41 protein-coding genes (1 of these 41 only partly in view) are annotated in these 42,075 nt (G+C 61.4%); 25 read left to right on the top strand and 16 right to left on the bottom strand.

The window, feature by feature from the left end:
- Both ACRESH_RS11280 and ACRESH_RS11275 read left to right on the top strand, forming a co-directional pair.
- On the top strand, positions 1 to 93 hold a 93-nt coding region (locus tag ACRESH_RS11280), incomplete at its 5' end, for a transposase domain-containing protein (RefSeq protein ID WP_431742066.1).
- Between the two features lie 173 nt (positions 94 to 266).
- Positions 267 to 1,241: an alpha/beta hydrolase gene (locus tag ACRESH_RS11275; RefSeq protein ID WP_431742065.1), complete on the top strand. Its 975-nt coding sequence runs from the start codon at positions 267 to 269 to the stop codon at positions 1,239 to 1,241.
- Between the two features lie 151 nt (positions 1,242 to 1,392).
- Here ACRESH_RS11275 and ACRESH_RS11270 read toward each other — a convergent pair whose 3' ends face one another.
- Positions 1,393 to 2,403, bottom strand: a complete 1,011-nt coding sequence (locus ACRESH_RS11270) for a zinc-dependent alcohol dehydrogenase family protein (protein WP_431742064.1) — start codon at positions 2,401 to 2,403, stop codon at positions 1,393 to 1,395.
- A gap of 141 nt (positions 2,404 to 2,544) precedes the next feature.
- Between ACRESH_RS11270 and ACRESH_RS11265 the strand changes: the two genes are divergently transcribed.
- The 3 genes from ACRESH_RS11265 to ACRESH_RS11255 all read left to right on the top strand — a co-directional run bounded on the left by ACRESH_RS11265 (position 2,545) and on the right by ACRESH_RS11255 (position 6,566).
- Positions 2,545 to 3,045, top strand: coding sequence for a sigma-70 family RNA polymerase sigma factor (locus ACRESH_RS11265; protein ID WP_431742063.1), 501 nt, complete (start codon positions 2,545 to 2,547; stop codon positions 3,043 to 3,045).
- Complete coding sequence (locus tag ACRESH_RS11260; RefSeq protein WP_431742062.1) at positions 3,046 to 3,993, top strand: FecR domain-containing protein; 948 nt, start codon at positions 3,046 to 3,048, stop codon at positions 3,991 to 3,993.
- A gap of 104 nt (positions 3,994 to 4,097) precedes the next feature.
- On the top strand, positions 4,098 to 6,566 hold the full coding sequence (locus tag ACRESH_RS11255) for a TonB-dependent siderophore receptor (protein WP_431742061.1): 2,469 nt from the start codon (positions 4,098 to 4,100) through the stop codon (positions 6,564 to 6,566).
- A gap of 31 nt (positions 6,567 to 6,597) precedes the next feature.
- Here ACRESH_RS11255 and ACRESH_RS11250 read toward each other — a convergent pair whose 3' ends face one another.
- The 3 genes from ACRESH_RS11250 to ACRESH_RS11240 form a co-directional block, all read right to left on the bottom strand.
- Complete coding sequence (locus tag ACRESH_RS11250; RefSeq protein WP_431742060.1) at positions 6,598 to 7,191, bottom strand: HAD family hydrolase; 594 nt, start codon at positions 7,189 to 7,191, stop codon at positions 6,598 to 6,600.
- A complete protein-coding gene (gene tesB / locus ACRESH_RS11245; RefSeq protein ID WP_431742059.1) occupies positions 7,188 to 8,057 on the bottom strand; it encodes an acyl-CoA thioesterase II in 870 nt (289 codons plus the stop codon). The genes ACRESH_RS11250 and tesB overlap by 4 nt, the downstream gene beginning before the upstream one ends.
- 77 nt (positions 8,058 to 8,134) lie before the next feature.
- Entirely contained in the window at positions 8,135 to 8,704 is a 570-nt protein-coding gene (locus tag ACRESH_RS11240) for a GNAT family N-acetyltransferase (protein ID WP_431742058.1), read from the bottom strand.
- 128 nt (positions 8,705 to 8,832) lie between these two features.
- On the opposite strand from ACRESH_RS11240, the gene ACRESH_RS11235 reads away from it, so the two are divergent.
- Positions 8,833 to 9,747 (top strand): histone deacetylase family protein, encoded by a 915-nt coding sequence (locus ACRESH_RS11235; protein ID WP_431742057.1) that lies wholly within the window; start codon positions 8,833 to 8,835, stop codon positions 9,745 to 9,747.
- A 149-nt stretch (positions 9,748 to 9,896) separates the two neighbouring features.
- A complete protein-coding gene (locus ACRESH_RS11230) occupies positions 9,897 to 11,132 on the top strand; it encodes a TIGR03862 family flavoprotein (protein WP_431742056.1) in 1,236 nt (411 codons plus the stop codon).
- A gap of 51 nt (positions 11,133 to 11,183) precedes the next feature.
- Here ACRESH_RS11230 and ACRESH_RS11225 read toward each other — a convergent pair whose 3' ends face one another.
- Both ACRESH_RS11225 and yedA read right to left on the bottom strand, forming a co-directional pair.
- Positions 11,184 to 12,515 (bottom strand): DEAD/DEAH box helicase, encoded by a 1,332-nt coding sequence (locus ACRESH_RS11225; RefSeq protein WP_431742055.1) that lies wholly within the window; start codon positions 12,513 to 12,515, stop codon positions 11,184 to 11,186.
- Positions 12,516 to 12,590: 75 nt separating this feature from the next.
- Entirely contained in the window at positions 12,591 to 13,523 is a 933-nt protein-coding gene (yedA, locus tag ACRESH_RS11220) for a drug/metabolite exporter YedA (RefSeq protein ID WP_431742054.1), read from the bottom strand.
- 152 nt (positions 13,524 to 13,675) lie between these two features.
- Between yedA and ACRESH_RS11215 the strand changes: the two genes are divergently transcribed.
- Positions 13,676 to 14,134 carry an Lrp/AsnC family transcriptional regulator gene (locus ACRESH_RS11215; RefSeq protein WP_431742053.1) on the top strand — a complete coding sequence of 153 codons (459 nt, stop codon included), beginning with the start codon at positions 13,676 to 13,678 and terminating at the stop codon, positions 14,132 to 14,134.
- Here the strand turns inward: ACRESH_RS11215 and ACRESH_RS11210 are convergent.
- From ACRESH_RS11210 to ACRESH_RS11200, 3 genes are all read right to left on the bottom strand, one after another.
- Positions 14,131 to 14,733 carry a 3'-5' exonuclease gene (locus ACRESH_RS11210; RefSeq protein ID WP_431742052.1) on the bottom strand — a complete coding sequence of 201 codons (603 nt, stop codon included), beginning with the start codon at positions 14,731 to 14,733 and terminating at the stop codon, positions 14,131 to 14,133. The two genes, ACRESH_RS11215 and ACRESH_RS11210, sit on opposite strands and share 4 nt — an antisense overlap.
- 19 nt (positions 14,734 to 14,752) lie before the next feature.
- Positions 14,753 to 15,232, bottom strand: coding sequence for an NYN domain-containing protein (locus tag ACRESH_RS11205; protein ID WP_045182683.1), 480 nt, complete (start codon positions 15,230 to 15,232; stop codon positions 14,753 to 14,755).
- Between the two features lie 100 nt (positions 15,233 to 15,332).
- Positions 15,333 to 16,067 carry a DUF2076 domain-containing protein gene (locus ACRESH_RS11200; RefSeq protein WP_431742051.1) on the bottom strand — a complete coding sequence of 245 codons (735 nt, stop codon included), beginning with the start codon at positions 16,065 to 16,067 and terminating at the stop codon, positions 15,333 to 15,335.
- A gap of 154 nt (positions 16,068 to 16,221) precedes the next feature.
- Here ACRESH_RS11200 and ACRESH_RS11195 point away from each other — a divergent pair, with 154 nt between their 5' ends.
- The 4 genes from ACRESH_RS11195 to ACRESH_RS11180 all read left to right on the top strand — a co-directional run bounded on the left by ACRESH_RS11195 (position 16,222) and on the right by ACRESH_RS11180 (position 21,697).
- Positions 16,222 to 16,890 carry a hypothetical protein gene (locus tag ACRESH_RS11195; protein WP_431742050.1) on the top strand — a complete coding sequence of 223 codons (669 nt, stop codon included), beginning with the start codon at positions 16,222 to 16,224 and terminating at the stop codon, positions 16,888 to 16,890.
- A 549-nt stretch (positions 16,891 to 17,439) separates the two neighbouring features.
- The gene (locus ACRESH_RS11190; RefSeq protein ID WP_431742049.1) at positions 17,440 to 20,169 is read left to right on the top strand and encodes a C1 family peptidase; all 2,730 of its coding nucleotides are present in this window, start codon (positions 17,440 to 17,442) and stop codon (positions 20,167 to 20,169) included.
- Between the two features lie 68 nt (positions 20,170 to 20,237).
- Positions 20,238 to 20,942 carry a TIGR02594 family protein gene (locus ACRESH_RS11185; RefSeq protein WP_431742048.1) on the top strand — a complete coding sequence of 235 codons (705 nt, stop codon included), beginning with the start codon at positions 20,238 to 20,240 and terminating at the stop codon, positions 20,940 to 20,942.
- A gap of 89 nt (positions 20,943 to 21,031) precedes the next feature.
- The gene (locus ACRESH_RS11180) at positions 21,032 to 21,697 is read left to right on the top strand and encodes a hypothetical protein (protein WP_431742047.1); all 666 of its coding nucleotides are present in this window, start codon (positions 21,032 to 21,034) and stop codon (positions 21,695 to 21,697) included.
- Positions 21,698 to 21,917: 220 nt separating this feature from the next.
- On the opposite strand, the gene hrpB is transcribed toward ACRESH_RS11180, so the two are convergent.
- Complete coding sequence (gene hrpB, locus ACRESH_RS11175) at positions 21,918 to 24,446, bottom strand: ATP-dependent helicase HrpB (protein WP_431742046.1); 2,529 nt, start codon at positions 24,444 to 24,446, stop codon at positions 21,918 to 21,920.
- A gap of 118 nt (positions 24,447 to 24,564) precedes the next feature.
- On the opposite strand from hrpB, the gene ACRESH_RS11170 reads away from it, so the two are divergent.
- Positions 24,565 to 24,984, top strand: coding sequence for a polyribonucleotide nucleotidyltransferase (locus tag ACRESH_RS11170; protein WP_431742045.1), 420 nt, complete (start codon positions 24,565 to 24,567; stop codon positions 24,982 to 24,984).
- A 26-nt stretch (positions 24,985 to 25,010) separates the two neighbouring features.
- Positions 25,011 to 25,883 (top strand): cation diffusion facilitator family transporter, encoded by an 873-nt coding sequence (locus ACRESH_RS11165; protein WP_431742044.1) that lies wholly within the window; start codon positions 25,011 to 25,013, stop codon positions 25,881 to 25,883.
- A gap of 13 nt (positions 25,884 to 25,896) precedes the next feature.
- On the opposite strand, the gene ACRESH_RS11160 is transcribed toward ACRESH_RS11165, so the two are convergent.
- Positions 25,897 to 26,409, bottom strand: coding sequence for a hypothetical protein (locus ACRESH_RS11160; RefSeq protein ID WP_431742043.1), 513 nt, complete (start codon positions 26,407 to 26,409; stop codon positions 25,897 to 25,899).
- A 379-nt stretch (positions 26,410 to 26,788) separates the two neighbouring features.
- On the opposite strand from ACRESH_RS11160, the gene ACRESH_RS11155 reads away from it, so the two are divergent.
- Together ACRESH_RS11155 and ACRESH_RS11150 are read left to right on the top strand one after the other, a co-directional pair.
- Entirely contained in the window at positions 26,789 to 27,265 is a 477-nt protein-coding gene (locus ACRESH_RS11155) for an Lrp/AsnC family transcriptional regulator (RefSeq protein ID WP_045182667.1), read from the top strand.
- A gap of 55 nt (positions 27,266 to 27,320) precedes the next feature.
- Positions 27,321 to 27,524, top strand: coding sequence for a DUF2788 domain-containing protein (locus tag ACRESH_RS11150; RefSeq protein ID WP_431742042.1), 204 nt, complete (start codon positions 27,321 to 27,323; stop codon positions 27,522 to 27,524).
- Here the strand turns inward: ACRESH_RS11150 and ACRESH_RS11145 are convergent.
- The 4 genes from ACRESH_RS11145 to ACRESH_RS11130 form a co-directional block, all read right to left on the bottom strand.
- On the bottom strand, positions 27,521 to 28,087 hold the full coding sequence (locus tag ACRESH_RS11145) for an rRNA large subunit pseudouridine synthase E (RefSeq protein WP_431742071.1): 567 nt from the start codon (positions 28,085 to 28,087) through the stop codon (positions 27,521 to 27,523). The two genes, ACRESH_RS11150 and ACRESH_RS11145, sit on opposite strands and share 4 nt — an antisense overlap.
- 69 nt (positions 28,088 to 28,156) lie before the next feature.
- Entirely contained in the window at positions 28,157 to 29,662 is a 1,506-nt protein-coding gene (gene amn, locus ACRESH_RS11140) for an AMP nucleosidase (protein WP_431742070.1), read from the bottom strand.
- Positions 29,663 to 29,694: 32 nt separating this feature from the next.
- Complete coding sequence (locus ACRESH_RS11135) at positions 29,695 to 31,347, bottom strand: acyl-CoA dehydrogenase family protein (protein WP_431742041.1); 1,653 nt, start codon at positions 31,345 to 31,347, stop codon at positions 29,695 to 29,697.
- Positions 31,348 to 31,429: 82 nt separating this feature from the next.
- Entirely contained in the window at positions 31,430 to 33,412 is a 1,983-nt protein-coding gene (locus ACRESH_RS11130) for a sensor histidine kinase (protein ID WP_431742040.1), read from the bottom strand.
- A gap of 266 nt (positions 33,413 to 33,678) precedes the next feature.
- Between ACRESH_RS11130 and ACRESH_RS11125 the strand changes: the two genes are divergently transcribed.
- The 4 genes from ACRESH_RS11125 (at position 33,679) to ACRESH_RS11110 (ending at position 37,127) form a co-directional block, all read left to right on the top strand.
- On the top strand, positions 33,679 to 34,476 hold the full coding sequence (locus ACRESH_RS11125) for a hydroxymethylpyrimidine/phosphomethylpyrimidine kinase (protein WP_431742039.1): 798 nt from the start codon (positions 33,679 to 33,681) through the stop codon (positions 34,474 to 34,476).
- A 21-nt stretch (positions 34,477 to 34,497) separates the two neighbouring features.
- Complete coding sequence (thiE, locus tag ACRESH_RS11120; RefSeq protein WP_431742038.1) at positions 34,498 to 35,124, top strand: thiamine phosphate synthase; 627 nt, start codon at positions 34,498 to 34,500, stop codon at positions 35,122 to 35,124.
- A gap of 15 nt (positions 35,125 to 35,139) precedes the next feature.
- A complete protein-coding gene (gene hemL, locus ACRESH_RS11115; RefSeq protein ID WP_431742037.1) occupies positions 35,140 to 36,420 on the top strand; it encodes a glutamate-1-semialdehyde 2,1-aminomutase in 1,281 nt (426 codons plus the stop codon).
- Positions 36,421 to 36,578: 158 nt separating this feature from the next.
- Positions 36,579 to 37,127 (top strand): tetratricopeptide repeat protein, encoded by a 549-nt coding sequence (locus tag ACRESH_RS11110; protein ID WP_431742036.1) that lies wholly within the window; start codon positions 36,579 to 36,581, stop codon positions 37,125 to 37,127.
- A 9-nt stretch (positions 37,128 to 37,136) separates the two neighbouring features.
- On the opposite strand, the gene ACRESH_RS11105 is transcribed toward ACRESH_RS11110, so the two are convergent.
- A complete protein-coding gene (locus ACRESH_RS11105; protein WP_038606593.1) occupies positions 37,137 to 37,463 on the bottom strand; it encodes a DUF1820 family protein in 327 nt (108 codons plus the stop codon).
- 129 nt (positions 37,464 to 37,592) lie between these two features.
- On the opposite strand from ACRESH_RS11105, the gene miaB reads away from it, so the two are divergent.
- The 5 genes from miaB to lnt all read left to right on the top strand — a co-directional run.
- Entirely contained in the window at positions 37,593 to 38,921 is a 1,329-nt protein-coding gene (gene miaB, locus ACRESH_RS11100) for a tRNA (N6-isopentenyl adenosine(37)-C2)-methylthiotransferase MiaB (protein ID WP_431742035.1), read from the top strand.
- 123 nt (positions 38,922 to 39,044) lie between these two features.
- Positions 39,045 to 40,046, top strand: a complete 1,002-nt coding sequence (locus tag ACRESH_RS11095; protein ID WP_431742034.1) for a PhoH family protein — start codon at positions 39,045 to 39,047, stop codon at positions 40,044 to 40,046.
- Positions 40,039 to 40,533 carry an rRNA maturation RNase YbeY gene (gene ybeY, locus ACRESH_RS11090; protein WP_431742033.1) on the top strand — a complete coding sequence of 165 codons (495 nt, stop codon included), beginning with the start codon at positions 40,039 to 40,041 and terminating at the stop codon, positions 40,531 to 40,533. The genes ACRESH_RS11095 and ybeY overlap by 8 nt, the downstream gene beginning before the upstream one ends.
- A gap of 5 nt (positions 40,534 to 40,538) precedes the next feature.
- The gene (locus tag ACRESH_RS11085) at positions 40,539 to 41,378 is read left to right on the top strand and encodes an HlyC/CorC family transporter (protein WP_431742032.1); all 840 of its coding nucleotides are present in this window, start codon (positions 40,539 to 40,541) and stop codon (positions 41,376 to 41,378) included.
- Between the two features lie 8 nt (positions 41,379 to 41,386).
- A protein-coding gene (gene lnt / locus ACRESH_RS11080; RefSeq protein ID WP_431742031.1) for an apolipoprotein N-acyltransferase crosses the window boundary here: on the top strand, positions 41,387 to 42,075 show its 5' end (the start). The gene runs 829 nt beyond the window's last position; the window shows 689 of its 1,518 coding nt (coding positions 1-689); the start codon lies at positions 41,387 to 41,389; its stop codon lies beyond the right edge, outside the window.

Genomic DNA, 42,075 nt, shown 5'->3' with positions numbered 1-42,075 from the left:
TATGCCTATCTCAAGGACGTGCTGACGCGGTTGCCGACGCAGAAGGCCAGTGAGATCGACCAACTGCTACCGCATCAATGGATGTCGGGCTGACCTGAGCAAGGTGTGTTCCCCAACCGCTTACGCTGCACCTTCGCGAGGCATCATCCCGGCCAACCACTCGATTGAGGCCTGTACTTCGCTTGACCTAGCGCTAGGCCCGTTCTGTGATCGCTCTGCGAATGCAATGGCGAGCACGCCCATGGAGTAATAAAAAGGACGTCGAAATGCTCTTTATAACCAATCGTTTCCCCAAGGGATCAATTAAGACAAGCATTAACAGAAAGTTTGAGTTTGACCTATCAAACAACGCCCCAAGCAATTCAGTGTTCTTCTGCGAAAGAAAAAGCAAGAACGATCAACTTGAGGTCGGCTCCAAATCCTTCATGGTGCAACTCAGGAATTCTAGCTGCAGGCAGATCCTGCTCTATATCCATGGCTTCTCCAATCTTCCTGAAGATGTCTTCAGCGCTGTGGAGGAGTTCCAGAAGCTCTGTGATGACCTATCTAAGAATGAGATTCTTGTCGTGCCAGTCATCTGGCCATGCGATAACGACAAGGGCATTGTCAAGGACTATTGGGATGACCAGAAATCGGCTGATTACAGCGCCATCTCACTGTCTAGAGCGCTAAGCAAGTTTCTTGAATGGCGTGAATCACCTTTGAATGACCCCAGCAGCGATCCTTGCCTAAAGCGCATCAACGTCTTAGCCCACTCAATGGGAAACCGAGTACTTCGTGAAACACTCGTCGAATGGGATCGCTACGACCTCGCAAGTGGAGTTCCGCTAATTTTTCGCAATACCTTCCTGGTTGCAGCAGATATCGAGAACGAATCAATTCACCGAGGAAATCCCGGCGAATTGATTAGCCATGCCTCGCGAAATGTCGTCGTCTACTATGCATCGGATGATATGGCTTTAAGGTCCAGCAAGGCGGCAAACCTAAAGAACAAAATTGCATCCAAACGGCTGGGTCACACTGGGCCGGAAAACATTGACCTTACCCCTAAGAATATCTCCGTAGTGGATTGCGACGACGTCAATAGCGTTTATGACTTTCCAAAGGGCCACTCCTATTTCCGCAGTGGCCGATCACCTGGTGTTCCCGGCGTCGTGTTCAAGCACATCTTCGAGTGTTTGCAAACCGGGCGAGCGGCAATGCAAGATGTAGCGAATCGTTCCTCCGTCCTTCGAGACTAGACTGAGCAGCGGTCTCTCGAACTTTACAAATGGCAACCTACGCGCCTCCTGGCCATCCAAGAACGATGCGATGGCCGGGAGATTCCACGCCAACGACTAACTTACAACTCAGCCTGTCATACGCCGTGAGCACGGTGAAACTGAAGAGCGATCAGAATTCCAGGCAGATCTTGCCGAAATGCTGGTTGCTTTCCTGGTAGCGGAACGCGTCGACGATCTGTTCCAGGGCGAAGGATTTGTCGATTACCGGGCGCAAGCCATTGGCATCGATTGCCCGCACCATCGCCTGCTGCTGGGCTCGGCTGCCGACCAGCACGCCTTGCAGGCGGATCTGGCGCACCAGCGCCTGCACCAGTGGCAGCTGCCCGGCGACCCCGGTCAGAATGCCGATCAGTGAGATATGCCCGCCGATACGCGCAGCGATCATCGATTGCTCCAGCGTCGCCGGGCCACCCACTTCGATGACGTGATCAACACCACGATTGCCCGTGAGCTGGCGTACCGTTTCACCCCAGGCCGGGGTCTTGCGGTAGTTGATCAGGTGGTCGGCGCCCATGGCCTTGAGGCGTTCGAGTTTCTCGTCACTGGACGAAGTGGCGATCACCGTGGCGCCGGCCAGCTTGGCAAATTGCAGGGCGAAGATCGAAACACCGCCGGTGCCCTGCACCAGCACGGTATCACCCGGCTTGAGTGAATCGTCGGCCATCAGCGCGCGCCAGGCGGTGAGCCCTGCAGTGGTAAGAGTCGCCGCCTCGGCATGGCTGTAGCCTTTGGGAGCATGGGTAAACGAACTGGCGCGTGCCGTGACCTGTTCGCGGGCGTAACCATCGATGCCGTCACCCGGCACTGTGGCGAAACCTTCCACCAGCGCCTGGCCGTCCAGCCAGTCAGGGAAGAAGGTGCTGACTACTGCATCACCCACGGCAAACTCGCTGACACCAGCGCCGACCGCAGTTACCACACCGGCACCGTCGGCCATGGGGATGCGCGACTCGCTCGGCCCCCACATGCCACTGACCACGGCAAAATCATGATAGTTGAGCGAGTTGGCGTGCAAACGTACGGTGATCTCACCAGACTTAGGTGCAACTGCCTCGCAGGTGCCGACTTGAACCTTGTCGTAACCACCGCCCGCCTGGACGTAAATAGCCTTGCTGGTCATGCGAACCTCCTGGTTGGATCGGGTAAATAGCTGATCAGTCTTTGCCTCGACTTGGCGCCGGTCAAGCGCCAGCGCTTGCGAAACATCCAGACAAACAACAATAATGCGACTAATTATCAATTACTGCGCTGGTTGCCGTTCATGCCCGCTCCCGATCATGCTGCTCTGCATACGCTCTACAGCGAACACCACGGTTGGCTGAAAAGCTGGCTACGCGCCCGCCTGGGTAATGCCAGCGATGCCGCTGACCTGGCCCAGGACACCTTTATCCGGGTGCTGAGCGCGCGCAATGCCCAGACCATTCGCGAGCCACGCAGCTACCTGGGCGCCATCGCTCACGCACTGATGATCGACAAATTCCGCCGCAAGGCACTGGAGCAGGCCTACCTTGCCGAACTGGCAAGCCGCCCGGAGCGGATGGCCGACTCGCCGGAAAACCGCCTACTGATCCTCGAAACCCTGCTGGCCGTCGATACCCTGCTCGACGGGCTGGGTGAACGCACCCGACGCATCTTCCTGGCGACGCAACTGGAAGGCCTGAGCTATGTCGCTACCGCCGAGCGCCTGGGGGTGTCAGTCACCACGGTGAAAAAGCACCTGACCCGCGCCATGACCCATTGCCTGCTGCTGACGGACGACTGAATGGCTCAATCCCTGGATTACCGCACCCTGGAAGCCGCCGCGACCTGGTATGTCCAGCTCCACGCAGGACAGCCCAGTGACGCCCAGCTAAAGGCCTGGCAGGACTGGCTGGGCAAAAGCCAGGACCATGCCCAGGCCTGGGCCCGGGTGGAGAAGCTGCAGCATCAATTGGGCAGCCTGCCCGCCGACGTCACGCTGCCGACCCTGGCCGGTGTCCGCGCGCGTCGTCGCGCAGTACTCAAGACCCTGGCCATGCTCCTGGCCGTCGGCGCCACGGGCTGGGCCATGCGCGAGAGCCCCCCGGCACAGGCGCTGATGGCCGAACTGCGCACCGGCAAGGGACAACGGCGCCAAGTCAGGCTCAGCGATGGCAGCCAGCTAGAACTCAATACCGACAGCGCCGTGGATATCCACTATGACGGCCTGCAGCGCCAGTTGCGCCTACACCGCGGCGAGATCATGGTGCAGACCGCCAGCGATCCAGCCGCCCGCCCCTTCGAGGTACAGACCGCCGAGGGCCGCATTCGCGCCTTGGGCACACGCTTCAGCGTACGCAGCGACGAGGGCCAGAGCCGGGTCAGCGTGCTGCAACATGCGGTGCAGATTCGTCCTGTGGATAACCCGCTGCTGATGCTGCGCCTGGACGCCGGACAATCAGTCAGCTTCGACCAGCGGCACATCGGCAGCGCCCATAGCGCAGCGCCCGGCACCGGTGCCTGGACCCAAGGCATGTTGACGGTGATCGAGTGGCGGCTGGCCGACTTTGTCCGCGAACTGCGCCGCTATCGCCCGGGCGTGCTGCGCTGCGCCGAGGGCATTGCCGACCTGCGCCTGTCCGGTGCTTTTCGCATCGACGATACCGACACTATTCTGGAAAACCTCACTGCCTCGTTGCCGGTCAAGGTGCGCTACCTGACCCGCTACTGGGTCAGCATCGAACCGGCCTGAACAATTTCAATAAATGGGTTGCCGATTTTCATTCTCATTCGGCTACGCAGTTAACGCAGCACATCCAGCTGCCCCTCTGCCCAGCCAATCGAAGGAAAACCTGCATGACCCGCACTTGCCCCCGGGCGCCCCGCCCCCTGGTTCGCGCCGTTCACCTGGCATTGTTCGGCCTGACCCTGGCACCGCTGCCGCTGCTGGCGTTGTTGCCGACGCAGGCCATGGCACAGAGCGCCAGCAAAAACTTCCAGATCGCTGCGGGGTCGCTGGGTACCAGCCTGAGCCTGTTCGCCACCCGTGCCAACATCACCCTGTCGTTCGATGCCCGCCAGACCCAGGGTCGTCAAGCGGCCGGGCTGCAGGGTGACTATTCGGTGGAAGCAGGCCTGGCGCGCCTGCTTCAGGGCAGCGGCCTGCAGGCCCAGCGCCAGAGCAACGGCGGCTACGTGCTGGTCCCGGCCGACAGCAGTGGCGCCCTGGAGCTGGGGGCGACCAGCATCAACGGCCAGGTCCTCGGCGAAACCACCGAGAACACCGGTTCCTACACCACCGCCGCAACCCGGACCGCGACCAAACTGCCGCTGTCGATTCGCGAAACGCCGCAATCGATCACCGTAGTCACCCGGCAACTGATAGACGACCAGGGCGCCCAGAGCATCTCCGATGTGTTGCGCAATACCCCCGGCGTTTCGGCACAGACCTACGACAGCGACCGCACCGAGTTCACCAGCCGCGGCCTGGTAATCACCAACTATCAGTACGACGGGGTCAACACCATTTATGACGGTGTATATGACGAAGGCACCGCCCATGTCGACATGGCCATCTACGACCGGGTCGAAGTACTCAAGGGTGCGACCGGCCTGATGACCGGCTCCGGCGATCCTTCCGCCACGGTGAACCTGATCCGCAAGAAACCCACCGCACAGTTCCAGGCGTCGCTCACTGGCAGCGCTGGCAGCTGGGACAACTATCGCGGCGAAGGGGATGTTTCCGGACCGCTGAACAGCAGTGGCAGCCTACGCGGTCGCTTCGTCGGTGCGCAGCAGGACAAGCAGGGTTACCAGGATCACTACCAGCAGAAGAAAGAGGTGTACTACGGCATCCTCGAAGCCGACATCACGCCCGACACCCTGTTGACGGTTGGCATCGACCAGCAGACCACTACCCCACGCGGCACCTCGTGGACCGGCAACCCGGTGTACTACCAAGATGGCGGCCGTACTGATTTCTCACGCTCGTTGAACCCGGGTGCCGACTGGAGCCGAAGAGACTTCCAGAATCGTACCTACTTCGCCTCCCTGGAACAGGCGCTGGCCAACGACTGGTCGCTCAAGCTCAGCGTCAACCAGTTGCAGAGCAACCATGACACCCGCCTGGCATCAGCCAGCGGCTCCCCGGATCGCGCCGGTAATGGCATGGGCATTATCTGGGGGCGCTGGGAAGGCCATCGGCTGCAGAACAGTGCCGACCTGAACCTCTCCGGACCTTTGAGCCTGTTCGGTCGCCAACATGACCTGGTGGTTGGTTTCAACACCTCGAACTCGCGCCAGACCGGCAGCACCTGGGACACCGGCGCAGGCGGCCTGGTGCCGGGTAGCATCTTCGACTGGAACGGCGACATCGGCGTACCGGACTTCCCGAAAAACGGCAAATACGAGCAGAAAAAAAGCCAGAACGGTGCCTACATCGCCACCCGCCTGCGCCCCACCGACGATCTTTCGCTGATCCTCGGTACCCGGATCAGTACCTTCAAGTACAGCGATAACTACAACTACGACGGCTTGAACCCGATCTTCCAGGACAGCTCCGCCAGCTACAAACAGCATGGCGTGGTCACGCCCTATGCCGGCGTCGTGTATGACCTGAACGACACCTATTCGGTGTACACCAGCTACACCTCGATCTATCAGCCGCAGAGCAACAAGGACATCAACGGTGTCACCCTCGACCCGGTCGAAGGCGACAGCTACGAAGCCGGTCTGAAGGCGGCCTACTTCGACGGCAGGCTCAACGCCAGCCTGGCAGTGTTCCGTATCGAACAGGACAACGTCGCCGAGTCAATCGGCACTAATCCTCAAACCAACGAAGGCATCTACAAGGCCACCAGCGGCGCAATCACCAAGGGCCTGGAACTGGAAGTCGCCGGTGAGCTGCAGGAAGGCTGGAACCTCTCGGCCGGTTACACCTATGCCCGTTCCCGCGATGCCGACGAACAACACATCTACGGCTTCCCGATGAGTACCAGCAAGCCTGAGCACCTAGTGCGCGTGTTCACCACTTACCGCCTGCCGGGGATGCTGGACAAGGTTACGCTCGGTGGCGGGGTGAACTGGCAGAGCGCGTTCTACGGCAAGATCTACAGCGCAGCGGTCCAGGACTACACCTACATCAAGCAAGGCGGCTACACCCTGGTCGACCTGATGAGCCGCTACCAGTACGACAAGCACCTGAGTTTCACGGTCAACGCCAACAACGTGTTCGACAAGCGCTACCTGAGCGGGCTAGGCAACTTCGACACTACCTACTACGGCGAGCCGCGTAATGTGATGCTGACGACCCGCTGGGATTTCTGAGTCCTCATCGCGGGCTTGCCCCGCGATGATTTCAGCCCTGAAGCAATACCTGCAACGCCCGGCAATCCGCCGCATGCCAGTCGGTCAACTCCGGCCAGGGGTTGTCCGGCAGGTTGACCAGAATGGTCCGGGAGCCCGCCGCACGGCCACAGTCGAGGTCGAAACGGTAGTCACCGACCATGACCATCTCGGTCGGCGCCACATCCCAAGCCTCAGCCAGCTTTAGCAAGCCGCCAGGGTGCGGTTTGGGCGGTGCCTCATCTCGCCCCAGCACGTACTGCTCGGCAAAGCAGTCGGCAAGGCCAATGGCCTCCAACGTCACATGCGCCAGTTCACGCGCATTGCGGGTAAGGATGCCCAACTGGCAACCACGCCCGGCCAGCGCGCGCACCAGCTCCACGGCACCGACCGAGGCCTGCGAGCCGATCGCCAGGTCACGCTCATGCTCCAGCAACCAGGCGTGCTTGGCTGCGGCTTCGGCAGCGGGCAAGGCGGCCAGGTGGGTGAGGATGTCGTCAGCCGGCGGAATCTCCAGAGCCTCGCGAATAGCCGCGAAGTCATGTACCGCTACGGTCAAGGTGCCATCCATGTCGAACACCCAATGACGGATATCCTTGAGGCTCATGCCCAATCCTTGCGATGACGAACCAGGCCTTCCTGGCAGGACGAGGCCACCAGTTGCCCAGTCTGGTTGAAGATGTTGCCGCGGGAAAATCCACGGGCATTGCCAGCCCAGGGGCTATCCATGGCATACAGTAGCCACTCGTCGGCCCGCAGGTTGCCGTGGAACCACAGCGCATGATCGAGGCTGGCGACCTGCATGTCCTTCTGCCATACCGATTTGCCGTGGGGCAGCAGCGAGGTGGTCAGCAGGCCGAAGTCCGAGGCATAGGCAAGCATGTACTTGTGCAGTGCTGGCACGTCCGGCAGGGTGCCGTCAGCACGGAACCAGATGTATTTCAGCGGATCGCCCGCTTTAGGGTTGAACGGGTCTTCTGCCGTTACCGGGCGCATTTCGATCGGCTTGGCGCAAAGCATCTTGTCGCGAATCGACTCGGGCAGCTGGTCGGCCATACGCTGGGCCAATTCCACTTCCGAAGGCAGGTTTTCCGGGCCAACCACCGTCGGCATCTGCGTCTGGTGGGTGAAGCTCTCTTCGTCGTATTGGAACGAGGCGCTGCAGGTAAATATCGGCTGGCCCTTCTGGATCGCCGTCACCCGCCGGGTGCTGAAACTGCCGCCATCGCGCACCCGGTCAACCGAGTAGACCACGGGCATCGCCGCATCACCCGGGCGCAGGAAATAGCCGTGTAACGAATGCACATGACGCGCTTCTTCGACCGTCTGGCTGGCTGCCGACAACGACTGACCCAGCACCTGGCCGCCATACAGCTGACGAAAACCCAGGTCCTGACTCCGTCCGCGGAACAGATTCTCCTCGATGGCTTCCAGACTCAACAGGTCGACCAGATCGTCCAACACGTGGCTCATTCAAGATTCTCCAAAGCAATGCGCACCTGCGACAAATGATACAGGGTTTGTCATAGCTCACCTGTATGTTGTGCCATTCAGCCGCGCAGGGTCTGTTGCCACTGGGCCCGGTTGATGCGGTACAGCACATGGGCACGCAACGGATGATCCTCGGGCAGTTTCGGATGCAGGAAGCTTGCGTCCAGGTCCTGTTGCATGCCGATGGCCTGCATGACCTTCTGCGACGGTAAATTGCTTTCGCTGGTAAACGACACCACCTGCTCCAGGCCCAATTGGGCAAAGGCGCAGCGCAGGCTGGCCCAGGCCGCTTCGCTGGCAAAACCCAGGCCCCAATGGCGACGAGCCAGGCGCCAGGCAATCTCCACGGCGGGGGCAAAGTCGGCATCAAAATTAACGTTAAGCAGGCCGGTCATGCCGATGAAGGCGCCAGTATCCTTGCGCTCCAACGCCCACAAACCAAAGCCGTACTCGTTGAAATGACCACGGATACGACCGATCAAGGCCGCACTTTCAAGGCGAGTCAACGGCGCGGGGAAATAGCGCATGACCTGTGGATCGGCACACATGGCGGCAAATTCGCCGAGATCGTCGTCCTGCCATTGGCGCAGCACAAGTCGTGCGCTTTGCAGTTCTAGTATGGGGGTCATGCTCGGCTTGCTCCGTATCCACAACCTGCAGTTTATAGCGTAGGCCCGATTGCAGCGCAGGTCTGAACGGTAGCGTAACGGCAACCTGAGCTGGCAAGATCGGCTTCTGCCCTGTTCAAGAACCCGCCATGCCCCTGCCGCTGATCTACCACGACGATTACAGTCCGGCGTTTCCCGCCGAGCACCGCTTTCCGATGGACAAGTTCCGCCTGTTGCGCGATCACCTGGTCGAAAGCGGCCTGACCACTGACCAGGCGTTGCTGCGCCCACAGATCTGCCCCAACGATATCCTCGCCCTGGCCCATGACCGCGGTTATATCGAACGCTACATGAATGGCGAGTTGTCACGCGAAGACCAGCGCCGCCTCGGCCTGCCCTGGAGCGAAGCCCTGGCGCGACGCACCGTAAGGGCGGTCGGCGGCTCGCTGCTGGCCGCCGAGCAGGCCCTGGAGCACGGCATCGCCTGTCACTTGGCTGGCGGCACCCATCATGCCCACTACGACCACCCTGCCGGCTTTTGCATCTTCAACGACCTGGCCGTGATCAGCCGCTACCTATTGGAGGCCGGTCGGGTGCATAAAGTGTTGATCTTCGACTGCGACGTGCACCAGGGTGATGGCACCGCGCGGATTCTCCACGACACCCCCGACGCCATCACCGTTTCCTTGCACTGTGAGCAAAACTTCCCGTCGCGCAAGGCCCAGAGCGACTGGGATATTCCCTTGCCCCGCGGCATGGGCGACCAGGCCTACCTGAAGGTGGTCGAAGATGCCCTGAACTACCTGTTGCCGATGTACCGCCCAGACCTGGTGCTGTATGACGCCGGCGTCGATGTGCACAAGGACGACGCCCTCGGCTACCTGCAACTGACCGATGAAGGCGTCGCGGCCCGTGACGAGCATGTACTGCGCCAGTGCCTGGGCCGGGATATCCCGGTGGTCGGGGTGATCGGCGGTGGCTACAGCAAGGACCGCCAGGCCCTGGCGCGCCGCCATGGCATTCTCCATCACAGCGCCAAGCGGGTGCTGGGTTACTCACAATGACTGTGGAACCGCCTGTGGACAACCTGCGTGAAAGCCACTGCAGCCCTTTGCCCGCCTGGGATTGAAGCGGCTGTTCATTTTTTGCTCAGTGTTTCCGCCTGCCTCGCTGAGGTAGAATGCCGGCTCTTTTTCCCAGCTTGCAGCCGACCATGACCGACACCCGCTCCGCCAACCGCCCACACGTTGCCATTATCGGAGGCGGGCCGGCCGGGCTGATGGCCGCCGAAGTGCTCGGCCAGGCCGGGGTCGCGGTGGATCTCTACGACGCCATGCCTTCGGTAGGACGCAAATTCCTCCTGGCCGGGGTCGGTGGCATGAATATCACCCATTCCGAACCCTACCCGGCGTTCATCTCCCGGTATGCCGAGCGCTGCGGCGAAATCGCCAAGTTGCTCGAAGGCTTCGATGCCGATGCCCTGCGCCAGTGGATTCACGGCCTGGGCATCGAGACCTTCGTCGGCAGCTCTGGCCGGGTCTTTCCCCGCGACATGAAAGCCGCCCCGCTGCTGCGCGCCTGGCTCAAGCGCCTGCGCGATACCGGGGTAGTTATCCACACCCGTCATCGCTGGCTTGGCTGGAATGCCGATGGCAGCATGCGGATGGCTTATCCACAGGGCGAATTGGCGCTCAAACCTGCTGCTACCGTCCTGGCCCTGGGTGGCGGTAGCTGGGCGCGCCTGGGTTCCGATGCGGCCTGGCTGCCCTGGCTTGGGGATAAAGACATACAGATCGCGCCATTGCAGGCCGCCAACAGCGGATTCGAGGTACACGCCTGGAGCGACCTGCTCAAGGACAAGTTCGCTGGCGCGCCGCTGAAGAACATCGCCCTGAGCCTCGCTGGCCAAACGCCGCGCCTCGGTGAGTGCATCGTCACTGCACAAGGGCTGGAAGGCAGCCTGGTGTATGCCTGGTCGGCGCAGATCCGCGAAGCGATCAACCGTGCAGGCAGCGCCACGGTGTTGCTCGACCTGTTGCCCAATCGCACTGTGGATAACATCCACAAGGCCCTGGCCAAGCCCCGCGGCTCACGCTCGATGGCTAAGCACCTGCACAACCAACTGGGTCTGGACGGAGTCAAGGCGGCGTTGCTGCGCGAGCTGACCGATGCACAAACCTTTGCCGATCCGGCGTTGCTGGCCCAGGCGATCAAGGCCCTGCCTATCGTGCTGGTGCGCCCTCGCCCACTGGATGAAGCCATCAGCAGCGCGGGTGGGGTTGTGTTTGAGGCGATGGATCAGCGCTTGATGCTCAAGGAACTGCCTGGAGTGTTTTGTGCCGGGGAGATGCTCGACTGGGAGGCGCCGACCGGGGGGTATCTGCTGACGGCGTGTTTTGCCAGTGGGCGCAAGGCGGGGCTGGGTGTTCTGGACTGGCTGGAAAACTGATCGCGGGACAAGCCCGCTCCTACTGCGTGGGCTTGCCCCGTGATAGCTATCTCAAGGTTTACGCTTGCGCGGCCCGGTATTGAAGGTCGGCACCTTGCGCACCGGCTTGGCCGCAGGCGCTGCCGCCGACGTCTCGCCACTGTCCATCCAGCGGCCCAGGCTACGCTTGCTGCTGCTCTCCTTGGGCTTCTTCGGTTTCTTCGGCTTCTTCAGCACTTGCCCAGTGGCATCGGTCATCGGCACCTTGTGATCGGGGATGAAATCCGGCTCTTCGTGGCGTGGCAGGGTTTTGCGGGTCAGGGTCTCGATAGCCGATAGCAGTTGCACTTCATCGGCGCACACCAGCGAGATCGCCTCTCCGCTGTTGCCTTTACGGCCGGTGCGACCGATACGGTGAATATAGTCTTCAGCCACGATCGGCAAATCGAAGTTGACCACCAGCGGCAGGTCGTCAATGTCCAACCCGCGCGCCGCCACGTCAGTGGCCACGAGGATCTGGATCTCACGCGCCTTGAAACTGTCCAGGGCGCGCTGGCGGGTTGCCTGGGGCTTGTCACCATGGATACCGTCAGCGTTCACACCCTGGCCGCGCAGGCGCTCGACCAGTTGATCGACGCCGTTGCGCGTCTTGGCGAACACCAGCACCTGCTTCCAGCGCTGTTTGCGCAACAGATGGCTGAACAGCTCCGGCTTGCGCTTCTTGTCCACTGGGACGATCCACTGTTTGACCGTGCTGGCGGTGACGTTGCGCGGGCTGACTTCGATGCTCAGTGGATCGTTCAGGGTCTGCCCGGCCAGCTGGCGGATCTCGTCGGAAAAGGTGGCCGAGAACAGCAAGGTCTGCCGCCGGGCCGGCAAGGCGGCATAGACCGCGCGCAGCTCTTCGGCAAAACCCAGGTCGAGCATGCGGTCGGCTTCGTCGAGGACCAGGGCCTGCAACTGGTTGAACTTCACCGCGTTCTGGCGGAACAGGTCGAGCAAGCGCCCCGGCGTTGCCACCAGCAGATCGATGCCCTTGCGCAGTTTCATCATCTGCGGGTTGATGCTGACGCCACCGTAGACCGCATAAGTGCTCAACGGCAGGTGTTCGGCGTATTCGCGGATGTTGTTGTGTACCTGTTCGGCCAGCTCACGGGTGGGTACCAGCACCAGGGCGCGGACCGAGTTGCTGGCGACCTTTTCGCCCTCCAGGGTCAGGCGCTGCAACAGCGGCAGGGCGAAACCTGCGGTCTTGCCAGTACCGGTCTGGGCCGCGGCCATCAGGTCACGCCCGGCCAGCACGGCAGGAATGGCCTGGGCCTGGACCGGCGTCGGGGTGTTGTAGTCCAGGCGCTCAAGCGCGCGCAGCAAGGGTTCAATCAGGCCGAGTTTGGCGAATGTCATGGCAGTACCGTCAGGGGAATTCAGCAATGGCGGCAGTTTACCTTGTTCCGCCAGCCGCTTCCTGACAAACCTCTGCTACTTGCACAGCTCGCCGTCTACCTGCACTTGCGCCTTGCTGGCCACCGTCGTCGGCTTGCGCCACTGCGGCAGGCCGATCAGTACCACGGCACCGATGATGACCGCCATGGCCACGCACTCCTCAAAGCCGATCTGCTCGCCGGCAAACAGGATCCCCAGTAACACTGCCACTGCCGGGTTGACGTAGGCGTAGCTGGTGGCCGCCGCCGGGCGTACATGCTTGAGCAGGTACATATAGGCGCTGAAGGCCAGAATCGAACCGAAGAACACCAGATAAGCCAACGCGCCCCAACCGGCAGCCGTGGGCATCTGGGTCATGCGCTCGCCGCTCAGGGCGCTGCCCAGCAGCAGGACGCCACCGCCCACGAGCATCTCGGCCGCACTGGCCATAGGCCCCTGGGGCAGTGGCAGGCTTTTGCTCCAGACTGAGCCGAACGCCCAGGACGCGGCGGCAAACAGGATCAACGCGGCACCCATGGGGCTGGCCTGCAGGTTAGAACCCAAGTTGAGCATGGCAATACCGATCAGCCCGAGGACGATCCCGGCCCATTCCAAGTGGGTGTTGCGCTGGCCCCAGAACAGGCCGAACAACAGGGTGAACAGCGGCACGGTGGCCACGGCCAACGCTGCAACCCCCGAGGCCACACCAGCATGTTCGGCCAGTGTCACGCCACCATTGCCACAGCTGAGCAACAGCACGCCAATCGCGCCTGCTGCGCGCCATTGTGGCCAGGTCGGCGCCGGCACACCGCGCCAGCGCAGGAAGCCGTACAACAGCGTACCGGCAATAACAAAGCGCACGCCCGCCATGAGCAGCGGCGGCCAGGACTCGACACCAATGCGGATAACCAGGTAAGTCGAGCCCCACACCAGGTACAACGCGAGGAAGGCGCCGATCAAAACCAACGGAAAGCGACGAGGGGCAGGCATGGGGGACTCGATTTCTGATTGTCGGGGGATTAGTTTAGAAAGGCATGCGTACAAACATAAGTTACAAAACCTGTTTAAACGAACCGTACACTTTTGAAAGAACGGTTCTTACGGCCTTTAACCTTTGATTCAAAGAATGCCTCAGGAAGCCCATGGACAAGTACGATCGAATGCTCCTCAGCGCCTTGCTGGAAAACGGTCGCGCCTCTTTCGCAGAGCTCGCACGCAAGGTCAATCTGTCTGCTCCGGCGGTCGCCGAACGGGTGGCCAAGCTTGAGGCCAACGGCGTGATCACCGGCTACCAGGCCAAGGTCGATCTGGAGAAGATCGGCTTGCCGATCCAGTGCGTGATTGAATTGCGCCTGGCCAGCCATGGTAATCAGCAGACTTACGAAGAGCTCACGCAGATCCCGCAGTTGACCGAGTGCCACCGGGTCACCGGCGATCCTTGCGTGATCATGCACGCGGCCGTGGGCTCGATGCCGGAGCTGGAAGCGTTGATCAACCGCGTCGCCCAGTTCGGCTTCAGCAAGACCTCGATCATTCTCTCCAGTGCAGTGGAGCGGCGCTTGCCGCTGGGCCACCTTGAGCACAACGGCAAGAAAACCTAGCGGTAGGTCTTCAGCGCCTCAGCGATCTTCGCCGCCGGGACTTTTTGCAAACTGCAGAACAACTGGTGGGACACCGCATTGACGCCTTGCTCACGCAACTGCCCGGCCAGGTGCTGGGCCAGGTTGGCGGCCATTTCCGCATCCGCCATGGCCCGGTGGGCGGTGCCGGTGTCCGGCAGGCCAGCCCAGCGCGTCAGGGTGCCGAGCTTGTGGTTGGGCGCCGCAGGCATCAGGCGCCGGGCCAGCAGCATCGAACAGGCAAAACGCTGGCTGCGGCTGCGGCCGATCTGCGCCAGTTCATAATCCCAGAATTTCTGGTCGAACGAGGCATTGTGCGCCAGCATTGGTGTGTCACCGACGAACTCGGCGACTTCGTTCATCACCCGGGCGATGGGCGGTGCACTGCGCAACATGGCAGTGGTGATACCGGTCAGCCCGGCAACAAAGGCCGGCACCGGCAGCCCTGCGTTCATCAGGCTCTGGTAGCGTTCGACGATACGCCCCCGTTCAAGCATGACCACCGCCACTTCAGTGGCTCGGCAATTGGCGCCGGGCGAAATGCCGGTGGTTTCAAAGTCGATGACAGCGATACGTTCCAAAACAAAACCTCAGTAAAACCTAGTGCCTGAGCAACAGGCCGCCCTCGATGGGCACATAGCGGCTGGCAGCGCGAATCAGCGAGTTGGCGGTCAGGCCCGGGACGCCATAGGCGACGGCTTCGATGCCGTGACGGCTGATGACGCGTTCGAGCAGCAGATCGAAATCACCGTCGCCGGAAGCCAGTACCACTTCGTCGACCCGTGCGGCAGCGTCGATCACATCCAGGGTGATGCCCACATCCCAATCGCCCTTGGCCGAGCCGTCGCTGCGTTGGATGTAGGGCTTGAGTTTGACCGTGAAACCGAGGTTACGCAGGATCTGCTGAAACTGCTGCTGTTTGCTGTCGCCGCGGTCGATGGCATAGGCAACCGCCTCGACGATCTGCCCATGCTGGCTGATATCGGCCCACAGCGCCGCATAATTGAAATGACAGCCATAAGCCTGGCGCACGGTGTAGTAGAGGTTCTGCACATCGGCGAATACCGCGATCTTCTTCACCGTTCTTCCTCATGGCGCCGTGGCGCGGTTGCGGCCACCGCACACCGGGGCCGTCTCGGCGCCCAGTATGCCAGCCTGGAGGCGGTGCGGGTATGCGCGCTCAGACGAAGCTGTCGTCGCCGTCGAAGAATCCGCCGTCATCGCTGCCGTAATCGCTGTCGATGAAACCACCCTGATCGTTGCCATCGCCGCTGTTGTCGGCGGTCAGACGCTGGTCGTCATTGCTCCCCCAGCCACCGCTGTCGCTGGCAGGTGCCGACGCCTCCTTGACCACCTCTTCGGGTTGCGATTGATGGTTGAACAGGCTACTGATGCCCTGAGCCAGCATGACCCCGCCAGCCACGCCGGCAGCGGTTTGCAATGCTCCGCCGAGGAAACTGCTGACACTACCGCGGGCCGGAGCCTGGGCAGGTGCGGCGTTGAAGCCTTGCGGCGCGGCAGCGCCGGGTTGATTGAACGCGCGCGACGGCTCGCGCCAGCCGCTACCGTTCGCTGCACTGGCTGGCGCTTGCGACTGGAGCGGTTGAGGATCACGGGTAGCGCTACCGAAGATGCTCGAAAGAAAGCCCCCGCTGTTGTTTGGCGTGGTGGCCGCTACTTGTGCCTTGGCCTGTTGCAATTCGGCCTGCAGTTGCTTGTTCTGCTCATCCAGGCGCTTGAGCGCAGCCTCCTGGACCAGGATCGCCTGAGCCATGTAATAGGGTGCCGCCGGTTGTTGCTGCAAGTGTTCGGCAATCCGCGCCTGGGCCTGGGCGTCACGGGGGACGGCCGGGTCTTCGGCTTGCCTGAGCCGGCCGAACAGGCCATCGATCAGGGTTTGTTCTTCACTGTTCATGGGCAACCTCACACAAGAGCCGGGGGAGTTCAGGTTCACTGAAAATGGGGTGCCAGGGCCTTGGATTCAACACCAGGCGCGATGAAACTTTCTTCAGGTTGGGTGCCAACTGGGCTAAAGTTACGCCCTGCTTTTTCCAACACGATATCGACCGATGAATCCGCTCAGTGTTCTGCGTGACGCCCTGTATTTCTTTCGCCGCCACCTGCTGAGCATCGCCCAGCTCTGCTTGCCGTTGGTGGTGCTCGAAGCACTCTGCACCCAACTGCTCTACCAGCAACTGGGCAAGGACGCGTCACAAGCCTATGGCATGCTCGCCAGCCTGTTGTTCTATCCACTGTACAGCGCCGCCCTGATTCTCTACCTCGACACCCGCAGCAACGGCTATACCCCGCTCAAGCGTAACCTGCTGGCCATGGCCCTGCGCCTGTGGCCGTCCTTCGCCCTGATGGTGATGCTCAGCTCGCTGTTGATCATGGCCGGCGCTGCGCTGTTCATCCTTCCGGGGATCTGGGTGATGGTCAACCTGGTGTTTGCCGAGTACCTGCTGGTGCTGCGCGGCCTGGCGCCGATTGCCGCCATGCGCGAAAGCTTCCAGATGACCAACGGCAATTTCTGGAAGATCTTCACCTGCATCCTCGGCGTCCTCGCCCCGTTGTGGTTGATCGATGGCCTGAGCCAGATGCTGGTCCCGGAACCTTCGTCCCTGGCGCAACTGGCTATCGATAGCGGCAACAGCTTCTTGCAGCTGTTCAGTACCGTAGTGATGTTCCGCCTGTTCATGCTGATCAGCGAACCGGTCACAGAGCCGCCAGCGCCCTGAGCTTGCTCAGGGCCGACCGAGAACGGCCCAAAGTGGGCGGTGGGCACGTTGACGGCAATGGGTGGCGTGCCGTCATCCATGTCGCACCTCTCCCTAAGGCTTTAGCCGACCATCGTTACTGCTCGACAGAAAAGCCCGTCGAAGGCCTGCTGCTGGGGAGTTGACGACAGGCCGCTAATGTCTTGGCGAACCTCCGGGGATAGCGCATTGCATCTTCCCCCAGTACAGCTATATTCCAAAGCAATGCCTTGCTCCAGACCTTAAAACAGTCGCTCCGTGGTGTCGTTTCCGTTGTCTCAGCGGCGTTGAGCTCAGCCATTCCGCTTTTGGCCAGGGTCGGTCAACCCTGCACGTCAGGTGCTCGGCGCTCGGCCTGCTGCTGATGCAGCGCACGGAAAACGAACCACGGGAGGCAGAGTCATGGACATGCTGCTGGCACGGAACAAGAATGGGTCTGACGTAGTTGAACTTCGTAACGAACTGGCCAGGTTACTAGGCGAAGACAGGAAAAGGTTCCCCGGGCTGGCGGGAGGAAGGGATTTCGATGCATTGACGGAATCCGCGGTCCGTCACTGGCAATCAGGTATCGGCATTGTGGCGGACGGGTTGATCGGTCCCTACTGTCAGAGCCTGCTGGGTCTGCGCAAGCTCAAGGACCTGGCTATGGTACTCAGCGTCGATACGGTGAAGCCTCTGTTCCCGGCAACCAAGCCTTCCAACATCCAGCGCTACCTCCCTTATGTTGCTGCGGCGCTGGCAGCAACCGGCCTTACGGACAGGCCAATGATACTGGCAGCCTTGGGCACGATTCGTGCCGAGACCGAAGGTTTCGTACCTATCTCGGAATTTCCTTCGAAGTTCAATACCAAACCGGGCATGCCAGCCTTCAGTGCCTATGACGACAGGGCGGGACTGGGCAACACCGAGCCAGGCGATGGCGCGAACTTTCGCGGGCGCGGTTTCGTGCAACTAACCGGGCGCTACAACTACCACGCCTACTCACAGACGATTGATCTGGATATCGAGTCGCAACCGGACCTGGCCAATGCTCCCGAGGTGGCAGCAGTCCTCCTGGCGAACTTTCTCGCTGATCGCGCCAGCAAAATCCGTACTGCCCTGGCTGGCGGCAGCTTCCTCGCCGCTCGCAAGCTGGTCAACGGCGGCTCCCATGGTCTCGACCGTTTCAGCCTTGTGTTCAAGCTCGCGGCATTGGTCCCACAGCCGCCAAAACCACTCAAGGCCACAGGTGCTGCGGCGAAAACGGCTGCTGCCGCACCAGCCGTCACGCGCCTGCTCAACGTCAGCAAGGACCCGGTGGATTTGCGCGACCGCGCCTACATGCCACCGCCCCAGAGCCTTCCCGACGCCTATCCGAGTGACGAAGACATCAAGAAACTCCTTCCCCGCTATACCAAGTCGGGGCTGATCCTCGACCAGGGACGGGAGGGCGCCTGCACCGGATTCGGGCTCACCTGTGTGGTGAACTTCCTTCGTTGGCGCAAGATGAGCTTCGCTGACGGTCTGGAATCGGTCAGCCCACGGATGCTCTACAACTATGCCCGGCGCTACGACGAATTCGCCGGTGAGGACTACGAGGGCTCCAGTTGCCGCGGCGCCCTCAAGGGTTGGCATCACCATGGCGTTTGTCTGGAGTCCGACTGGCCCTACAACAGTTCACAGGGAGCCCTACCGCCCAAGTTCGGCTATGCCACGCGGGCAACCGACAACACACTGGGTGTCTACTACCGCATCGACATCCGCTCTATCACCGACCTGCAGGCCGCCATCTACGAAGTCGGCGCAATCTACGTCTCGGCCTTCACCCACGACGGCTGGAACCAACTTTCCAAGCACAATGGCAAGCTCGACGGACACAGTGCCTTGCCGGTCATTCCCTTCGACGGAAAGCCGTCCCAGATTGCTGGTCACGCCTTTGCCCTGGTGGGTTTCAACGCCACTGGTTACATCGTCCAGAATTCCTGGGGGCCCAAATGGGGGGGCGGCGGCTTCGCCCTGCTGACCTACGCCGACTGGCTCGCCAATGGCATGGACGCCTGGGTCGCGGCACTGGGCGTACCGGGGGTGCTGCAGGGTCAACTGGCGGTTGGCCGAAGTTCGGCAGTCAGCTCCGCCGCCGCCAACGGCGCCATGTGGTGGGATGAGCCTAAGGCCTACGAACACAGTGTGATCTTTGGCAACAACGGACGCATCGACCGCCACCTCACCCAGGACGAGCTGAGCCGCTCACTGCTGCACCAGGCTTGCGGACTGCCGGACCAATGGTTCCGTAGCGAGCCGGGCAAGACCAAACGACTGGTACTTTACGTACACGGCGGTCTGAATAGCCAAGACTCCGCCATCGAGCGTGCGAGGGCGATGGGACGTTACTTCCTGGGTAACGGCTGCTATCCGCTGTTCATCGTCTGGAAGACTGGTGTACGCGAATCCATCACGAACATCATCACCGACATGTTCCAGCGCGAACCGGCACGCGCAGGCGGTTTGCGCGACAGTATCCAGGACGGCGCCGATCTGCTTCTCGAACGGGGCATTGGCCGCCCCTTCGCCCGCCCGCTCTGGAGCGAGATGAAGGAGAACGCCGAGTTCGCCAGCATGCCCACCCGAGGCGGCGACAAACTGGTGACGGCCATGCAGAACCTGGCCGGAACCTGGGGAGACGATCTGGAAATCCACCTGATCGGACATTCGGCCGGCTCAATCTTCCTTGGCCATCTCATCGACCTGTTCGCTGCGCGTGGTCTCGAGAAACGCATCAACTCGCTCCACCTCTACGCGCCGGCCTGCACGGTGCAGTTCGCCAATCGCCATTTCGCTCCTCACGAAGCGCTGATGCAAACCCTCTACCTGGACATACTGTCGGACAGCAATGAGCGGGACGACAGCATCGGCCCCTACAGCAAGTCGCTGCTCTACCTGGTTTCCAACGCACTCGAAGGAGACCTGCGTACACCCATCCTCGGCCAGGCCAATGTGCTGGACCCGGAGTACAAGGGCTGGGACGGCTCATCTAGCACCGGCGAAGCACTAAACAAATGGCGCCAAGCCATCAATTCGGCCGGTCTGGCCAAGCGCAAGCAGATCAACCTCGTCAACAAGAACACGGTGATCAGCTGCAAGTCCGACGGCTTCACCATCAGTGCGACCCACGGCAGCTTCGACAACAACGCGGAACTGGTGGAGCAGACGCTCAAGCGCATCACCAGAACCGACCCGAAGCAGAAGCTGGTGTTGCCGGTCGACGACTTGCGCGGTTTCTGACTGGAGACCCGCAGCCAACTATCAGTCAATGAGGAAGACGCGGATAGCGTCTTGCGCGGAGCCAAATCATGAAAAACGTATCAGTCAGAAAAATCCAGGAAGCACTCGTCGCCAAGGGCTTCATCCCCGGAGAAGTCGATGGCATATGGGGGCGCAGAACCATCGCAGCGGTCAAGAGCTTCCAGCAAAGCGTCGGACTTGAGGTGGACGGAGTCATCGGCCCCAAGACTTCGGCGGCGCTTTTCCCCAGCGCTGCTGAAATGCCGTCGCAGCCACTCCTACCCTGGATCGCCGAAGCCGAGAACCTGATTGGTACCAAGGAGAATCTCGGATCGCGGGACAATCCGGTCATCCTCAATTGGGCCGACAGTCTCGATATTCATTACCCCAACGACGATGTGCCCTGGTGTGGCTTGTTTGTAGCGCACTGCGTGGGCTCGACCATGTCTGACGAAATATTACCCGCCAATCCGCTTGGCGCTCGTCAGTGGGAGCGATTTGGCGATCCCATCGATCCACGCTGGGGGGCCATTCTGGTTTTCTGGCGGGAATCACGAGCCAGCGGAAAAGGCCACGTCGGCTTTTATGTCGGAGAAGATGACAGTGCCTATAGGGTCCTGGGCGGCAATCAGGGCAACAAGGTCTGCCTGACCTGGGTAGGGAAAGATCGCTTCCTCAAGGCGCGTTGGCCGCGGACCGCGGCTTCGCTGGGTGGTGGTAGCGCCACTGTCCTGGTTGATCGCAAAGAAGACTTGTCCAATGACGAAGCATGACAACTTAACCAACAGTGCAAGAAGTCAGTCAATATTGGCTCGCAGGAATCAAACTTCAGGCAAAAAATTCAGCCGGGAAGGAGAAGGCAATGAGTGACAAAAATACGATCATTGCCGAAATCATAAAATACCCAATAATTATATTTTCAATATTGCTGTCCCTTGTTGCAGCAAAACACATACTAGGTCTTGAGTTCGGAGTGCTAACAGAAATAAGCATTAATGGAGCTAAGTTTGCCGAAAAAAGCAAAGCAACAGCGGATGCCATAGCCAGTATTGATGCAGACCTAAGACGGGCTGTTGTAGATATTGAGCAGCTAAAGAAAGTAAGCAATCCCATACCAAACACTCCAGCCATGCAAACAGAAAGCACCGAAGCAGCGGAGACCGTCTCTGACCAAACGGCAAAAATCGAACAGATCCAAATTTCAAGCAACGCAAAAAAAACCAGTCTGAAGGGATATATATGGATTGGAAATTATAACAATAACTGGAAGAAGCGGATCCTTGCCCAGCCCGACACTGGGCAACCAATTGACATCAGCCCAAACGAAATGCAGAGAGGCACCGAATATGCTGTCTTGGGCAATATGGTAGTGCGCGATGGACTCCCAGAGAACAATCAGAACTACTTTAATGGTCGCAGCAGCCTAGGAGTTGTTCCTAGTGGAACAAGAATACGCCTTACAAATGTACCAGTAGCGATAGAGAGGGAGTTTGCCACTCAGTACTGGGCCGAAATTGAGGTTCTCTGAGTCTGCTCGCGTGGGACGTATTGCTTCTTACCCATGGCCTGAACTAGAACGGACCGTTAAACCTCTCGAATAAGCGGTTTAGCAACCACTCAGTGCTGACAGCCTCCAGTAGCTTGGCTTGGCTACTTTGGCTATCGCACAATGTTGTCCGAGCTGAGAGACTTAAGGTAAGGACTGAGAAGTAGCAAGCCGCGACTTATACCGCCGAGGGCCAGTGAGTTTAAGTGCCTCGCGGCTTCGCCCTTGCCGTGGCTTCCGCGACCAAGGGGTCGTCAGGCCAATAATGTTTCGGATAACGCCCCTTCAAGTCCTTCTTTACTTCCGCATAAGTAGTACGCCAAAAGTTGGCCAGATCCTGAGTAACCTGCACCGGGCGCCGCGCTGGCGACAGTAGATGCAGCAAGACCTGCTGACGCCCCTGGGCAATGCGCGGGGTTTCGGCCAGGCCGAACAGCTCCTGCAGGCGCACGGCGAGGATCGGTGGGGTTTCGCTGTAGTCCAGGCGGATGTTCGAACCCGAGGGCACGCTCAGATGTACCGGCGCCCATTCATCCAGGCGCTGGGGCAGCGGCCAGGGCAACAGGTTGCGCAGGATCGACGACAGGTCGAGCTGGGCAAAATGGCTCAGGCGGGTGACTTTGCCCAGGTAGGGTTGCAGCCAGTCCTGCAGACTTGCCAGCAAGGTGTCGTCGCTCAGGTCTGGCCATTCGCTTTCACCATTGGTTGCCAGGTCGAGCTGACGCAGCAGCGCAACACGCGCTTGCCACTGACGCAGCTCGGGAGTCCACGACAGAAGTGCCAGACCCTTGCGCCGTACCAGTTCCAGCAGTGCTCGGGCGCGGGCATCCTCATCCAGGCCGGTCAACGGCTCGCGACTGAGCACCAGCTCGCCAACCTTGCGCTGGCGCTCGGCGCGCAAGACGTTCTCGCGTTCGTCCCAATCCAGTATGTCGACTTTTTTCACCTGTTCGGCCAGCACCCCGTCGAACAGCGCTGAGTCGAACTCAGCGGCCAGGTAGATACGCTCTTCGCGCTGGCCCTGGCGACTGCCCAGGTCGGCGATCACCAACCAGGGGCACTTCATCAGCGCATCGGGCTCGCCGAACAGCGCTGCGCGGCCATTGGCCAGGCGGTACTCAGCGCCCCCAGCGCGCCGCTGCTGGGCGACGCGGTCCGGATAAGCCAGCGCCAACAACGCTCCGAGCCAGCGCGAATGCTCAGGGTCGACAACGCCCGAACGCACTTTGCCACGCAGGTAGCCGCGGTACTGTCGGGCTAGTTGTCGGGCACGTTGTACTCCACCCTGCCCGTTTTTAGCCGCGCGGGTTTCACCGCTGAGCAATACCAGGCGATTGTGCAGGTCAGCGCCACCACCACGCAGAATATCGCGCTCGCCCAGCAGCGCGGCGACGTCACAGGCCATGTCTGCCAAGCCCAGGTCCTGGCCTCGCAACAACAGGTGGGCGATACGCGGGTGCGCCGGCAACTCGGCCATGGCTTGGCCGTGTTCACTCAAACTGTCCTGGCTGTCCACCTTGAATGCCCCCAGGCGCTGCAACAGATCCAGGGCCTGCGCATAAGCGGCTGCAGGTGGCTGGTCAAGCCAGCACAGTTGATCCGGGGCGACGCCCCAACGCGCCAGCTGCAAGGCCAGGCCGGCGAGATCGGCCTGGAGAATTTCCGCGCTGCCATAGGCTGCCAGCTGCTCATGCTGAGCCTCGGACCACAGTCGGTAGCACACCCCCGGCTCAAGGCGTCCGGCACGGCCCGCGCGCTGGGTAGCGCTGGCTCGGGAGATGCGTTGGGTGTCGAGCCGGGTCATGCCGCTGCCCGGATCGAAGCGCGGCACCCGCGCCAGTCCGGCATCGATCACCACCCGCACGCCGTCGATGGTCAGGCTGGTCTCGGCGATATTAGTCGCCAGCACCACCTTGCGTTTACCGGGTGGTGCGGCATCAATGGCCGCACGCTGGGCATTGAGCTCAAGTTCACCGTGTAATGGGCACAGTAGAACGTCCTGACGCTCACCCAGCGTCTCCTGCAACGATTGGTACACCCGACGGATCTCGGCCTGGCCGGGAAGAAACACCAGCAGGCTGCCCGACTCATCGGCGATGGCCTGCAATACACTATCGACCACCCGCGGCTCGATGAACTCGCCCGGCTGGAACGGCCTTCCCCAACGCACCTCAACCGGATACATGCGCCCTTCACTACTGATCACCGGCGCCGCATCGAGCAAACTCGACAGGCGTTCACCCTCAAGGGTTGCCGACATCAGCAGAATCTTCAACGGCGGGTCATCACGCAGCAACTCACGGCCATTGAGACTCAGGGCCAGGGCCAGGTCAGCATCCAGACTGCGCTCGTGGAACTCGTCGAAAATCAGCAGACCAACACCCTCCAGGGCCGGATCGGCCTGCAGGCGGCGGGTGAGGATGCCTTCGGTGACCACTTCTATCCGGGTCTTGGGACCCACCTTGCTGTCCAGCCGGATCCGGTAGCCGACGGTTTGCCCGACTTGCTCGCCCAGCTCGCTGGCCAGTCGCTCGGCCGCTGCGCGGGCGGCAAGCCGGCGTGGTTCAAGCATGAGAATGGTCTGGCCGGCCAGCCACGGTTCATCAAGCAGCGCCAACGGCACACGGGTGGTCTTGCCGGCGCCCGGCGGCGCTTCCAGCACGGCTTCATGGCGCAGGCTCAAGGCCTCACGCAAGGCTGGCAGTACAGCATCGATGGGTAACGAAATCATGGTAGCCCTCAAACAATGCGCCGAGTATAACGGCGAACCGAGCCCGCCTTATCATGGTCTTAGCTATAGATACCGGCTCTTTGCCTGTATCTTTATGGTCCTCACTCCGGAGATTTCCATGCGTATTCCCTCCCGTGTCATCGGCGGCGTCCTGGTCGCCACCCTGCTGACCCAACTGACGGCCTGCGGCACCCTTTTCTTCCCTGACCGGCGCGGCCAGATCGAAGGCAAGATCGACCCAGTGGTCGCCGCCCTCGACGCCATCGGCATCCTGTTCTACGTGATCCCCGGCCTGATCGCCTTCGGCATCGACTTCGCCACTGGCGCTATCTACCTGCCAGGTGGCAGCACCGCCCAGGTCTCACCCGAGAAGCTCAACCAGGCCATCAGCGCCGACGGCAAGGTCGACAACAGCAAGCTGCAGGCTATCCTCGAAAGCGAACTGGGCCAGCGCCTGCCACTGAACGACCCGCGCCTGATCCAGCACAAGGGCAGTGTCGAGCAACTGGCTGTGTACGGTCTCAAGCCCGTCGCTTGAGCAACGGATAGGATGCCCCCGCCAGCATGACTCCTTCGGCTGAACATCAACGTCTGCTGCGCCTGGCCACCCGCGCCTCGGTGGCGGTAGCCAGTATCCTGATCCTGACCAAGGCCGTGGCCTGGTGGTTCAGCGGTTCAGTGAGCCTGCTGGCCGGCCTGACCGACTCGGCGCTCGACGGCGTGGCCTCGTTCCTCAACCTGCTGGCGGTGCATTACGCCTTGCGCCCGGCCGACGACGATCATCGTTACGGCCACGGCAAGGCCGAAGCCATGGCCGGCATGGCCCAGGCGCTGTTCATCGCGGTCAGTGCCGTGCTTATCTGCGTGCAGGCCGCCCAGCGTCTGCAAAACCCACAACCGCTGGGCGACACCGCCCTCGGCATCGCCGTGATGGTGCTGTCACTGGGGCTGACGGCGGCCTTACTGATGCTGCAGGCCCGGGTGATACGCATCACCGGCTCCACCGCAGTGCGCGCCGACTCACTGCATTACCGATCCGACCTGTTGCTCAACGGCAGCATACTGATCGCTCTGGTGCTGGCGCGTCTGGGCTGGCCACAACTGGATGCCTTCTTCGGTCTGGGCATTGCCCTGTACATACTCTGGAGCGCGTTGCAGATCGCCCGGGAAAGTACGTCGATCCTGATGGACAAGGAACTGCCTGGCGACATCAGTGAACAGATGCTGGCCCTGGCCTGCAGCGTGCCCGGCGTGCGTGGTGCCCATGACCTGCGCACGCGGGTTTCGGGCAGTCACTGGTTCGTGCAACTGCACCTGGAATTGTCGGGCGACCTGCCACTGACTCAGGCACATGCGCTCTGCGACCAGGCGGCAGCGGCGATTCATGACAAGTACCCAAAGGCAGAAGTGCTGGTGCATGCCGATCCGGTGACCTGAAGCTCCCACAGGTTCAATTGACGCTGTACCCGCGTCCAATCAAACAAGCCCCCTGCGCCCGTCGGTAGTTATCCACCACCTGCGCTGCTGGCGCATAACGCGCCGACGCCGGGTCGAAGCCGGTCTGCTGCACCGCCCAGCGATGACACTCATAGCGGTCACGCTCCAGTTGCTGCGGACTCTGCCCGGAAGCCGGGTAGACCATCACCTCATAGGGCGGTGTCACCACGACATAACGCGGGCCTTGCGGGCGATACCAATAGCCATTGGAATAGAAATACTCATGTCCAGCGTACGGCACCCGCCAGTACGGATCAGCAAAGCGATCGATGACATGCCCGGGCCGGTAGCCCTCATTGCGCCGGGGGATGTCCTGGTAATAACCGGTGCGCGGCTCCTGGGTCTGGCGCACCTCATCTGGACGCGGCTGCAGCGGCGAGCCACCCTGCCCTTCGGCCAACAGCGGCTGATTGAGGCCTGTGCACAACAAACCTGCAGCGGCCAGACACCTTACTCGCAACTTCATGCTGGTTCTCTCGGACCGTTGAATGACCGCAGGTTATCGGCCGCACGAGGAAAAATTGCAGGCATTAAAAAAGGGAGACCTTAGGTCTCCCTTTGAGAATTTTGTCCGTGCTCGACGCTTGTGACGTCGGCTCACCTCACGCTGTCTTGTGGACAGTGTGTCGCCCGGGGGCCGAGCACAACCCTGTGGGGTTGCTGGCCGCAGCTGCCCTGATAAGGCCAGCTGCACTGGACTGATGTCCGGGCAGTGATTCTGGGTATAAGCATACGATCGCAACGAAGGCAGCGGATTGCGAAGATTGCTCAATCAAATATCACTTGCGCAATTTTTACCCAAGGACTGATAATTCAACGCAATTGAAACAGAAAAGGCATGTTCCATGAGCAAACTGGACCGCTACGACCTGAGCATTCTTGCCGAATTGCAGCGCGATGCGCGCATCTCCAACCAGGAACTGGCCGAACGCATCGGCCTGTCGCCCTCGCCCTGCTCGCGCCGGGTCAAGCAACTGGAAGACGACGGCTACATCGCCCGCCAAGTGGCGCTGCTCGACCGCAAGAAACTGGGCTTGAGCCTCACCGCTTACGTATTGATCGGCATGGACCGCCACACCCCGGAGCGTTTCGAAGCGTTCGAAACGGCGATCCGCAACCTACCCCAAGTACTAGAGTGCAGCCTGGTCACCGGGATGGATGCCGACTATCAGCTCAAGGTGGTGGTCCCCGACATGGACCACTACCAGAAGCTGCTGCTGGGCCACCTGACCCGCATCGAAGGGGTGACCAGCGTGCGCTCCAGCTTCGTGCTCAACCAGGTGCTGGCCAGCACCGAACTACCGTTGACGCACCTGCGTTAGTCAGACCGGCAAGCGGGGCGTATAATCGCGCGCCTCAACTTGCCGGAGAGTATCGATGGATCCTGCGTTGTTCGAAGAATGGATGATGACTATCCTGGTCACCATCCTCATTGGTTTCATGGGTTTTATCGTCTGGGACCTGGCGAAGAAATCCAAAGTCGGCAAGTTCGGCACCTTCATTCTGTTTTTCGTGCTGGGCCTGGGCATCCTCGCCTTCATCATCAAAAGCGTGGTGATCGGTTACATCGAAAGCGCCTAGCGCCTGGCCGGGACTTCCCGCCATTGTCCCTGCTCCAGACCGTCCAGGGTCCAGTCGCCGATCCGCACCCGCACCAGGCGCAGGGTCGGCAGACCGACGGCAGCGGTCATGCGCCGTACCTGACGGTTGCGCCCCTCCTTGATCACCAGCTCCAGCCAACTGGTCGGCACACTCTTGCGAAAGCGTACCGGTGGATTGCGCGGCCACAGCTGCGGTTCTTCGAGCTGGCGGGCCTGGGCGGGCAAAGTGGGGCCGTCATTAAGTTCGACACCATCACGCAAGCGCTGCAGCTGTTCTGCTGTTGGTTCGCCTTCAACCTGCACCCAATAGGTTTTCGCCAGCTTGTGCTTCGGATCGGCAATGCGCGCCTGCAACTGGCCGTCATTGGTCAGCAACAGCAAGCCTTCGCTGTCACGGTCCAGGCGTCCGGCCGGATAGACACCGGGAATATCGATGAAGTCCTTGAGGGTTGCACGCCCTTCGCCATCGCTGAACTGGGTCAGTACGTCAAAGGGCTTGTTGAACAGGATCAACCGCGGCTCGGCCGGCGGCGCCTTGGGCAGGCGACGCGGACCTGCGGGTTTGGCCGCGGGGTGACGCGGCTTGGAGCGAGGGGGTAACGGCATGGGGCCTCAGCGGAACGGCGGCTCGTCGAAACTGCGCAGTTTACGCGAGTGCAACGAATGCAGCTCGGTGCGCAGCAGGTCCAATGCGGCGATACCGATTTTCAGGTGCTGGCTGACTGCCCGGTTGTAGAAGGCGTTAGCCGCGCCTGGCAGCTTGATCTCACTGTGCAGCGGCTTGTCCGAAACGCAGAGCAAGGTGCCATAGGGCACGCGCAGGCGATAACCCTGAGCGGCGATGGTGCCGCTTTCCATGTCTACCGCCACCGCCCGTGACAGGTTGATCAGCGGACGCTCCTGGGCCCAGCGCAGCTCCCAGTTGCGATCGTCGTAAGTCAACACGGTGCCGGTGCGCAGGCGTTTTTTCAGCTCGTCACCGCGCTCACCGGTCACTTGCGCCGCCGCTTCCTGCAGCGCCATCTGCACTTCGGCCAGGGCTGGAATCGGAATATGCGGCGGCACCACCCGATCAAGAATGCCGTCACGGCGCATATAGGCGTGGGCCAGCACGTAATCGCCGATGGTCTGCGACTGGCGCAAGCCGCCGCAGTGACCGATCATCAGCCAGCAATGCGGACGCAGCACCGCCAGGTGGTCGGTGATGTTCTTGGCGTTGGAGGGGCCGACGCCGATGTTGACCAGGGTGATGCCATCGCCATCGGCGGCGATCAGGTGATACGCCGGCATCTGGTAGCGGTGCCAGACCACACTCGCCACCAGCGACTGGGCCTCGCCGTTGTCCATGCTCTTTTCGATGATCACATTGCCTGGCAGGACCATGCGCACGAAACGCGGGTCATCGCGCAGTTGCTCCAGGCCATGAGTGACGAACTGGTCGACATAGCGGTGGTAGTTGGTCAGCAGGATCCACGGCTGCACATGGCGCCAGTCACTGCCGGTGTAGTGCACCAGGCGGCGCAAGGAAAAGTCCACCCGCGCCGCGTCGAACAGCGCCAGCGGCAACGGATCGACGTTGGCCCAGTCGTACAGGCCATCGGCAATACCATCGGTGGCGGCCGACAGGTCGGTGCTGGGGAATACCCGCGCCAGCGCAGCAGCAGTGATACCGCTACCGGCCAATTCGTCGCCCTGCTCGACCACGTAGGGGTAAGGAATGTTCTGCTGACTGACACCGACTTCGACGGTGACGGTGAAATCGCGCATCAGTGGCTTCAACTGCTCCAGCAGGTAGCCACGGAAGGCTGCGGGATGGGTCACGGTGACACTGTAAGTGCCTGGCAGCTGGACCTTGGCATAGGCGCGGGTAATGGCCGGCACTTCACCGTGGTACTGGTAGGTCAGGCGCAGTTCCGGGTAGCGGAACAATGCACGCTCTTCGGCATTCGGCTCAGTGCGGTCCTTGAGATAACGCTTGAGCGCCAGACTCAGGGCCACGGTGGATTTCTCGTGCAGGGCCGCCAACAGATCGACGGCCTGCTCGGCGGTTTCTACGACAACGAAGGCTTCATCAGTACGGCTCACAATGTACTTCCTGTCTGACATGCATATGCCCATCTTGCCTATATATTCAAGCAAAGGCACGCACGTTAGAGCGGCCAGTTCGGCGTCGAGCGTGCCACCAGTTCGCCAACATCAATGCCCCGTGGCAGCACACCATAGACACGGCCACTGCCACCCAGGCGGCTGCCGATAAAGGCATCGCTGACCGTGGCATTGCCCGCTTCAAGCAACAGTTTGGCTTGCAAGCCCAGGGCGATGTCCTCGGTGAGCTGGCGAGCGCGATACTGGCTATCGCCGGTATCGGCAAAGGCTGCCTTGAGGTTGCCGATGTGCGCGGCCAGACGCGGGTCACCATGACCGTCGCCAAGCTCATCGAACAGGGCGTCCAGTACACCAGGCTCTTTGGACAGCGCACGCAACACATCCAGGCACTGAACATTGCCCGAACCCTCCCAGGTCGAGTTGACCGGCGCTTCGCGATACAAGCGCGGCAGGATGCTGTCTTCGACATAGCCGGCGCCACCCATGCACTCGGCGGCTTCGTTGATCATCGCTGGCGCACGCTTGCAGATCCAGTACTTGCCCACGGCAGTGACCAGGCGCGAAAACCGCGCTTGCTGCGGGTCATCCGCCTGATCCAGGGCATACCCCATGCGCAGACTCAGGGCCAGCGCCGCTTCACTTTCCAGGGCCAGGTCGGCCAGGACGTTCTGCATCAACGGTTGCTCGGCCAACAGGCGTCCGCCCACCTGACGATGGGCGCAATGGTGAGCCGCCTGGGTCAGGGCCTGGCGCATCAAGGCGCTGGAACCGACCATACAGTCGAAACGGGTCATGGCAACCATTTCAATGATGGTCGGCACGCCGCGGCCTTCTTCGCCAATCATCCAGGCCAGGGCGCCCCGGAACTCCACTTCGCTGGAAGCGTTGGAGCAATTGCCGAGCTTGTTCTTCAGGCGCTGAATATAGAACTGGTTGCGACTGTCATCCGGGCGATGACGCGGCAGCAGGAAACAACTCAGGCCCTTGTCAGTCTGGGCCAGGGTCAGGAAAGCATCGCACATCGGCGCCGAACAGAACCATTTGTGCCCGACCAGCTCGTAGGCCTGGCCCGGCCCCGCAGCCCCCACGGGATAAGCGCGGGTGGTATTGGCACGGACATCGGTGCCGCCCTGTTTTTCGGTCATGGCCATGCCCAGGGTTACCCCGACCTTGTGCCGGTCACCTACGTTGCGCGGGTCGTACTCGGTGGCCAGGACCTTGGGCAGCCAGTATTCGGCCAGTTCCGGCTGCAACTTGAGCGCCGGCACCGCGGCGAACGTCATGGTCAGCGGGCATCCGCTGCCGGCTTCAGCCTGGCTGTGCAGATAGGTCATCGAGGCCCGCGCGACATGCGCACCTTCGCGCGGGTCGGTCCAGGGCAGCGACGGCAAGCCGTGCTCGATGGCCGTGCGCATCAGCTCGTGGTAGGCCGGATGAAACTCCACCAGGTCGATACGGTGCCCATAGCGGTCATGGCTGCTGAATTGCGGTTTGTGCTGGTTGGCCAGAAACCCTGCTGCCATCAACGGCCCGCCAGCCAGCGCCCCATACGCATCGATACGCGCCTGCGCCCAGCCTGCCCCGTAGTGCCGCGACCATTGCTGCAGAGGCAGGTCGATACGATACAGATTGGCCCCGTCCAGCGCTGGCGGCTGGTTGGTGACCTCATGGGTTTCAGCGTACTGGTGCAGGTTCATCAGGGGCTCCTGGATCTGGACGTGACTGATAATTTCAGTGAATCACGCCCCGCCCCCCGGTCAAAGTGACAAAAATGCCTAACTAGCCGCGATTTAGCCCTTGCCTGGCCAGTGCCTGTGGTTGGCTCAAGGCAAGGCTCAGCCCCAGTTCGAAGCGACTGCCCAGCCCAGGGTTGGACTCATGCTGCAAGCGGGCGCCGATCAGCTCGGCCAATTGCCGGCAAATCGCCAGACCAATGCCCAGGCCACCGTATTGGCGAGTCATCGAGCCATCAACCTGGAAGAAGTGCTGATAAAGACCTGGCTCGGCCAGGCGGTCGAAACCGATGCCGCTATCGCTGACACTGATGGACAGGCCAAGCACGTCCGGCCCTTGCAAGCGCCCACGAACCTGCAGCGTGACCCCACCCTGATGGGTGAACTTGATCCCGTTGTCGATCAGATAGCTGATGCATAGGGCCAGTTTATGCCGGTCGCCAACCAGCAACTCGGGCAAATCGGCCGGCGTGTCCAGATTCAGGTACAGCCCCTTGCCCAGCGCCGCCGCTACGTACTTGCCGCGCAACTCCTGCAACAGACTGCGCAGGCCGAACGGCGCGTTTTGCGCACTCAGGCGGCCGGCCTGCAGTTCGGTGAGGATCAGGATATCGTCGACCATGCCCATCATGTCCTGGGCAGCGGAACTGGCCGTGTGCTGGTACTGGGCCAGCTCGCGGCCCATGGGCACTGTCTGCATCAGTTCCAGCGAACCGATCACCCCATTCATCGGCGTGCGCAGTTCGTGGGTCACCGTGGCCAGGAACTCATCCTTCAAGCGGTTACTGTTGGCCAATTGCTGGTTGAGCATTTCCAGGGCCCGGCCAGTTTCACGCAGGGCCTGGGCCTGCTGGTCGCGCATGCTGTTGATGCGGTCGGCCAGGGCCAGCGACAGCAGGCAGACCTCCAGGGCCGAACCGATCTGGCTGGCATACATGGTCAGGAAAACATTGGGCAGGTAGCCCAGCACCATCAGGGTGTTGGCCAAGCCACCGAGCAGGAATGCCGTCCAGGCGATGATGAAGTAGCGCGCCACCCGCAGGCCGCGCCACCAGGCATACACCCCGGCAGCGAAGATGCTCACGGTGAACAACAACGCCAGGGCCGTGGCCAGGCGCAGGGCGATGCCGTAGCTGCTGACCAGCGCCAGCAGCATGACCAACCCGCCACTGGCCATCAACACCTTGAGCAGGCCATCGAAAGCGCGGTTGTGCTGGGCCATCTGCAGGAAGCTACGGGCGAACTGGCAACCGAACAATCCCGACGCACCGATGAACAGTGGCGTGGCGGCATTCGCCCACCAGGGGTTGTCTGGCCAGAAGTACTCCACTCCAGCACCGTTGACCGACACCTGGTAGAGGCCGAACGAAGCAATATAGAGGATGTAATAGAGGTAACTGGTGTCGCGTACGCTGAGGTAGATGAACAGGTTGTAGACCAGCATCCCCAGCAGCACGCCGTAGATCAGGCCGAGCACATAAAGGCGGGTTGGCTGCGCTTGCAGGTAGGCCTCGGTGGACCACAAGGTCAGCGGCGCCTGGACCGAACCCTGGCTGTGCAAGCGCAAGTAGGCGGTGGTGGTCTGCCCGGGGCTGAAGGGCAATGCAAACAGGTAGTTGTTCTGTTCAATCTGGCGACTGGCATAAGGCAGTGCGTCACCGGTGCGCTGAGCCAGGCGAAAAGTGCCGGTGCTGTCGGCCAGGTACAGCTCCAGATGGTCCAGCGGCGGATAGGCCAGTTCCAGCAACCAGCTGCGCGGCGCGGCCGCAGGCAACGCGGTGTAGCGCAGGTCGAGCCTGATCCAGAACACTGAGGTCGAGTAACCGGCATTCAACACATCGGCTTGATGCGCACGGAAATGCTCACTGAACGAAGGGGCACTCACCTGCGCGATGCTGGTATTGCCATCGCGGTCTTCGAACACCTGCATCACCCGCCCCAAGGGCAGGCTGCGCGTTGAGTCGTCGAAATCGACCGCTGTGGCCAGCAATGGCAACCAGCCCAGCACAACAATCAGCAAATAGCGCATACAGCCCCAGCATGGTCTGTCCCGGTCGTGTCGCGGAGGCCTCCTGTCCGTTTGAGGCGACGCGATCCGGCAGTAACCGTTATCGGTATAGTCGAGCACTCTAGCATAGCTTTTCAAGGCCGCCAGAGGCTACTGATGATTTTGAACAAAAGGCTCTAGAACAGCACTTTCAGCGACATGAAAATTTATTTTCTGACCACTAGATCAAAAAAAGCCTGGCACAGGGGCAGACCCGGCAAAAGCGTTTGGTGGTAAGCTCGCGCACCATGAATACCTACAGCTCCCGCCCCGTTGTCCTCTGTCTCTCCGGCCACGACCCCAGTGGCGGCGCCGGCTTGCAGGCAGATATCGAAGCCCTGATCGCCCAAGGTTGCCACGCCGCTCCCGCCGTGACCGCCCTGACCGTGCAGGATACCGTCAATGTCAGTGACTTTCGCGTGCTCGACCGCGAGTGGGTATTGGCCCAGGCCAACGCCGTCCTTGCCGATTCGACGGTAGCGGCGGTCAAGCTGGGCATGCTCGGCTCGCTGGACATGGTCGACACCGTCGTCGAACTGCTCAGTGCTCATCCGCACCTGCCGTTGGTCTGCGACCCGGTACTGCGCGCTGGCGGCGGTGGCCGCCTAGGCAAGGATGAAGTCGGCTACGCCATGCGCGAACGACTGTTGCCACTGGCCATCATCGCCACACCAAACCTGCCCGAGGCCCGCATCCTCGCCGAACTACCTGATGGCACGGCGGACGAATGTGCAGAAAAGCTGCTGCCCTTCGTCAGACACCTGCTGATCACCGGTGGTCATGGTGACGAGCACGAAATCCACAACCGCCTGTACAGCCGCGATGGTCAGCGTCATACCTGGACCTGCCAACGCCTGCCTGGCAGCTACCACGGTTCGGGCTGCACCCTGGCCAGCGCACTGGCCGGGCGCCTGGCCTTGGGCGAGCAACTGCAAAGCGCCGTACGCTCAGCCCTGGACTACACCTGGCGAACCCTGCGCGATGCCGAACAATTGGGCAAAGGCCAATACGTGCCGCGTCGTCTGCCACTGGATTTCTGCTCCTGATCTTCGCTTGAGGTCTACACCATGAAGTTACGCGGCCTGTATGCCATCACTGACCGTCAGTTGCTGGCCGGCAAGTTTTTGCCCTACGTCGAAGCGGCCCTCGAAGGCGGCGTGACCCTGCTGCAATACCGAGACAAGAGCCAGGACGAGTCCCGTCGCCTGCGCGAAGCCGAAGCTTTGGCCGACCTTTGCGCGCGTTACAAGACTCAACTGATCATCAACGATGACGCCGAACTGGCGGCGCGCCTGAGCGTCGGCGTGCACCTGGGCCAGACCGATGGCCCGCTGACCCCGGCCCGCACCCTGCTCGGGCGCGAGGCGATCATCGGCTCGACCTGCCACGCGCAGCTGGAGCTGGCCGAGCAGGCCGCCCGCGAAGGCGCCAGCTACGTCGCCTTCGGCCGCTTCTTCAATTCCGTGACCAAGCCGGGCGCACCCGCGGCCAACACAGCCTTGCTGGAGCAAGCCCGTGCCCGGCTCAAATTGCCGATCTGCGTGATCGGCGGCATCACCCTGGACAACGCCGCCCCGCTGGTCGCCCACGGTGCCGACCTGCTGGCGGTGATTCATGGCCTGTTCGGCGCCGACAGCAGGCAAGAAGTCACCCGCCGTGCCCGCGCCTTCAACGCCCTGTTCGCATCTGCCTGATTGAGAGAGCCCATCATGTCTCGTTCCGAAACCCTGTTTGCCAACGCCCAGAAACACATCCCCGGAGGCGTCAACTCGCCGGTGCGGGCGTTCAAGAGCGTTGGCGGCACACCGCTGTTCTTCAAGCATGCCGAAGGTGCCTACGTCACCGACGAAGACGACAAGCGCTACGTCGACTACGTCGGCTCCTGGGGCCCGATGATCCTCGGCCATAGCCACCCGGACGTACTTGACTCGGTGCGCAAGCAGCTGGAACACGGCTTGTCCTACGGTGCTCCGACCGCCATGGAAACCGAGATGGCCGACCTGGTCTGCTCGATCGTGCCGTCGATGGAAATGGTACGCATGGTCAGCTCCGGCACCGAAGCAACCATGAGCGCTATTCGCCTGGCCCGTGGTTTCACCGGCCGTGACAGCATCATCAAATTCGAAGGCTGCTACCACGGCCACTCCGACAGCCTGCTGGTCAAGGCCGGTTCCGGCCTGCTGACCCAGGGCGTGCCAAGCTCCGCCGGCGTGCCTGCGGCCTTTGCCAAACACACCCTGACCCTGCCGTTCAACGACATCGACGCAGTCGCCGAGATGCTCGCTGAAGTTGGCCAGGAAGTGGCCTGCATCATCGTCGAGCCCGTGGCCGGCAACATGAACTGCGTGCCACCGGCACCGGGCTTCCTCGAAGGCCTGCGCTCGCTGTGCGACAAGCACGGCATGGTACTGATTTTCGATGAAGTGATGACTGGCTTCCGTGTTGCCCTGGGTGGCGCGCAGGCGCATTACCGCGTGACCCCGGACCTGTCGACCTTCGGCAAGATTGTCGGTGGCGGTATGCCCGTGGGCTGCTTCGGCGGCAAACGCAAGATCATGGAGCAGATTGCACCGCTGGGCCCGGTTTACCAGGCCGGCACCCTGTCGGGTAACCCGCTGGCCATGGCCGCTGGCCTGACCACCCTGAAACTGATCAGCCGTCCGGGCTTCCACGACGAGCTCAGCGCCTACACCAGCCGCCTGCTTGACGGCCTGCAGCAGCGTGCCGATGCCGCTGGTGTGCCGTTCGTCACCACCCAGGCCGGGGGCATGTTCGGCCTGTACTTCAGCGGCGCTGACGATATCGTCACCTTCGATGATGTGATGGCCAGCGATGCCGAGCGCTTCAAGCGCTTCTTCCACCTGATGCTCGAAGGCGGCGTGTACCTGGCGCCAAGCGCCTTTGAGGCCGGTTTCACCTCGATCGCCCACGGCGAAACCGAGCTGAAGATCACCCTGGATGCCGCCGAGCGGGCGTTCGCCAAGCTCTGATTTTCTGCGTATCGCGGGGCAAGCCCGCTCCCACTGGAGCGAGCTTGCCCCGCGATACGCAGAAAATCGAGTAAAGACTTTGTAAGGTAGGCGCTGCTTATCCCATAATGTGCCACCAGACACTTTGGCCGCAGCTTTGCAGAGGTAAGTCGATCCCCATGAACCGCACCGGCCGCGCCCTCGCCCTGGGCTGCCTGTTGCTTCTTCAGCCCCTGCTGGCCTCAGCAGGCGGCAACCCGTTGCTGATTCCAGCAACGGGCCGCTGCACCCTCAATTCCCAGCCGGAAGACCTGCCCCAAGCCTTGGCCACATGCCAGCAGGCGGCACAGGATGGCGATGCACAAGCGCAATACGAGCTGGGTGAGTTCTACTACGAGGGCACCAACACGCCACGCGACCTCAAGCAAGCCCTGAGCTACTTCGAGCAAGCCTCGCTGCAAGGCCATGCCCAAGCCCAGTACCGGCTGGGAACCATGTTCTTCAAGGGCGAAGGGGTTGCGGCCAACAATATACAGGCGTACATCGTGCTGAAAATGGCGGCAGTCAATGGTGCCGAAGAGGCCCTGGACCTGGCCGACGAAGTCTCGGAACAAATGCCCCGCGAGGACCTGGAAGTAGCGACCCAGGTACTGGGACAGATCTTTCGCAAGTACCTGCTGGAACTGCAGACCGCCGAAGGGCGCACGCCCTTCTCGCCACTCCCCTGAAGCCTGGGCTTATTTTTCCGGCATCGGCATCGGAAACGGCATCACGTTGCTGACGCCGCGGGCCTCACTGATTTTTGGCGTTCCCAAGCGCTCGACCTCATCAATGCGCACAATCGAGTGCATCGGCACAAAGCTGCGCACCACGCCTTCGAATTGAGCCTTGAGCTTTTCTTCGCTCGGATCGACCACCACCTGGGTGCGCTCGCCGAAGACAAACTCCTCAATTTCAAGGAAGCCCCACAGATCACTCTGGTAGATCTGCTTGGCATACATCTCGAATACCTGGCCCTGGTTGAGAAAGATCACTTTGTAGATCGGAGCTTCGCGTTTGGTCATTTCGGCGGGGACAGTCACAGGTTGTAAAGAAAGCGCAAACTATAACATAGGCCCAGGACCGACAACGCTAGGATCCGCCGCCCCAGCCCCTTATAATATGCGGTTCTTCGAATTACCTGATGATCGCCCATGGCCAAGAAGCTTTATATCGAAACCCACGGTTGCCAGATGAACGAGTACGACAGCTCGCGCATGGTCGACCTGCTGGGTGAACATCAAGCCCTGGAGGTCACGGCACGGGCCGAAGACGCCGACGTGATCCTGCTCAATACCTGCTCGATCCGCGAGCGCGCCCAGGACCGGGTCTACTCCCAGTTGGGCCGCTGGCGCGAATTGAAGGACCAGAAGCCGGACATGGTCATCGCCGTCGGCGGTTGCGTGGCCAGCCAGGAAGGCGAGTCGATCCGCAAGCGCGCGCCTTATGTCGACGTGGTATTCGGCCCGCAGACCCTGCATCGCCTGCCGGAAATGATCGATGCCGCACGCACCACGCGCCTGCCCCAGGTAGATGTGTCGTTCCCGGAAATCGAAAAATTCGACCACCTGCCCGAGCCTCGCATCGACGGGCCGACCGCCTATGTCTCGGTCATGGAAGGCTGCAGCAAATACTGCACCTTCTGCGTGGTGCCCTACACCCGTGGTGAAGAAGTCAGCCGGCCATTCGACGATGTGCTGGCCGAGGTCATCCACCTGGCCGAGAACGGCGTGCGCGAGATCACCCTGCTGGGGCAGAACGTCAACGGCTATCGCGGCCAGACCCACGACGGCCGCCTGGCAGACCTGGCCGAACTGATCCGCGTGGTGGCCGCCATTGATGGCATCGACCGCATCCGCTACACCACCTCGCACCCACTGGAATTTTCTGACAGTCTGATCCAGGCCCATGCCGAGGTACCCGAGCTGGTCAAGCACCTGCACCTGCCAGTGCAATCGGGCTCCGACCGCGTCCTGGCGGCGATGAAGCGCAACCACACCGTCCTCGAATACAAGTCCAAACTGCGCAAACTCAAGGCTGCCGTGCCAGGGATCTGCATCAGCTCGGATTTCATCATTGGCTTTCCGGGCGAAACCGAGAAAGACTTCGAGCAGACCATGAAGCTGGTGGCCGATGTCGGTTTCGACTTTTCCTACTCCTTCGTCTACAGCCAGCGTCCAGGCACCCCGGCTTCCGACCTGCCCGACGACACCCCGGAAGAAGTGAAAAAGGAGCGGCTCAAGGTTCTGCAACATCGCCTCGACACCCAAGGATTCGAGATCAGCCGACAAATGGTCGGGACCGTCCAGCGCATCCTGGTCACCGATTACTCGCGCCGCGACCCCGGCCAACTGCAGGGGCGCACCGAGAATAACCGTATTGTCAACTTCCGCTGCGACAATCCGAAGCTGATCGGCCAGTTCGTCGACATCCATATCGACGACGCCCGCCCGCATTCGCTGTTCGGCTCGCTGGCGCATTGACCCGTCCTGCCAGGCCGCAATACTGGCCTGGCGACCCTTGATCGTTTCAGCGCTTTCGCCCTGCAGCGGCTAGGGTTATCCTTGAGTCCATCTCCATTGCCGTCGGGCGGCTGAAAAACGACCTTGAACGCACCCATAGAACCTCATCGCTTCATCCTCGAGCCCTTCGAGGCCCACCGTTTCGCCAATCTGTGCGGGCAGTTCGACGAGCATTTGCGCTTGATCGAACAGCGCCTGGCCATCGAAATCCGCAATCGCGGCAATCAGTTCGAATTGATCGGCGAACCCAAGCACACCTCCTCTGCCGAGCATCTGCTGCGCCGTCTCTATCGCGAGACCAAGGCCACCGAGCTGTCGCCGGAAATGGTTCACCTGTTCCTGCAGGAATCTGCGGTGCAAGAGCTGGAGAACCCCGCCGTCAACGAAGTCAGTGTTTCCCTGCGCACGCGCAAGGGCATGATTCGGCCACGCGGCTTGAACCAGCAGCGCTATGTGAAGGAAATCCTCGGCAACGACATCAACTTCGGCATCGGCCCGGCCGGTACCGGCAAGACCTACCTGGCCGTGGCCTGTGCGGTCGATGCGTTAGAGCGTGAACAGGTGCGTCGCATCCTGCTGGTGCGCCCCGCAGTCGAGGCCGGTGAGAAGCTCGGTTTCCTGCCTGGCGACCTGGCTCAGAAGATCGACCCGTACCTGCGTCCGCTGTACGACGCGCTGTACGAGATGCTCGGTTTCGAACACGTGGCCAAGTTGATCGAGCGCCAGGTGATCGAGATCGCCCCACTGGCCTACATGCGTGGCCGTACTTTGAACAACAGCTTCATCATCCTCGATGAGAGCCAGAACACCACGGTCGAGCAGATGAAAATGTTCCTGACCCGTATCGGTTTCGGCTCCACCGCAGTGATCACCGGTGACATCACCCAGGTCGACCTGCCGCGTGGCACCAAGTCAGGCCTGACTCAGGTGATCGAAGTGCTCAAGGGCGTGCCGGGCATCAGTTTCACCCACTTCCAGCCCAAAGACGTAGTTCGCCACCCATTGGTGCAACGTATCGTCGAAGCTTACGAGCGCTTTGAGAGCCATCAAAATGACATCAGCGAAGGCAGCAAACGCGATGCTTGAGCTCGATCTGCAACTGGCAAGTGATGCGCCACACCCGACTGAAGAACAGTTCCGCCAATGGTGCAAGCTGGCCCTGCGCCAGCGCACGGCCGACTCGGAAATGACCATCCGCCTGGTGGACGAAGCCGAAGGCCGTGAGCTCAATCACACCTGGCGGCACAAGGACTACGCCACTAACGTCCTGTCCTTCCCCGCCGACGTGCCTGACGAACTGCTCGATATTCCGCTGCTCGGCGACCTGGTGATCTGCATCGCTGTGGTCGAGCGCGAAGCCGCCGAACAGGGCAAGTCTCTGGAAGCCCACTGGGCGCACCTGGTGATCCACGGCTGCCTGCACCTGCTGGGCTACGACCACATCGAGGACGATGAGGCCGAGGAAATGGAAACACTGGAACGAGATTTGCTGGCGGAACTGGGTCATCCGGACCCTTACGCCGACGACGAACACGACGCACCCCACACTGATATCTGCAAGGATCACGAGTAACCGCCATGAGCGAAGATCGATCGAGCAACGGGCAAAAGTCCTGGTTAGGCAAACTGACCCAGGCTTTTGCCCATGAGCCGAAAAACCGCCAGGAGCTGCTTGAGCTGCTGCGCGAAGCCCACCAGAACAAGCTGCTCGACAGCGAGGCACTGACCATCGTCGAAGGCGCCATCCAGGTCGCCGACCTGCAAGTGCGCGACATCATGGTCCCGCGCTCGCAGATGATCAGCATCAAGGCCACGCAGTCACCGCGCGAGTTCCTGCCAGCGGTGATCGACGCTGCGCACTCGCGCTACCCGGTGGTCGGCGAAAGCCATGACGATGTCCTTGGCGTTTTACTGGCCAAGGACCTGCTGCCGCTGATCCTCAGGGAGAACGGCGACAGTTTCAACATCAAGGACCTGCTGCGCCCGGCCACCTTCGTGCCCGAGTCCAAGCGCCTGAACGTGCTGCTGCGTGAGTTTCGCGCCAACCACAACCACATGGCCATCGTCATCGACGAATACGGCGGTGTGGCTGGCCTGGTGACCATCGAAGACGTGCTTGAACAGATCGTCGGCGACATCGAAGACGAACACGACGTCGAGGAAGACAGCTACATCAAGCCGTTGCCCAGCGGCGACTTCCTGATCAAGGCCCTGACCCCGATCGAGAACTTCAACGAGTTCTTCGACAGCCAGTTCTCTGACGACGAGTTCGACACGGTTGGCGGCCTGGTCATGAGTGCCTTTGGCCATCTGCCCAAGCGTAACGAGACCACCGAAATCGGCCCGTACCGCTTCCGCATTCTCAATGCCGATAGCCGCCGGATTCACTTGCTGCGACTGACCCCTATCACCCGTTAAGGACAACCATGCGCTGGATCACCCGCCCCGGCTGGCCCGGTAACCTGCTGGCCGTGGCGGCCGGTGCAATCACCACCCTGGCCCTGGCGCCGTTCGACATCTGGCCACTGGCGTTGCTGGCGGCCGGCCTGTTCTACCTCGGCCTGCGCGAGCTGAGCCCACGCCAGGCCCTCGGCCGTGGCTGGTGCTTCGGCTTCGGTCTGTACGCCGCCGGCACCAGCTGGATCTACGTCAGCATCAACACCTACGGCGGCGCCACGCCGCTGCTGGCCACGACCCTGCTGCTGGCATTCTTTGCCGCAATCGCCTGGTTCTTTGCCCTGCCCGCCTGGCTCTGGGCGCGCTGGTTGCGACGCAACGAGGCGCCCCTGGCCGACGCCCTGTGCTTCGCCGCCTTGTGGGTCGGCCAGGAAGCCTTCCGCGGCTGGTTCCTTACCGGTTTCCCCTGGCTCTATTCCGGCTACAGCCAGCTTGACGGTCCCTTGTCCGGCCTGGCGCCGGTCGGTGGCATGTGGCTGATCTCCTTCTGCCTGGCCTTGTGTGCCGCCCTGCTGTGCAACCTGCCTCGCCTGCGGGAACGCAAGTCCTTCCTGGCAGTGGCCATCGTACTGTTGCTGGCGCCCTGGGCCGTGGGCCTGGCCCTGAAGAACCACGCCTGGACCGAGCCTGCCGGCAAGCCCCTGACGGTTGCCGCCCT

The organism is Pseudomonas sp. (assembly GCF_050739775.1).
GTDB lineage: Bacteria > Pseudomonadota > Gammaproteobacteria > Pseudomonadales > Pseudomonadaceae > Aquipseudomonas.
The sequence above is the reverse complement of the archived record's forward strand: the minus strand, read 5'-3'. Positions and strand labels throughout refer to the sequence as shown.

What these genes read in the sequence shown, in the direction of transcription:
- ACRESH_RS11135 (WP_431742041.1), bottom strand. Translation starts at nt 31,347, where the DNA reads ATGAACCTGCACCAGTACGCTGAAACCCATGAGGTCACCAACCAGCCG.
- ACRESH_RS11225 (WP_431742055.1), bottom strand. Translation starts at nt 12,515, where the DNA reads ATGACATTCGCCAAACTCGGCCTGATTGAACCCTTGCTGCGCGCGCTT.
- hrpB (WP_431742046.1), bottom strand. Translation starts at nt 24,446, where the DNA reads ATGATTTCGTTACCCATCGATGCTGTACTGCCAGCCTTGCGTGAGGCC.
- thiE (WP_431742038.1), top strand. Translation starts at nt 34,498, where the DNA reads ATGAAGTTACGCGGCCTGTATGCCATCACTGACCGTCAGTTGCTGGCC.
- ACRESH_RS11130 (WP_431742040.1), bottom strand. Translation starts at nt 33,412, where the DNA reads ATGCGCTATTTGCTGATTGTTGTGCTGGGCTGGTTGCCATTGCTGGCC.
- ACRESH_RS11215 (WP_431742053.1), top strand. Translation starts at nt 13,676, where the DNA reads ATGGACAAGTACGATCGAATGCTCCTCAGCGCCTTGCTGGAAAACGGT.
- ACRESH_RS11085 (WP_431742032.1), top strand. Translation starts at nt 40,539, where the DNA reads ATGAGCGAAGATCGATCGAGCAACGGGCAAAAGTCCTGGTTAGGCAAA.
- miaB (WP_431742035.1), top strand. Translation starts at nt 37,593, where the DNA reads ATGGCCAAGAAGCTTTATATCGAAACCCACGGTTGCCAGATGAACGAG.
- ACRESH_RS11235 (WP_431742057.1), top strand. Translation starts at nt 8,833, where the DNA reads ATGCCCCTGCCGCTGATCTACCACGACGATTACAGTCCGGCGTTTCCC.
- ACRESH_RS11250 (WP_431742060.1), bottom strand. Translation starts at nt 7,191, where the DNA reads ATGAGCCTCAAGGATATCCGTCATTGGGTGTTCGACATGGATGGCACC.
- ACRESH_RS11160 (WP_431742043.1), bottom strand. Translation starts at nt 26,409, where the DNA reads ATGAAGTTGCGAGTAAGGTGTCTGGCCGCTGCAGGTTTGTTGTGCACA.
- ACRESH_RS11260 (WP_431742062.1), top strand. Translation starts at nt 3,046, where the DNA reads ATGGCTCAATCCCTGGATTACCGCACCCTGGAAGCCGCCGCGACCTGG.
- ybeY (WP_431742033.1), top strand. Translation starts at nt 40,039, where the DNA reads ATGCTTGAGCTCGATCTGCAACTGGCAAGTGATGCGCCACACCCGACT.
- ACRESH_RS11275 (WP_431742065.1), top strand. Translation starts at nt 267, where the DNA reads ATGCTCTTTATAACCAATCGTTTCCCCAAGGGATCAATTAAGACAAGC.
- ACRESH_RS11230 (WP_431742056.1), top strand. Translation starts at nt 9,897, where the DNA reads ATGACCGACACCCGCTCCGCCAACCGCCCACACGTTGCCATTATCGGA.
- ACRESH_RS11170 (WP_431742045.1), top strand. Translation starts at nt 24,565, where the DNA reads ATGCGTATTCCCTCCCGTGTCATCGGCGGCGTCCTGGTCGCCACCCTG.
- ACRESH_RS11155 (WP_045182667.1), top strand. Translation starts at nt 26,789, where the DNA reads ATGAGCAAACTGGACCGCTACGACCTGAGCATTCTTGCCGAATTGCAG.
- ACRESH_RS11180 (WP_431742047.1), top strand. Translation starts at nt 21,032, where the DNA reads ATGAGTGACAAAAATACGATCATTGCCGAAATCATAAAATACCCAATA.
- yedA (WP_431742054.1), bottom strand. Translation starts at nt 13,523, where the DNA reads ATGCCTGCCCCTCGTCGCTTTCCGTTGGTTTTGATCGGCGCCTTCCTC.
- hemL (WP_431742037.1), top strand. Translation starts at nt 35,140, where the DNA reads ATGTCTCGTTCCGAAACCCTGTTTGCCAACGCCCAGAAACACATCCCC.
- ACRESH_RS11110 (WP_431742036.1), top strand. Translation starts at nt 36,579, where the DNA reads ATGAACCGCACCGGCCGCGCCCTCGCCCTGGGCTGCCTGTTGCTTCTT.
- amn (WP_431742070.1), bottom strand. Translation starts at nt 29,662, where the DNA reads ATGGGCATATGCATGTCAGACAGGAAGTACATTGTGAGCCGTACTGAT.
- ACRESH_RS11240 (WP_431742058.1), bottom strand. Translation starts at nt 8,704, where the DNA reads ATGACCCCCATACTAGAACTGCAAAGCGCACGACTTGTGCTGCGCCAA.
- ACRESH_RS11270 (WP_431742064.1), bottom strand. Translation starts at nt 2,403, where the DNA reads ATGACCAGCAAGGCTATTTACGTCCAGGCGGGCGGTGGTTACGACAAG.
- ACRESH_RS11105 (WP_038606593.1), bottom strand. Translation starts at nt 37,463, where the DNA reads ATGACCAAACGCGAAGCTCCGATCTACAAAGTGATCTTTCTCAACCAG.
- ACRESH_RS11195 (WP_431742050.1), top strand. Translation starts at nt 16,222, where the DNA reads ATGAATCCGCTCAGTGTTCTGCGTGACGCCCTGTATTTCTTTCGCCGC.
- ACRESH_RS11265 (WP_431742063.1), top strand. Translation starts at nt 2,545, where the DNA reads ATGCCCGCTCCCGATCATGCTGCTCTGCATACGCTCTACAGCGAACAC.
- ACRESH_RS11255 (WP_431742061.1), top strand. Translation starts at nt 4,098, where the DNA reads ATGACCCGCACTTGCCCCCGGGCGCCCCGCCCCCTGGTTCGCGCCGTT.
- ACRESH_RS11150 (WP_431742042.1), top strand. Translation starts at nt 27,321, where the DNA reads ATGGATCCTGCGTTGTTCGAAGAATGGATGATGACTATCCTGGTCACC.
- tesB (WP_431742059.1), bottom strand. Translation starts at nt 8,057, where the DNA reads ATGAGCCACGTGTTGGACGATCTGGTCGACCTGTTGAGTCTGGAAGCC.
- ACRESH_RS11125 (WP_431742039.1), top strand. Translation starts at nt 33,679, where the DNA reads ATGAATACCTACAGCTCCCGCCCCGTTGTCCTCTGTCTCTCCGGCCAC.
- ACRESH_RS11165 (WP_431742044.1), top strand. Translation starts at nt 25,011, where the DNA reads ATGACTCCTTCGGCTGAACATCAACGTCTGCTGCGCCTGGCCACCCGC.
- ACRESH_RS11185 (WP_431742048.1), top strand. Translation starts at nt 20,238, where the DNA reads ATGAAAAACGTATCAGTCAGAAAAATCCAGGAAGCACTCGTCGCCAAG.
- ACRESH_RS11200 (WP_431742051.1), bottom strand. Translation starts at nt 16,067, where the DNA reads ATGAACAGTGAAGAACAAACCCTGATCGATGGCCTGTTCGGCCGGCTC.